The sequence below is a fragment of the Aeromicrobium sp. NPDC092404 genome (genome assembly GCF_040684095.1).
GTDB lineage: Bacteria > Actinomycetota > Actinomycetes > Propionibacteriales > Nocardioidaceae > Aeromicrobium.
This window is the reverse complement of record NZ_JBFBFI010000002.1, coordinates 224,000-280,267: the sequence shown is the minus strand read 5'-3', so window position 1 is coordinate 280,267 and position 56,268 is coordinate 224,000. Positions and strand designations below refer to the sequence as shown.

At 70.6% G+C, this 56,268-nt stretch carries 54 protein-coding genes, 1 tRNA gene and 1 riboswitch (2 of these 56 only partly in view); of the genes, 32 read left to right on the top strand and 23 right to left on the bottom strand.

The window, feature by feature from the left end; all coding sequences use genetic code 11:
* The 4 genes from AB0N22_RS11735 to AB0N22_RS11720 form a co-directional block, all read left to right on the top strand.
* On the top strand, positions 1-1,062 hold the 3' portion of the coding sequence (locus AB0N22_RS11735; protein ID WP_364640034.1) for a dihydrolipoamide acetyltransferase family protein. The gene continues 288 nt to the left of window position 1, outside the view; 1,062 of the gene's 1,350 nt are visible here — the last part of the coding sequence; its start codon lies beyond the left edge, outside the window; it ends in the stop codon at positions 1,060-1,062.
* A gap of 192 nt (positions 1,063-1,254) precedes the next feature.
* The gene (locus AB0N22_RS11730; RefSeq protein WP_364640032.1) at positions 1,255-1,623 is read left to right on the top strand and encodes an Hsp20/alpha crystallin family protein; all 369 of its coding nucleotides are present in this window, start codon (positions 1,255-1,257) and stop codon (positions 1,621-1,623) included.
* 139 nt (positions 1,624-1,762) lie between these two features.
* Positions 1,763-2,038 carry a hypothetical protein gene (locus AB0N22_RS11725; RefSeq protein WP_364640030.1) on the top strand — a complete coding sequence of 92 codons (276 nt, stop codon included), beginning with the start codon at positions 1,763-1,765 and terminating at the stop codon, positions 2,036-2,038.
* 48 nt (positions 2,039-2,086) lie between these two features.
* Positions 2,087-3,388: an MFS transporter gene (locus AB0N22_RS11720; RefSeq protein WP_364640027.1), complete on the top strand. Its 1,302-nt coding sequence runs from the start codon at positions 2,087-2,089 to the stop codon at positions 3,386-3,388.
* A gap of 35 nt (positions 3,389-3,423) precedes the next feature.
* Here the strand turns inward: AB0N22_RS11720 and AB0N22_RS11715 are convergent, their stop codons facing one another.
* From AB0N22_RS11715 to AB0N22_RS11700, 4 genes are all read right to left on the bottom strand, one after another.
* The gene (locus tag AB0N22_RS11715; RefSeq protein WP_364640024.1) at positions 3,424-3,876 is read right to left on the bottom strand and encodes a GNAT family N-acetyltransferase; all 453 of its coding nucleotides are present in this window, start codon (positions 3,874-3,876) and stop codon (positions 3,424-3,426) included.
* A gap of 139 nt (positions 3,877-4,015) precedes the next feature.
* Entirely contained in the window at positions 4,016-4,951 is a 936-nt protein-coding gene (locus AB0N22_RS11710) for an oxidoreductase (protein ID WP_364640022.1), read from the bottom strand.
* Between the two features lie 28 nt (positions 4,952-4,979).
* On the bottom strand, positions 4,980-5,777 hold the full coding sequence (locus AB0N22_RS11705) for a maleylpyruvate isomerase family mycothiol-dependent enzyme (RefSeq protein ID WP_364640019.1): 798 nt from the start codon (positions 5,775-5,777) through the stop codon (positions 4,980-4,982).
* Positions 5,764-6,288 (bottom strand): hypothetical protein, encoded by a 525-nt coding sequence (locus AB0N22_RS11700; protein ID WP_364640016.1) that lies wholly within the window; start codon positions 6,286-6,288, stop codon positions 5,764-5,766. The genes AB0N22_RS11705 and AB0N22_RS11700 overlap by 14 nt, the downstream gene beginning before the upstream one ends.
* Positions 6,289-6,395: 107 nt before the next feature.
* Here AB0N22_RS11700 and AB0N22_RS11695 point away from each other — a divergent pair, with 107 nt between their 5' ends.
* Positions 6,396-6,866, top strand: a complete 471-nt coding sequence (locus AB0N22_RS11695; RefSeq protein ID WP_364640013.1) for a DUF4385 domain-containing protein — start codon at positions 6,396-6,398, stop codon at positions 6,864-6,866.
* A 7-nt stretch (positions 6,867-6,873) separates the two neighbouring features.
* Here AB0N22_RS11695 and AB0N22_RS11690 read toward each other — a convergent pair whose 3' ends face one another.
* From AB0N22_RS11690 to AB0N22_RS11670, 5 genes are all read right to left on the bottom strand, one after another.
* The gene (locus tag AB0N22_RS11690; RefSeq protein ID WP_364640010.1) at positions 6,874-7,173 is read right to left on the bottom strand and encodes a hypothetical protein; all 300 of its coding nucleotides are present in this window, start codon (positions 7,171-7,173) and stop codon (positions 6,874-6,876) included.
* The gene (locus tag AB0N22_RS11685; RefSeq protein ID WP_364640007.1) at positions 7,170-7,607 is read right to left on the bottom strand and encodes a MarR family transcriptional regulator; all 438 of its coding nucleotides are present in this window, start codon (positions 7,605-7,607) and stop codon (positions 7,170-7,172) included. The genes AB0N22_RS11690 and AB0N22_RS11685 overlap by 4 nt, the downstream gene beginning before the upstream one ends.
* Positions 7,608-7,708: 101 nt before the next feature.
* Positions 7,709-9,571 carry an acyl-CoA dehydrogenase gene (locus AB0N22_RS11680; RefSeq protein WP_364640004.1) on the bottom strand — a complete coding sequence of 621 codons (1,863 nt, stop codon included), beginning with the start codon at positions 9,569-9,571 and terminating at the stop codon, positions 7,709-7,711.
* Between the two features lie 141 nt (positions 9,572-9,712).
* Entirely contained in the window at positions 9,713-10,303 is a 591-nt protein-coding gene (locus tag AB0N22_RS11675) for an HAD hydrolase-like protein (protein WP_364640001.1), read from the bottom strand.
* Between the two features lie 70 nt (positions 10,304-10,373).
* Complete coding sequence (locus AB0N22_RS11670) at positions 10,374-10,505, bottom strand: hypothetical protein (RefSeq protein ID WP_364639998.1); 132 nt, start codon at positions 10,503-10,505, stop codon at positions 10,374-10,376.
* A 104-nt stretch (positions 10,506-10,609) separates the two neighbouring features.
* Here AB0N22_RS11670 and AB0N22_RS11665 point away from each other — a divergent pair, with 104 nt between their 5' ends.
* Positions 10,610-11,527: a LysR family transcriptional regulator gene (locus tag AB0N22_RS11665; RefSeq protein ID WP_364639995.1), complete on the top strand. Its 918-nt coding sequence runs from the start codon at positions 10,610-10,612 to the stop codon at positions 11,525-11,527.
* 209 nt (positions 11,528-11,736) lie between these two features.
* On the top strand, positions 11,737-14,628 hold the full coding sequence (locus AB0N22_RS11660) for an Ig-like domain-containing protein (protein ID WP_364639992.1): 2,892 nt from the start codon (positions 11,737-11,739) through the stop codon (positions 14,626-14,628).
* 119 nt (positions 14,629-14,747) lie between these two features.
* Here AB0N22_RS11660 and AB0N22_RS11655 read toward each other — a convergent pair whose 3' ends face one another.
* A complete protein-coding gene (locus AB0N22_RS11655) occupies positions 14,748-17,333 on the bottom strand; it encodes a LuxR C-terminal-related transcriptional regulator (protein WP_364639989.1) in 2,586 nt (861 codons plus the stop codon).
* A 398-nt stretch (positions 17,334-17,731) separates the two neighbouring features.
* Here AB0N22_RS11655 and AB0N22_RS11650 point away from each other — a divergent pair, with 398 nt between their 5' ends.
* Positions 17,732-18,412 (top strand): hypothetical protein, encoded by a 681-nt coding sequence (locus AB0N22_RS11650; protein WP_364639986.1) that lies wholly within the window; start codon positions 17,732-17,734, stop codon positions 18,410-18,412.
* Positions 18,413-18,546: 134 nt separating this feature from the next.
* Complete coding sequence (locus tag AB0N22_RS11645; RefSeq protein WP_364639984.1) at positions 18,547-19,227, top strand: hypothetical protein; 681 nt, start codon at positions 18,547-18,549, stop codon at positions 19,225-19,227.
* A 419-nt stretch (positions 19,228-19,646) separates the two neighbouring features.
* Here AB0N22_RS11645 and AB0N22_RS11640 read toward each other — a convergent pair.
* Positions 19,647-19,717: transfer RNA gene (locus tag AB0N22_RS11640), tRNA-Gly, on the bottom strand.
* A 59-nt stretch (positions 19,718-19,776) separates the two neighbouring features.
* Here AB0N22_RS11640 and dcd point away from each other — a divergent pair.
* Entirely contained in the window at positions 19,777-20,352 is a 576-nt protein-coding gene (gene dcd / locus AB0N22_RS11635; protein WP_364639981.1) for a dCTP deaminase, read from the top strand.
* 52 nt (positions 20,353-20,404) lie between these two features.
* Here the strand turns inward: dcd and AB0N22_RS11630 are convergent, their stop codons facing one another.
* Positions 20,405-20,986 carry a hypothetical protein gene (locus AB0N22_RS11630; protein WP_364639978.1) on the bottom strand — a complete coding sequence of 194 codons (582 nt, stop codon included), beginning with the start codon at positions 20,984-20,986 and terminating at the stop codon, positions 20,405-20,407.
* A 238-nt stretch (positions 20,987-21,224) separates the two neighbouring features.
* Here AB0N22_RS11630 and AB0N22_RS11625 point away from each other — a divergent pair, with 238 nt between their 5' ends.
* A complete protein-coding gene (locus AB0N22_RS11625; protein ID WP_364639976.1) occupies positions 21,225-22,133 on the top strand; it encodes a pseudouridine-5'-phosphate glycosidase in 909 nt (302 codons plus the stop codon).
* Positions 22,130-22,954 carry a PfkB family carbohydrate kinase gene (locus AB0N22_RS11620; RefSeq protein ID WP_364639973.1) on the top strand — a complete coding sequence of 275 codons (825 nt, stop codon included), beginning with the start codon at positions 22,130-22,132 and terminating at the stop codon, positions 22,952-22,954. Before AB0N22_RS11625 ends, AB0N22_RS11620 begins: the two co-directional genes overlap by 4 nt.
* Here AB0N22_RS11620 and AB0N22_RS11615 read toward each other — a convergent pair.
* The 4 genes from AB0N22_RS11615 to AB0N22_RS11600 are packed head-to-tail and all read right to left on the bottom strand — an operon-like array spanning position 22,947 to position 27,037.
* Positions 22,947-23,558: a hypothetical protein gene (locus tag AB0N22_RS11615; RefSeq protein ID WP_364639970.1), complete on the bottom strand. Its 612-nt coding sequence runs from the start codon at positions 23,556-23,558 to the stop codon at positions 22,947-22,949. The genes AB0N22_RS11620 and AB0N22_RS11615 overlap by 8 nt on opposite strands.
* The gene (locus AB0N22_RS11610; RefSeq protein WP_364639967.1) at positions 23,555-24,898 is read right to left on the bottom strand and encodes an MFS transporter; all 1,344 of its coding nucleotides are present in this window, start codon (positions 24,896-24,898) and stop codon (positions 23,555-23,557) included. The genes AB0N22_RS11615 and AB0N22_RS11610 overlap by 4 nt, the downstream gene beginning before the upstream one ends.
* A gap of 28 nt (positions 24,899-24,926) precedes the next feature.
* The gene (locus AB0N22_RS11605; RefSeq protein WP_364639964.1) at positions 24,927-25,817 is read right to left on the bottom strand and encodes a carbohydrate kinase; all 891 of its coding nucleotides are present in this window, start codon (positions 25,815-25,817) and stop codon (positions 24,927-24,929) included.
* Positions 25,814-27,037 carry an AGE family epimerase/isomerase gene (locus AB0N22_RS11600; protein ID WP_364639962.1) on the bottom strand — a complete coding sequence of 408 codons (1,224 nt, stop codon included), beginning with the start codon at positions 27,035-27,037 and terminating at the stop codon, positions 25,814-25,816. Before AB0N22_RS11600 ends, AB0N22_RS11605 begins: the two co-directional genes overlap by 4 nt.
* A gap of 139 nt (positions 27,038-27,176) precedes the next feature.
* Here AB0N22_RS11600 and AB0N22_RS11595 point away from each other — a divergent pair, with 139 nt between their 5' ends.
* Both AB0N22_RS11595 and AB0N22_RS11590 read left to right on the top strand, forming a co-directional pair.
* Positions 27,177-28,106, top strand: a complete 930-nt coding sequence (locus tag AB0N22_RS11595) for an ATP-binding cassette domain-containing protein (protein WP_364639959.1) — start codon at positions 27,177-27,179, stop codon at positions 28,104-28,106.
* The gene (locus tag AB0N22_RS11590; RefSeq protein ID WP_364639956.1) at positions 28,106-28,921 is read left to right on the top strand and encodes an ABC transporter permease; all 816 of its coding nucleotides are present in this window, start codon (positions 28,106-28,108) and stop codon (positions 28,919-28,921) included. The genes AB0N22_RS11595 and AB0N22_RS11590 overlap by 1 nt, the downstream gene beginning before the upstream one ends.
* 61 nt (positions 28,922-28,982) lie before the next feature.
* Here AB0N22_RS11590 and AB0N22_RS11585 read toward each other — a convergent pair whose 3' ends face one another.
* From AB0N22_RS11585 to AB0N22_RS11575, 3 genes are all read right to left on the bottom strand, one after another.
* The gene (locus AB0N22_RS11585; protein ID WP_364639953.1) at positions 28,983-30,791 is read right to left on the bottom strand and encodes a CocE/NonD family hydrolase; all 1,809 of its coding nucleotides are present in this window, start codon (positions 30,789-30,791) and stop codon (positions 28,983-28,985) included.
* 86 nt (positions 30,792-30,877) lie between these two features.
* Entirely contained in the window at positions 30,878-32,125 is a 1,248-nt protein-coding gene (locus AB0N22_RS11580) for a solute carrier family 23 protein (protein WP_364639950.1), read from the bottom strand.
* Positions 32,126-32,176: 51 nt separating this feature from the next.
* Positions 32,177-32,920: an IclR family transcriptional regulator gene (locus AB0N22_RS11575; RefSeq protein WP_364639947.1), complete on the bottom strand. Its 744-nt coding sequence runs from the start codon at positions 32,918-32,920 to the stop codon at positions 32,177-32,179.
* A 79-nt stretch (positions 32,921-32,999) separates the two neighbouring features.
* Here AB0N22_RS11575 and hutH point away from each other — a divergent pair, with 79 nt between their 5' ends.
* Genes hutH through hutI form a run of 5 tightly spaced genes read left to right on the top strand, consistent with a single transcriptional unit; the run spans position 33,000 to position 39,586 of the window.
* Entirely contained in the window at positions 33,000-34,532 is a 1,533-nt protein-coding gene (hutH, locus tag AB0N22_RS11570; protein WP_364639944.1) for a histidine ammonia-lyase, read from the top strand.
* Positions 34,529-36,181 (top strand): urocanate hydratase, encoded by a 1,653-nt coding sequence (hutU, locus tag AB0N22_RS11565; RefSeq protein WP_364639941.1) that lies wholly within the window; start codon positions 34,529-34,531, stop codon positions 36,179-36,181. Before hutH ends, hutU begins: the two co-directional genes overlap by 4 nt.
* A complete protein-coding gene (locus AB0N22_RS11560; RefSeq protein WP_364639938.1) occupies positions 36,181-37,350 on the top strand; it encodes an allantoate amidohydrolase in 1,170 nt (389 codons plus the stop codon). The genes hutU and AB0N22_RS11560 overlap by 1 nt, the downstream gene beginning before the upstream one ends.
* Positions 37,347-38,462, top strand: coding sequence for a formimidoylglutamate deiminase (locus AB0N22_RS11555; RefSeq protein ID WP_364639936.1), 1,116 nt, complete (start codon positions 37,347-37,349; stop codon positions 38,460-38,462). Before AB0N22_RS11560 ends, AB0N22_RS11555 begins: the two co-directional genes overlap by 4 nt.
* On the top strand, positions 38,459-39,586 hold the full coding sequence (gene hutI, locus AB0N22_RS11550; protein ID WP_364639934.1) for an imidazolonepropionase: 1,128 nt from the start codon (positions 38,459-38,461) through the stop codon (positions 39,584-39,586). The genes AB0N22_RS11555 and hutI overlap by 4 nt, the downstream gene beginning before the upstream one ends.
* A gap of 30 nt (positions 39,587-39,616) precedes the next feature.
* Here the strand turns inward: hutI and AB0N22_RS11545 are convergent, their stop codons facing one another.
* The 4 genes from AB0N22_RS11545 to AB0N22_RS11530 all read right to left on the bottom strand — a co-directional run bounded on the left by AB0N22_RS11545 (position 39,617) and on the right by AB0N22_RS11530 (position 45,404).
* Positions 39,617-39,991, bottom strand: a complete 375-nt coding sequence (locus tag AB0N22_RS11545; protein ID WP_364639931.1) for a YchJ family protein — start codon at positions 39,989-39,991, stop codon at positions 39,617-39,619.
* A gap of 4 nt (positions 39,992-39,995) precedes the next feature.
* Positions 39,996-43,421: a heterodisulfide reductase-related iron-sulfur binding cluster gene (locus AB0N22_RS11540; protein WP_364639928.1), complete on the bottom strand. Its 3,426-nt coding sequence runs from the start codon at positions 43,419-43,421 to the stop codon at positions 39,996-39,998.
* 112 nt (positions 43,422-43,533) lie between these two features.
* On the bottom strand, positions 43,534-44,721 hold the full coding sequence (locus AB0N22_RS11535) for an MFS transporter (protein WP_364639925.1): 1,188 nt from the start codon (positions 44,719-44,721) through the stop codon (positions 43,534-43,536).
* A gap of 137 nt (positions 44,722-44,858) precedes the next feature.
* The gene (locus tag AB0N22_RS11530; RefSeq protein WP_364639922.1) at positions 44,859-45,404 is read right to left on the bottom strand and encodes an NUDIX hydrolase family protein; all 546 of its coding nucleotides are present in this window, start codon (positions 45,402-45,404) and stop codon (positions 44,859-44,861) included.
* A 92-nt stretch (positions 45,405-45,496) separates the two neighbouring features.
* Here AB0N22_RS11530 and AB0N22_RS11525 point away from each other — a divergent pair, with 92 nt between their 5' ends.
* The 13 genes from AB0N22_RS11525 to AB0N22_RS11465 form a co-directional block, all read left to right on the top strand.
* Positions 45,497-46,870 (top strand): FAD-binding oxidoreductase, encoded by a 1,374-nt coding sequence (locus AB0N22_RS11525; protein WP_364639919.1) that lies wholly within the window; start codon positions 45,497-45,499, stop codon positions 46,868-46,870.
* Between the two features lie 20 nt (positions 46,871-46,890).
* Positions 46,891-47,000: riboswitch (TPP riboswitch) on the top strand.
* A complete protein-coding gene (locus tag AB0N22_RS11520; RefSeq protein WP_364639916.1) occupies positions 46,990-47,607 on the top strand; it encodes an ECF transporter S component in 618 nt (205 codons plus the stop codon). Its footprint overlaps the riboswitch before it by 11 nt.
* Positions 47,608-47,610: 3 nt before the next feature.
* Positions 47,611-49,002 (top strand): ATP-binding cassette domain-containing protein, encoded by a 1,392-nt coding sequence (locus AB0N22_RS11515; RefSeq protein ID WP_364639913.1) that lies wholly within the window; start codon positions 47,611-47,613, stop codon positions 49,000-49,002.
* Positions 48,999-49,694 (top strand): energy-coupling factor transporter transmembrane component T, encoded by a 696-nt coding sequence (locus AB0N22_RS11510; protein WP_364639910.1) that lies wholly within the window; start codon positions 48,999-49,001, stop codon positions 49,692-49,694. Before AB0N22_RS11515 ends, AB0N22_RS11510 begins: the two co-directional genes overlap by 4 nt.
* A 46-nt stretch (positions 49,695-49,740) precedes the next feature.
* Positions 49,741-50,106 (top strand): hypothetical protein, encoded by a 366-nt coding sequence (locus tag AB0N22_RS11505; protein ID WP_364639907.1) that lies wholly within the window; start codon positions 49,741-49,743, stop codon positions 50,104-50,106.
* A gap of 80 nt (positions 50,107-50,186) precedes the next feature.
* Positions 50,187-50,645: a MaoC family dehydratase gene (locus AB0N22_RS11500; protein ID WP_364639904.1), complete on the top strand. Its 459-nt coding sequence runs from the start codon at positions 50,187-50,189 to the stop codon at positions 50,643-50,645.
* 1 nt (position 50,646) lies between these two features.
* Positions 50,647-51,861: an acyl-CoA dehydrogenase family protein gene (locus tag AB0N22_RS11495; protein ID WP_364642737.1), complete on the top strand. Its 1,215-nt coding sequence runs from the start codon at positions 50,647-50,649 to the stop codon at positions 51,859-51,861.
* A 2-nt stretch (positions 51,862-51,863) separates the two neighbouring features.
* Positions 51,864-52,661 (top strand): SDR family oxidoreductase, encoded by a 798-nt coding sequence (locus AB0N22_RS11490; RefSeq protein ID WP_364639901.1) that lies wholly within the window; start codon positions 51,864-51,866, stop codon positions 52,659-52,661.
* Between the two features lie 35 nt (positions 52,662-52,696).
* Positions 52,697-53,260, top strand: coding sequence for a cytochrome b/b6 domain-containing protein (locus tag AB0N22_RS11485; RefSeq protein WP_364639898.1), 564 nt, complete (start codon positions 52,697-52,699; stop codon positions 53,258-53,260).
* A gap of 122 nt (positions 53,261-53,382) precedes the next feature.
* On the top strand, positions 53,383-54,339 hold the full coding sequence (gene pip / locus AB0N22_RS11480) for a prolyl aminopeptidase (protein ID WP_364639895.1): 957 nt from the start codon (positions 53,383-53,385) through the stop codon (positions 54,337-54,339).
* Between the two features lie 50 nt (positions 54,340-54,389).
* Positions 54,390-54,770: a hypothetical protein gene (locus AB0N22_RS11475; RefSeq protein ID WP_364639893.1), complete on the top strand. Its 381-nt coding sequence runs from the start codon at positions 54,390-54,392 to the stop codon at positions 54,768-54,770.
* Positions 54,767-55,534: a type I methionyl aminopeptidase gene (map, locus tag AB0N22_RS11470; protein ID WP_364639890.1), complete on the top strand. Its 768-nt coding sequence runs from the start codon at positions 54,767-54,769 to the stop codon at positions 55,532-55,534. The genes AB0N22_RS11475 and map overlap by 4 nt, the downstream gene beginning before the upstream one ends.
* 81 nt (positions 55,535-55,615) lie before the next feature.
* Positions 55,616-56,268, top strand: the beginning of a protein-coding gene (locus AB0N22_RS11465; RefSeq protein WP_364639886.1) for a M12 family metallo-peptidase. Its footprint extends 1,339 nt past the window's final position; the window shows 653 of its 1,992 coding nt (coding positions 1-653); it begins with the start codon at positions 55,616-55,618; its stop codon lies off the right edge, out of view.

Below are 56,268 nucleotides of genomic sequence, written 5' to 3'. Positions count from 1 at the left end.
GCGGAGTTCGCCGCCGCGGAGGACCTGGTGCCCAACACCGTCACCGATGCGCCGTCGCCCGTGACGGCGACGCCCGAGAAGGCCGAGCGGCAGTCGGTTCTGGTCGGCTACGGTCCGCGCGCCACCTCGACCAAGCGACGCGCGCGCAAGGGCGCCGTGGCCTCCGTGGACACCGAAAAGGTGCCGCAGCGCTCGATCCGCGCGCTCGCCAAGCCTCCGGTCCGCAAGCTCGCCAAGGACCTCGGGATCGACCTCGACTCCGTGCCGGCCGACGGCGACATCATCACCCGCGCCGACGTCGAGGCGTTCGCCGGCCTGCGCGAGGTCCAGGCCGCCCCGCCCACCGTCGCACCGGCGACGACCGGCGACCAGCGCATCCCGATCAAGGGGGTCCGCAAGATGACCGCCGAGGCGATGGTGTCCTCGGCGTTCACCGCGCCGCACGTCACCGAGTGGGTCACGGTCGACGTCTCCAAGACGATGGAGCTCGTCGCCCAGCTCAAGCGGGACGAGCGATTCGCCGACGTCCGTGTCTCGCCGCTGCTGATCGTGGCGCGGGCGGTGTGCCTGGCGATGCGTCGGACGCCGGAGCTCAACGCGACGTGGGACGACGCCGCGCAGGAGATCGTGCTCAAGCGCTCGGTCAACCTCGGCATCGCCGCCGCCACACCGCGCGGCCTGGTCGTGCCCAACATCGTGGGCGCCGACGCCATGACGTTGCCCGAGCTGGCACAAGCCTTCGGCGAGCTCATCGCCACGGCCCGTTCGGGCAAGACGCAGCCGGCACAGATGGCGGGCGGGTCGTTCACGATCACCAACATCGGGGTCTTCGGGATCGACGCCGGCACGCCCATCCTCAACCCGGGCGAGTCAGGCATCCTGGCTGTCGGCGCGATCAACAAGCGGCCGTGGGTCGGCGACGACGACGAGATCGTCGCGCGCTGGGTCACGACGTTGGCGTTGAGCTTCGACCACCGGGTCGTCGACGGGGAGCAGGGCTCGCGGTTCCTCGCTGACGTGGCCGCGATCCTGGCGAACCCGGCAATGGCTTTGATCTACTGACGAAGTCGCTGCAACCGTAGCGGTTTTTCAGGATCTTTTCAGATAAGCGTCTTGAACTGACCGCGACACAGAGCTATTTTTCCTCTCGTAAGAGTTGAGTCCGATTGACTCAAGTTTTCGAAAGGAGATCTCGTGATGATGAACCTGTCCTTTGATCCTTTCGGCGACTTCGATCGCCTGACCTCTCAGCTCATGTCACGGCCGACACCGCGGCTCATGCCGGTCGACCTGTTCCGTGAGGGTGACCGCTACGTCCTCGCCGCTGATCTCCCGGGCATCGACCCGGGCTCGGTCGACGTCGACCTCGATGGTCACGTGTTGACGATCAGGGCCGAGCGCACGGCTGCCACGCACGAGTCCGCCACGTGGATCGCCAAGGAGCGCCCGTACGGCAGCTATGTCCGTCAGTTCAGCCTGGGCGACGGCATCGACACCGACGGCATCTCGGCGACGTACGACAACGGCGTCCTCAGCGTCGTGATCCCGGTGAGCGAGCGGGCCAAGCCGCGCAAGATCGACATCCTCGGAGGCAAGACCGAGCAGACGTCGATCTCGGCGTGATCCAGGGCTGACGGGTGCCGGACCAGCTCAGGGTCCGGCACCCGTCTCCGTCTTCCATCTGGACGTTTGGGACCGGGCGGCCTACGCTGGGGCCACCGGTTATGCAGCAGGCGGCGCACCACCCTCTTTAAGGGTCGCCATGTCCTTGCTCCCGGTAACTCCCGATTGGTCGCTCCTCATCTATCGCGTCCGCGACGACCTGCACCAGCAGAAGATCCTCAGTGCGTTCCACCGCATCGCGTGGCCCGGCATGACCGTGCTCGGGACGCAGAACGGCGCCGAGCACTTCGTCATCGTCGACTGCGACTCGAGCGCGCTCGAGGTCCGCGCGCGTCGCATCATCACGCACATCGACAGGGACGCCGTGCGGATCCTGCGGTCGATGGTGCCGGGGGGCGACGCCCTCACGAGCTAGCTGCCCAGGCCGTCGAGCGAGCGGCGTTCGCGACCCTAGACTGGATCGGTGAGTCAGCCTGACGGGACGCGTCATCCCGGCGCGTACGCGGTCTGGGTCGTCGCCCTGCTGGTCTACCTCCTGGCGGTCTTCCACCGTTCGTCCCTCGCCGTGGCGGGGCTCGCCGCCACCGAGCGCTTCGACATCTCCGCAGCGCAGCTGGCGACCTTCACGATGCTGCAGCTGCTGGTCTATGCCGGCATGCAGATCCCCGTCGGTCTCCTGCTGGACCGCTTCGGTCCCCGGCGGATGCTCCTGACCGGCGCCGTCACCCTGACGCTCGCGCAGGCCGGGTTCGCCTTCGCCGACACGTACGCCACCGCGCTCGTCGCTCGGTTCTTCGTGGGAGTCGGCGACGCCATGACGTTCATCTGCGTGCTGCGGCTGGTCAACACCTGGTTCGCACCACGGCGCGTCCCCCTGGTGACCCAGCTGACCGGCGTCACGGGCCAGCTCGGCGCGATCATCGCTGCCGTCCCGATGACCGTCGCGCTCCGCGAGCTCGGCTGGACGAGGTCCTACCTGCTCGCCGGCTCGTTCGGAGTGGCGCTGACCGTCGCGTTGCTGCTCTTCGTGCGCGACGCCCCGGCCGCGCGCTCGATCAGCGGGGCCGCGCTGTCGTGGAGCGGCATCCGACGCAGCCTCGGTGCGTCGTGGGCCCAGCCGGGCACCCGGCTGGGGTTCTGGATGCACTTCACCACGCAGTTCAGCGCGACGACGTTCGGCCTGCTCTGGGGTTATCCGTTCTTCGTGCGAGGCGAGGGTCGGTCCGACCAGGTTGCCGGCCTGCTCCTGACGATCATGGTCGTGGCCGTCATGTCCGCGGGCCCTGTGCTCGGCTGGGCGATCACCCGGCACCCGTGGCACCGCTCCACGATCGTGCTGGGCATCATCGGCGTGATCGTGGTGGTGTGGACCGTCGTGCTGGTGTGGCGCGGACCGGCCCCGCTGCCGGTGCTGGTGCTGCTCGTCGTGGTGATGGGCGTCGGCGGGCCCGCGTCCATGATCGGCTTCGACCTCGCGCGCACCTCCAACCCGGCCGACCGGCTCGGCAGTGCGACGGCGATCGTCAACCAGGCGGGCTTCGTGGCGAGCCTGGTGCTGGTCGTCGCGATCGGCCTGATCCTGGACTGGCGGACGCCGGGCGCGTCGACCGCCTACACACCGGAGGCGTTCCGCTGGGCCATGTCCTTCCAGTACGTCCTGTGGCTGCTGGGGGTCGCCCAGATCTGGCGCTTCCGCGTCCGGACGCGGGCCAAGATCATGGCCAAGGAGCCGGAGGCATACGGCCGTACCAAGGAGCTCGGCTAGGCGATGCCGACCGGTGTCGGGCCCGGCGGGATCGGTCAGGCCTCGTTTGGCTCGCGGACGAGCATGAGGTTGGTCTTGCCCTCGTGCGTGAGGGCGCCGACCTCCTCGAACCCGCGGCTCTCGTGGAACGCGAGGGAGACGTCGTTGGTGTCGTAGACCTCGAGCGCGACCGGTGCCTCGCCCTCGATCTCCTCGTAGAGCCGGGAGGCCACGCCCTTGCGGCGGTGCTGGTCGGACACCACGATGCGGTCGAGGTAGACGTAGTCGTCGACGAGGGTGTCCTCGAACCACCGGTAGCGGCTCGAGTCGTACTCGGCGCCCGGAGGCAGGGTGATCACGAAACCGGCGATGTCCCCGCCGTCCTCCGCGACGAGCGCCTGGTCCGACATCTTCACGAGGAGCGAGAGGCTCTCGTTGTCGAGTGGACCGACGCCCTCGAGAGCGTTCTGGTTGAGGTGGACGATGCTGTCGAAGTCGCTGTGCGTCATGTCTCGGATCATCAGGCGGTCGACGTTACGTCAACCTGGCCTAGATGGCACGCGAGAAGCGTGCTCATGTGGGCGATCGCACATCACCGAAATCGCGGCAGATCCGCGATTCGCCCGGACATCGCAGGGCGGACGGCGGTCAGACGTCGAAGGACCTGCCCAGCGCCGCCTCGGAGGCCGTCCACAGGTCCTGGGCAAGCTCTTCGTCGCGGGCGACCCGGGTCATCCCGACGACCTTGGGCCGTCCACGCATGCCCTTGAACCCGGACGGACCGACGTACTCACCGCCGCTCAGGGACGGGTCGGTCGCCGCCATCAGCAACGGCATGGCACCGCGGGACGCGGGCTGTCCGAGGATGCGGGAGACCTGGTGCATCCCGATCCCGGGCAACGACAGACCACCGCCGGTCGGACCGGTCTTGGTGATGTTGGTGGCGGCGTAGCCGGGGTGGGCGCCGACGCTCACCACGTCGAGCCCGGCCGCCTTGACGCGCCGATCCAGCTCGAGCGCGAACAGCAGGTTCGCGAGCTTGGACTGCCCGTACGACTGCCAGCGGTGGTAGGTGGCGGCCGAGCCCTCTGGCGACAGCGAGGTCAGGTCGACGCTGCCCACGATCGTGTGCGCGTTCGACGAGACCTGGACGATGCGTGACGGACCCGTCCTGAGCAACGGCCACAGGCCAGCGGTCCATGCGAAGTGCCCGAGGTGGTTGGTCCCGATCTGCAGCTCGAAGCCGTCGACGGTCTCCTCGCGTCGGGGGACGGCCATGATGCCGGCGTTGTTGACGAGGATGTCTATGCGGTCGTACGTCGTGGACACCTCGTCGACCGCCCGGCGCACGTCCGCGAGGGAGGCCAGGTCCAGCGACACGACGTCGACGCTGGAGCCGGGGGCGTCCTGCCGGATCCGGGCGACGGCGGTGTCGGCCTTGCGCGCGTCGCGCGCGGTCACGACGAGGTCCGCGCCGCGGCGAGCGAGCCCGATCGCGGTGTGCAGGCCGAGCCCACCGGTCACCCCGGTGATGACGGCGCGCTTGCCGGACAGGTCGGGGATGTCGTCAGTGCTCCAGCTCATCGCGCCAGCCTAGGGCGTCCGGCCGGGGTCAGGACATGATTCCCATCGCTGCGAGGGTGCCGAGGCCCAGCTCCTTGTCGCCGTCGATCGAGACCTCGACCTGGTCGGCGGACCGGCGGCCGGCGGTCAGGATCGTGAACGCCTCGGTCGACATCGTCAGGGTCACGGACGGCTCGTCGAGCGTCTCGATCGCGCTGGCCCGGCCGTCCTCGCCGACGCGCACCACGAGCTCGAGGGGCATCTCGCCGGTGACCTCCCACCGCACGGTCGACATCGCCGGCGGTCGCACCCGCTTGCCCAGGACGTAGGGCATCGCGAAGGAGAACGTCATGACGGCGATCTGCGCACCGGTGCTGTCGAGGCCACCGGGCCGGCCGGTGGCCCTGCGGATGTCCTGCTCGTGGACCCACATGTCGATCGCGCGGTTGCGCAGCAAGGTGTCCCAGCTCCATGCCACACCGCCCGGTGTGACGGGTGCCGGTGCCGACGGATCCTCCGGCAGGTCGGCCAGCCGTGCCCCGCGCAGCTCGACGGCGCAGGCGAGCTCGTCGACGAGCTCGGCGGGCGTCCGGTCGCGCCGGGCATCGACACCCGCCTGCGTGTAGGCCGACGCCACGTCGAGGGCGTCGGACTGCGCCGGGGCGCTCTGCTCGGTGTGGCAGAGCTCGCTCTCGAGGTGGGCGAGGTGGGCGACGACATCCTTCACCGTCCACGCGTCGCAGTCGGTCTGTCGAGCCCAGTCGGCGTCGTCGAGCGTTCCTGCGAGCTCGACGATCGAGTCGGCTGACTCCCGCCATCCACGGACGTACGTATCAAGCAGGTCCACGTGCGGTCTCCTTGCGCTGCTGACGACGACACCAGAACACGTACCCCGCGAGGGCCACGCCCAACACGGCACCGGACTTGCCGATGTCGCCACCGGCGCGGGCCCTGGACTCGAAGCCCGCCACGGTGGCCCAGCCGTACGAGGCGTTGTCGGCTCGCCGGTCCCGCGGGGCGCACCGCACCGCCACGTCGTCGGGACCCTTGCGGAGCAGGCCGATGAGGTGCCACTGGTTGCCCTCGTTGTCGACCGTGATGTCGAGCGCCGCCGGCGGGATGTCCTGCGACTTCTTGTCGCGGCCGGTCGCCCGACAGCTGACGTCGCGGTCCGGTTGCAGGATGTCGGTGTAGACGACGAGGGTCTTGCCCTGGGCATCGGCGCGGGTCGTGGTCGGCGTGACGGTGACCTCACGGACGGGGTCCCAGGCGCCGGCGGCCACGACCGTTCCGACCATGACCGTGCCGAGCACGAAGAGGAAGGCAGCCAGGTACCAGAGTGGGTTGACCAGCTTCACGAAGTCACCTTCCCACACGCTGTGCTGATCTGCGCTCCCTGAGCCGCGACGCGCTGAGCTCGCTCGCCGGCACGCGTGGCGCCTCGGTGGCGGGGTATGTCCGGCACGTGACCGACGAGCCCCTCGACCATCGCGCGCACCCGTCGTCGTACCGGGTCGCCCGCGGCGAGCAGGGGGTGTTCTCGGTGGAGCCCTACAAGTCCGAGCTGCTGCCGCTGTGGCGCTTCGCCACACCGGAGCAGGCGACCGCCAGCAGCGCCGCGATCCTGGAGGGGTTCCGCGCCTACCTCGAGGCGGACGACTTCGTCGGGGCGGACATGGCGCGCAAGTACCTGCAGATGGGCTACACCCGATCACGCCGCTACGCCCGACATCGCGGCGGCAAGAAGTACGACGGGCCGGTCCCGGACGACAAGAAGGGGGTCAGCGGCGCGCACGGCCGGCGCGAGCTGCCGCTGGGGCCGGAGGACCCGGTCAAGGCGGAGTCGGCACGCATCTTCAAACGCGCGTGGGACGAGGCCGCGGCTGACGAGACGTACCAGCGGCTCAGGGCCGCGCACGTCGAGGCGTACGGCTGAGGGTCGCTCAGAACATCCAGGCGTACGCCACGACCGTGGGCACGAGCGCGGCGGCGAACCACGGGGCGGAGAACGGCCGACGGCCGAGGATCGCCCGGGTGGCGGCGCAGACCACGAGGGCGACCACGCCGGACATCACGGTCAGCAGCAGCGCGTCGGCACGCCGGTCCTGGCCCAGCAGCACGTGCGAGACCCCGATCAGGCCGAAGACGCCGTGGGACGCGACGGCGAAGAACCCGATCGCGGTCACCCGACGGCGTACGCGGTCCAGCGCCGCCGCCTCGCGCTCGGCCGCGCGGGCGTTCACGCCGGCACCGCCTGCGCCGCGGCGATGATGCGGTGGAGGACGGCGTTGGTGGCGTGCAGGTCGTCGACGCTCATCCCGAACCGGGCCAGCATCTCCGGTGGGACCTTGAGTGCCTTGCGCCGCAGCGCCTTTCCCCCAGGGGTGAGAGCCACCTCGATGGACCGCTCGTCCGAGCTCGACCGCGTTCGGGTCACCAGATCGGCCTGCTCGAGACGCTTCACGAGCGGCGAGACCGTTGCCGGTTCGAGGTGCAGGCGCTCACCGAGTGCCTTGACGCTCAGAGGGCCGTGCTGCCAAAGGGCCAGCATCGCGAGGTACTGCGGGTGCGTCAGTCCGAGTGGCTCGAGCACGGCGCGATAGCTGGCGACGACACTGCGCGAGGCGACGGCGAGGGCGAAGCAGACCTGTTCCTCGAGCGCGAGGGGATCGTCCATATGATCAGTGTACGAATCATTCGTGCACGAACCAAACGGCCGACGAGGGACGTGCGAAGGCCCCCACCGTGCCGGTGGGGGCCTTCGTCGTCATGTGGGTGTCAGAACGCGGACTCGTCGAGCTCCATGACCGAGCCGTCGATGTTCTCCGCGATCGCGCGCTCGCCGGCGAGCTTCGGCAGCACGTTGCGTGCGAAGAACTGCGCCGCGGCGACCTTGCCCTCGTAGAAGCTCTTGTCGGCGGCGGAGACCTCACCGCCGAGCTTCTCGAGCGCGACCTCCGCGCCGCGCAGCAGGAGCCACGCGACGGTCAGGTCGCCCAGGACGTAGACGAGGCGCGTCGTGTTGAGGCCGACCTTGTAGATGTTCTTGAGGTCGCCCTTCTCGTCGGCCGGGTTCGAGGCCATGAGGTCGCTGAACGTCGCGCCGATGATCGCGCTGGCATCGTCGAGTCCCTGCTTGAGCAGCTCGCGCTCGACCTTGAGGCGACCGTTGCCCGCCTCGCTCTCGGCGAACTCCTTGACCTGCTCGGACAGGTAGCCGAGCGCGGCGCCCTTGTTCTTGACGATCTTGCGGAAGAACAGGTCCTGGCCCTGGATCGCCGTGGTGCCCTCGTAGAGGGTGTCGATCTTGGCGTCGCGGACGTACTGCTCGATCGGGTAGTCCTGCAGGAAGCCCGAACCGCCGAAGGTCTGCAGGGACTCGGTGCCGAGCAGGACCCAGGAGCGCTCCGAGCCGTAGCCCTTGACGAGCGGCAGCAGCAGGTCGTTGACGGCCTCGGACAGCGATGTGTCCTCGCCCGCGGCCTCCTTGATGATGACGTCGTCCTGCCACGTCGCGGCGTACATCGCGAGCGAGCGGAGGCCCTCGGCGTACGACTTCTGCGTCAGCAGCGAGCGACGGACGTCGGGGTGGTGGGTGATCGTGACGCGGGGCGCGGTCTTGTCGGACGCCTGCGTGAGGTCGGCACCCTGGACGCGCTCCTTGGCGAACTCGAGCGCGTTGAGGTAGCCGCTCGACAGCGTCGCGATGGCCTTGGCGCCGACCATCATGCGAGCGTTCTCGATGACCCGGAACATCTGGTTGATGCCGTCGTGCACCTCGCCGAGGAGCCAGCCCTGCGCGGGCGCGCCGTCACCGAAGGTGACCTCGCACGTCGTCGAGACCTTGATGCCCATCTTCTTCTCGACGTTGGTCACGTAGACGCCGTTGCGCTCGCCGGTGAGCTCGCCGGTCTCGTGGTCGAAGTGGAACTTCGGCACGAGGAACAGGCTCAGACCCTTGGTGCCGGGACCGCCGACGCCCTCGACGCCCACCGGACGGGCGAGGACCAGGTGCATGATGTTCTCGGACAGGTCGTGCTCACCCGAGGTGATGAAGCGCTTGACGCCCTCGATGTTCCACGAGCCGTCCTCGTTCGGGAACGCCTTGGTGCGGCCGGCGCCGACGTCGGAGCCCGCGTCGGGCTCGGTGAGCACCATCGTCGCGCCCCACAGCTTGTCGACCATGTGCTGCGCGATCTTCTTGTCGCGCTCGATGCCGTTCTCGAAGACGATGCGGGCGAACGCGGGACCGCAGGCGTACATCCAGATCGGGGGGTTGGCGCCCAGGACGAACTCGGCGGTGCCCCAGATCAGCGAGGCGGGGGCGACCTGGCCACCCAGCTCCTCGGGGATCTGCAGGCGCCACCACTCGGCGTCCATCCAGGTCTTGTACGACTTGGCGAAGGCCGGGTTCATCGTCACGGTCTTGGCGGCCGGGTCGTAGACCGGCGGGTTGCGATCGGCGTCCTCGAACGAGGCCGCGAGGTCCTCGCGGGCGATGCGATCGATCTCGGCCAGGATGCTCTTCGCGGTGTCGGTGTCGACCTCTTCGAAGGGCCCCGTGCCGAGGATGTCCTGCCGGTTGAAGAGCTCGAACATGTTGAACTCGACGTCACGGAGGTTGCTCTTGTAATGGCTCATGCCGGCAATCCTTTGAGGGGTTTGCGCTGCGCTGGGGCAGCATTGCTACTGGGTAGTAACTTAAGTATCCGTCCGAGCGCGGCCGATTACAAGTCAAACGGCCAACCCCGGCCTGTTCGTCCTGTCACACGTCGCCGCAGGTCAGCGGCGGTCGAGCCAGGCCGGGAAGTCCTCGAGGCTGGACAGCACGGTCTCGGCGCCGGCTGCTCGCAGCTCCTCGGTGCTGCTCGGGCCGGTGGTGACCCCGACGCCGACGACGCCTGCCAGCTTCGCGGCGTCCATGTCGTGCACGTGGTCGCCGACGTACGTCGTGGCGCCCTGCTCGCGCAGGACGACGCCCTTGGCCTCTCGCCAGGTGCCGCCGAAGACCTCGCCGACCGGGAGGTCGAGCCGGTCGACGTGCAGCCGGGCGTTGGGTCCGTGCTTGGCCGTGATGAGGATCGTCCGGCCCCGCTGGTTGGCGGCCTCGACGGCTTCGCGCGCCCCGGGCATCGCGGCGACGAGGTCGAGGGCGATGGCCGGATAGAGCTCGCGATAGCGGTCGGCCCACCGCTTCACCTCGTCCTCGGGCAGCCAGTGCGCCAGCTCCCACTCGACCGGCGGGCCGAGCCGGGAGACCACGAGATCGGTGTCGATCGTGGCGCCGCTCTCGACGACGACCTGCTCGTACACCGCCTTGATGCCGGGACGCGAGTCGATCAAGGTCATGTCGAGGTCGAAGCCGGTGATCACGCCGTCGACCCTATCGACGCATGCACGACAAAGCCCCCGCGAGAGGCTCGCGGGGGCTTCGGGACCTGGATCAGCGCAGGTTGAGCGCGTGGGGGTAGGTGCGGGTGGGCACGCGACCCCGGCCGTCGGTGACGACGGCGTGGACAGTGCGGCCGACCCCGATCACGGTGATGGCAGCAAGGGAGATTCCGAGGACGATCATGGTGGCCTCCTTCAAGGCTGTGGTTGAGGTGCTGACTCAAGTATGCGAGTCGCAACTGTCAAGGACAAGCCAATAGATCTACACTGAACATGTAGGATTCCTACATGGATGTTTATCGCCTCACTCTCCTGCGGGAACTCGCCGAACGGGGCACCGTGGGGGCGGTCGCCGAAGCAATGCACGTCACACCGTCGGCGGTGTCCCAGCAGCTCAAGGTGCTGGAGAAGGAGGCCGGCTACACCCTCGTCGAGCCGGCCGGCCGCGGTGTCGCGCTGACGGTCGCCGGCCGCGCGCTGGCCCAGACGGCGACGGAGATCGCGGTCGCGATCGAACGCGCGGAGGGCCGGTGGCGGGAGTTCATGCAGCAACCGGCCGGTCAGGTCACGATGGTCACCTTCCCGACGGGCGGGGAGATGCTCCTGTCAGGAGTGCTGACGCGTCTCGCCGACGTCCCCGAGGTCGAGCTCATCTGCTCCGACGAGGACGGCGTCACGACGGACTTCGCCGACCTGACCCCGGACCACGACATCGTGATCGCGGACTCGCCGACGACCTCGGCGACGTGGCACGAAAGGGCGATCCAGGTCGTGCCGCTGATGAGCGAGCCGCTCGACGTGGCCCTGCCCGAGGGCCACCCCCTCGCCCGCAAGGCGAGCCTCTCGCCCAAGGACGTCGTGGGCGAGGACTGGATCGGCGTGCCCAACGACTATCCGTTCGACCGCGTGCTGAGCCAGGTCGTGGCAGCGACCGGTGAGCCCGTACGGATCTCCCAGCGCATCGCCGACAACGGCATCGTCGAGTCCCTCGTCGCCGGAGGGCACGGCATCGCGATCCTGCCGCGGTTCACGACGCGCGAGCACGGCAACGGGCTGGTGACCCGTCCGCTGGTCGGCATCCGGGCCAAGCGCGAGATCTCCGCCCTGCTGCGTCCCGACCGGTTCGAGCGGCCGTCCGTACGCCTCGTCGTCCAGGCACTGCGCGACGAGGCCCGCGCCGTCGCAGACGCCCACGAGGGAGTCTGACCCGATCGGGCTGGTCCGGACGGATCGACTGCCCACGGGAATTACGTAGTACTTACTGATTCGGTCTAGACGACAAGACGGAAGCCTTGAGGGGTCTATCGGTGCTGTTGAAGCACCTCACTCCCAAGGAGAACTCCGTGCGTCAACATCGTCGGGCCCTGACCCGAACCACTGCCACCCTTGCCTCGTCGGCAATGCTGGCTGCCGGCATGATTGCCATCGCCCCACAAGCGGCACAAGCCGCTCCGGGGTCCAAGACCTTCAGCATCGCTGACGGCAACATCCAGAACTGGAACGTTCCTGCGGACGTCCACTCCCTGAACGTCAAGGTCAACGGCGCCGCAGGCGGTGCCGGAGGGCTCGAGGGCGGCTCGGGCGGACGCGGTGCCAGCGGCACCGTCACCGTCCCGGTGACGCCCGGACAGCAGATCACGGTCTACCTCGGCGGGCGCGGCGGCGACGCCCACTCCGACAACCCCGGCATCGAGGGTGTCGGCGGCGGCTCGGGCGGCCCGGCCAAGGGCGGTGCCGGCGGCGAAGCAGCACCGCTCGGCGGCGCCGGCGGTGGCGGCGGCGGCGCGACCGAGGTGTTCGTCGGTGCGCCCAGCGACGCCAACCGTGCGATCGTCGCCGGTGGCGGCGGCGGTGGTGGCGGCAACAACGGCCCCAACTTCGCCGGCGGCAACGGTGGCGGCGCGGACCAGGACGGCCAGGACGGCACGCTCCCGGAGTCCGAAGGTGGACACCCCGGTGACGCTCCGACCCAGGCCGGCGGAGTCGGCGACAGCGCCAACGGCTTCCTCAGCGGCGGCGGCGCGGGCGGCGGCGGCGGTGGCTACCAGGGCGGCAGCCAGGGTGCGACCTTCCTGTCGTCGAGCGGTGCGGGCGGCGGCGGTGGCCGCAGCTACGTCAACCCGCAGCTCGGCGAGCTGCAGGGCACGTGGTCGAACACGGTCGAGGGCAACGGCTCCGTCGTGGTCACCTTCAACTCGCAGTACGCGACCGGCGTCACGATCGCCGATCCCGGCGTGGTCGTCACGGGCCAGATGAAGGGCTACAAGGTCTCGGTCGGCGCCACGGCGCCCGGCCAGCTGCCCACGGGCACGATCGAGCTGACGGCGGAGAACCTCGCCAACGGCATCGTCACGGCTCTCGGCACGAAGAACCTCGTGAACGGCACCACCACGATCTACTCGGACAAGCTGAAGGTCGGGAACTACACCCTTCACGCGAACTACACGCCCAACGGTGCGAGCGACTCGTTGCCGTCGAGCGCCAGCCTCGACTTCTCGGTCATCAAGGGCGACACGACGACGCTGATCGCCGGCCCGCTCGACCCGCCGAACTTCGGCGACGTCGTCGAGCTCGGTGTCTCGGTCTCGCCGGTCGACCCGGCTCAGGGCGTCCCGACGGGAACCGTCAAGTTCACCTCCAACGGCGTCGTGCTCGGTGCACCGGTGGTCCTGAACGGCAACGGCCAGGCGGTCCTGTCGACCAACAAGATCCCGGTCGGCACGCACGACATCATCGCGACGTACTCGGGTGACAAGGAGTTCAACGGCTCGGTCGACGAGACCAGCCTGGCCAACTTCACGGTCAACCAGGGCGACGTCTCGGTGGGTCTGTCCTCCGTCCACAACCCCGTGATCGCCGGCGAGAAGTCGAAGTTCGACGTCCAGGTGACCTCGAACAAGCCGAACGCCACGAAGCCGACCGGCACCGTGAAGTTCTTCATCGACCAGGAAGCCATCAGCGGCGACCTGCCGATCGACCACAACGGCAAGGCGCACTTCGAGATCGAGCTGCCCGTCACCAACCCGGACGCCCATCACCACGTGACGGCCGTCTACAGCGGTGACGGCAACTACCACACCGCGACCAGCAACTACGTCGACCAGATCGTCAACTTCGGGTCGGCCAAGGTCGCGCTGAGCAGCGATCTCAACCCGTCGCACGCCGGCAACGAGGTCACGTTCAGCATCGACGTGTCCGGAAACCTGCCGACGCAGCCGTACGAGCCCACGGGCCAGGTGCAGCTGTACGTCAACGGTTCGGCCTTCAACGGTCCGGTCGACATCGACGCTGACGGCAAGGCCCAGGTCACGACCGACGACCTGCCGGTCGGCGACAACCACGTGACGGCCCGCTACCTGGGCGACTCCAGGTACAAGGAGGCCGAGAGCGGCGAGCTGATCCAGGTCGTCCAGAAGCAGCTCGTGGCGGTGACCCTGCTGGCCAACGGCGAGAACCCGACGTCGGTCCAGTACGGGCAGAACCTGACCCTGTCGGCGCACGCGGCGACGGAGAAGGGTGACCTGGCCACCGGCTTCATCACCTTCTACGACAACGGTGTGCAGGTCGGAGCCCCGGTCCCGGTCGACGGCAACGGCAACGCGAGCCTGAGCTCGGACAAGGCGAGCAAGGGCGTGCACCAGTACAGCGCGGTGTACTCCGGTGACGGCAAGACCGAGGACGGCGTGTCCAACACCGTCCAGGTCACGGTCAAGAAGAACGTGATCTCGATCAAGCTCGTCACCAGCCACATTCCGGCGTACGAGGGTCAGACCATCCTGGTCCACGCCCGAGTGCACAACGCGCCCGGCAGCCTGGGCAAGATCGCCGGCACCGTCCAGTACTACTCGGACGACAAGAAGATCGGCGGACCGGTGCTCGTGGCCGGAACCTACTGGGGATCGCGCACGATCAAGAACGTGAAGGCCGGGACGCATCGCATCGTGGCTCGCTTCACGCCGAAGGCCGGGCAGTCGCCGTACGAGCCGACCGTCAGCACGGGCCTCATCCAGCGGGTGCTGAAGGGCAAGCCGAACGCCACGGTCAAGATGACCGTCAAGCGTACGGGTGTCGACACCGGAACGGTGAAGCTCTCGGTTCGCTCGAAGGCGACCGGCGCCGGCCTCAACGGCTGGGTCCGGGTGTACGTCGACGGCACGCCGGTCAAGCTGCTGAAGGTGACCAACGGCACGACCGCGACGTACCAGCTGACGGGTCTGCCCGACCGGTCGGTGTTCGTCGGGGCGAACTACCTCGGTAGCGGCAAGTACAGGCAGGCGACCTACACGGCGTCGTTGCCCAAGTACTAGCCACACGGCTCGGGCGCGCGGCCCGGTCACCGGTTCTCCGGTGGTCGGGCCGCGTGCTGTGTGATGGGCGCGGCGCCGCTCGACAGGCATCGCCCGGGGTGGGCGAGCAGCGGGTCGGCTCAGGCGGAGTGCTGCCGCAGGGCGGCGGACACCTGGCTCCGGCGGTTGACGCCGAGCTTGGCGTAGACACGGGCGAGGTGGGTCTCCACCGTGCGCCGGGACAGGTGCAGGCGGTCGGCGATCTCAGGGCTGCTGAGGCCGGCGGCCACGAGCCCGGCGATCTCCGCCTCGCGCCGAGACAGGCCCGTCTGGGCGCTGGCGCGCCGGGGCAGCCAGCGGCCGAAGCGAGCCAGCTGGGCCACCGAGGCGTCCAGCAGCTCGCGGTCCGCCTCGACGATCCCGACGACGTGATGGACCAGGGCTGGGGCGACAGGCGCGTCCACGAGGGCGAGGAGCTCTCGGGCTCGGTCGGCGGCGCCGCAGTCCCGCGCCGTCTGGGCATCGCTGGTCGCGATGAGGTCGATCGCCGCCAGCTCGGTCAGGAAGTGGCCGCGCAGCTGCGCCCACAGCGCGGTCGCCGAAGCGCGGGAGACCGCGTCCGAGTCGCCGATGCCGGCCAGGGTGGCGATGACCTGGACGCGGAGATCGCCCTCGAAGGCGCGGCTCGCGCGCAAGGGCGTCCGGTCGACCAGGCGGCACAGCTGGAGGGCCCGGTCCGTGTCGCCGACCATCATCGCGCAGTGGGCCTCGCTGGCGAAGGCCCAGGCGGAGAACCCACTCGGATCACGCTGCTCGAACATCTTGTGGGCCGTGCGGAAGCGGGCGTCGGCCTCGTGCCAACGCCCCTCGGCGGCGAGGAGCCGAGCCTCGCCGGCGTGCACCAGAGCCGAGTCCAGACGACTCACGCCGCCGGCGCGGCGCGGGTCGACACCGCGTCGCCTGGCTTCCTCGATGCGACCGGCGACCATCAGCGCAAGGAAGGTCGTCAGGCGGATCTCCGTCCCGATCCGCGGAAGGGTCGCGTCGAAGGAGGTGGCGGCCGCCGCGCAGCCGTCGGAGAGCGCCAGGGCCTCGGCCGTACGACCGCGCCACGTCAGCGCCAGCACCGCCGGAGCGACCCCTTGGAGCGGCCAGCCGGAGACGTGCGAGCTCTTGGCGCTGAGCTCGCGACCGAGGGCGGCGGCCGGCCGGAAGTCCCCGGACCAGGCGTGCCGAGAGATCCGCGACATGCGATAGCGCAGGACGTGATCCATGGCCCCGCCGCGCTCGGTCACCTGGGTGTAGGCGTCGTCCATCAGCTCGATCGCCACCACGGGCTTGTCGAGGCTGTACTGGTAGATGTCGGCGCGCAGCTCGTGCAGGTCCAGGAAGAGGTCGACGTCGACATCGGCCCCGTCCACCCGGGTCTCCTCGTGCAGCGCGATCGCCTGCTCGACGTCCTGCAGTGCCGGCGTGGGCTGGTCGCGGAAACGCAGCTCACGGGCACGGATCGCCAAGGCCTCGATGCGGTCCGCGGGGTCGGTCGCGCGGTCGAGGGCGGCCGTGGCGAGCGCGATCGCGAGCTCGTAGCGTCCGAGGGTGGCAGCAGCCCGTGCCGCCCGTACGAGGTCGGGGACCTGGGCCTCCACACCGCACTCGAGGGTCCACTCGGCCCACCGCACGAGCCCGCTCGACGTCTGGGGTGGTGCCGAGACGCCGTAGACCCTGTGGAGCAGGAGATGACTCCTGCTCGGGGTCGTGGCCAGTCTCAGGCACTCGGCGTACAGCGGATAGACGAGCCGGAGCGAGGGCACGGTGTGCCGACCCGCCGTTCGGCTCTCGGTGACGCGGACGATGCCGCGGCCGACCAGGTCGTCCAGGACGGCGTCGTCGAGGTGGGATCGGGCGATCCCCAACGGGATTGGTTCGGCGAGCGCCACCAGCTCGAGCGCCGCCCGGTGGTCTGCGGGCAGCCGCATGACCTCGGCCGTCAGCAGGTCCATGACCCTGGTGTCCGGTGCGAGACCGCCCTCGAGGACCCAGGTGCCGCGCCGATCGACGACCTTGCCCTGGGCCAGGCTGGCCCGCACGATCTCCCGCACGAGCATCGCGTTGCCGCCAGTGACGCGCATGACCTCGCGGAGCACGGCGCCGTCGACGGGCGCGCCGAGGGCCGCCCACAGGAGGGACTCGACCTCGGAGTCGGTGAGCTCCGGGACGTCGACCCGCGCGAGCAGCTCGTCGCGCCAAAGGGCGGCCAACGTGGGGGACATCGGCGGGCTCTGTCGGGCGGTGCAGAGCAGCGAGACCCCGCCGCGTCGGCACAGGCCGGCCAGGAGATCCTGCGTCTCGGGGTCGACGAGGTGGAGGTCCTCGACCTGGATGTGGACGCGACGGCCTTCGGCCTGCCCGAGCAGGAGGTCGTGAGCTCGCCTGAGCAGGTCCCCCGGCGCCAGCTGAGCCGCGTCGGGTATCCAGGTGAGCAACGGCTCGGCTGCCGACAGCCTCAGATCCCGCTCGACATGGCTGCCGGCGACCGTGAACCAGAGGATCTCGCCGCGACCGTCCTCGTCGAGGGCGGCACGCACGTCGCGCGCGAGATGGGTCTTCCCGACGCCGAGCCCGCCGACCAGGAGGGCGCCGCGGCCATCACGAAATCCCCTGAGCGCGAAGGATGTGTGCTCGCGCGGCAGGGACGGCCACGATGTCGAGTGCTGCGTCGACAACTCTGCTCCAGCTTCAGGTGGATCCGCCGGCCTCCCACACCCGGTCGGTCTCCCGCCCCGGTGGCTCCCAGGTCATGCCGGTGGCTCCACGGTCCACCCTCGTAGCGATGGCAGGAGTCGAACCCACGTGCGTCCGACTGGTCGGACACCGCCCCCGATCGGGCGCATCGTCGCCGTCTCGGTGCTGCACGGCAGCACCAGACAATCATGCCGGAAAGGGCGGGTGGGGCGTTTTGGGCAAATTCCAGACGATCTCTCGCATACGGACCGGTGACGGCGCAGAGACCGTGGTGCAGCGCAGGTGGTGAGTCCCGAGATTCCGGGGACACGACCGCGATCTGGCCGCTAGCGTCATCGTGTCTCCCATCTTGGGGAGTCCTCACGATGGAAGGAACACCATGCGTCACACCACCCGCATCCTCGCCGCCGGAGCCGTAGCGGCCACCGTGCTGCTGGCCTCGGCCGGGACCGCGACGGCCGGCAGCGACTCGATCGACGACAAGCGTTACGACACCCTCGTGACGACGGACCTCGGCAACACCGGCGGCACCCTCGCCTCGAAGGGCACGTACGCCCAGCGAGTTGCTGGTGGCAAGCTCGACATCGACAAGATGACCGTGAACCACGGCAAGGAGTTCGTGTCCGTGCGCGTCACCTTCCACCACCTGCACGAGAACGCGTACGTCGGAGGGTCCGTCAAGGTCAACGGCGGAACCGCCGAGGACTTCTACTTCTACGGGGCGCCGTACCTCGGTGGCATCCAGGCCGAGTCGGGACCGTCCGGGCTGGAGAGCGGCACCGGCTGCTCCTCCACGACGGACACCAAGAAGATCCAGGGGTCGAGCAAGATCGGCAAGGGTGGGTTCATCCAGCTCTACATCCCTCGCTCGTGCTTCGACAACCCGAAGTACGTGAAGGTGGGCGCCTCGTCGATCCACTACCCGAACGTCTTGCTCGCCACGAACAAGAAGAAGCTCTCGAGCATCGCAAAGATGGCCGACGAGGAGCACTACTACGACCCGGTCAATTCGGCGTACTTCGGGGCGCTCGAGTACACGAGCTGGCTCGCTCGCGGCTGACGCCGGCGGCCGCGCGCAGCGAACCCTGCGCGCGGCCTGCGTGCGTCCCGGCGTTTCGGGGACACGGGCACGATTCGGTCGCTAGCGTCATCGTGTCTCCCATCTTCGGGGAGCCCCACGATGGAAGGAACACCATGCGTCACACCACCCGCATCCTTGCTGCCGGAGCGGCCGCGGCCACCGTGCTGCTGGCCTCGGCCGGCACGGCGATGGCCGGCAGCGACTCGATCGACGACAAGCGCTACGACACTCTCGTCACCACGAAGTCGAGCTACTCCGGCGGAACCCTGGCATCGAAGGGCACCTATGCCCAGCGGGTCGACGGCGGCAAGCTCGACGTGGACAAGATGACGGTCAATCACGGGAGCGCGTTCATCTCCATCCGTCTGAGCTTCCACAACCTCGACCCGCACGCGGCTGTGGTGGGGAGCGTCAAGGTCAACGGGGGCACCGCTGAGGACTTCGCGTTCTACGTGGAGCCGAACGGTTCTGGTGGCATCGGCGGCGAGTCGTACGACTCCGAGGACAATGCGGGAACCGTCTGCTGGAGCGGCGCTCCGACGAACAAGCTTCAGGGCACGAGCAAGCTCGGCAAGGGCGGCTTCATCCAGCTCTACGTCCCGCGCGCCTGCTTCGACAACCCCAAGTACGTGAAGGTGGGCGCGTCGTCGACCTACCGCGAGTTCGTCCCGGACCTCCCGGACACGCAGAAGTCGGCCGAGTCGAACCTCGTTGCCCAGGAGCGCTTCTACGACCCGGTCAACTCGGCCTACTTCGGTGCGCCTGAGTACACCAGCTGGCTGGCCCGCGGCTGACGACGCGGACTCTTGGAGTCCGATCGGACGTCGACGAGGGCGAGCGCGGGAGTCGACCAATCCGCGCAGCCGCCGGCTCCGAACGACTCACGCATTCGTATGTTCACGGGTGCACGCTGACCGTCCTCGCGCCAGAACGCAAGGGCGGTCAGCCCCAGCCCAGGCCATGGCTCTCCCTCGAGGCCTTCCGCGTCCCAGCCGATGACGGGATCCCTCTGCGCGGAGCCGATGACGGGATCCCTTTGAGGGAGCGGCCCGGGGGCGGCTTCGCCGCGGGGGTGCCGCTCGACGGAGGGGCCCACTCGATTCCGATGACGGGATCCCTTTGAGGGAGCGGCTCGGGGGCGGCTTCGCCGCGGGGGAGCCGCTCGACGGAGGGGCCCACTCGATTCCCGCCCGCGTCTCCTCGCTGCGCTCGGAGCCGATGACGGGAATCGAACCCGCATATCTTGCTTGGGAAGCAAGCGCTCTACCACTGAGCTACATCGGCGCGGTCGCCGAAGCGATCCGAGGACAGCCTACCGAAGCCCCATGCGTTAGTTTCGACTCGTGCTCCTCTCCGACCGCGACATCCTCGCCGAGATCGACGCCGGACGCGTGGCGCTCGACCCGTTCGACCGCGAGATGATCCAGCCCTCCAGCATCGACGTGCGGCTCGACAAGTTCTTCCGGGTCTTCGACAACCACAAGTACCCGCACATCGACCCCGCCGCAGACCAGTCCGACCTCACCCGTGAGGTCGAGGTCGGTGACGACGAGGCGTTCATCCTGCACCCCGGCGAGTTCGTGCTCGGCTCGACGTACGAGCTGGTCACCCTGCCCGACGACATTGCGGCGCGACTCGAGGGCAAGTCGTCGCTCGGTCGCCTCGGCCTCATGACGCACTCGACGGCCGGGTTCATCGATCCCGGGTTCTCCGGGCACGTGACCCTCGAGCTCGCCAACGTCGCGACGCTGCCGATCAAGCTCTACCCCGGCATGAAGATCGGGCAGGTCTGCTACTTCAGGCTGACGTCGCCGGCCGAGAACCCGTACGGCTCGGCGAAGTACGGCTCGCGCTATCAAGGGCAGCGCGGACCCACGGCGTCGCGCTCGCACGCCAACTTCCATCGCACCCAGATCTGACGCACGCCAAGGCCCCGCACCGAATCGGTGCGGGGCCTTTCGTTCGTACGGATCAGGCGTCGTCGCGCTTGCGGGTGCGGAGCGCAAGAGCGGCTCCGGTCGCGGTGACGAGGGCTCCGCCGGCCAGCAGCCAGGCGAGCTCGAGGCCGCCGTCAGACTGCTCGGAGGCAAGACCCGCGTCAACCCGGGTGGGGACCGGCGTGGTGTCGCCGGGCTGGACCGTGCTGACCTTCTCCTTCGGGGTGGTGTCGTCGGTGCTGTCGTCGCCACCGCCGCCGTTGCCACCCTCGTTGGGTCCGTCCTTGTCATCGGTGCCGCAGTCGCCGTGCGTCGGGCAGGGCTCCGGGTTGGTGATGACGTCCGGGCCGTCGGGCTGCGTCGGCTTCGGCTTCGGGGCGACCTTGTCCTTGGGCTCGACCGGGGGCTTCGGCTTGGGCGCGACCTTGTCCTTGGGCTCGATCGGGGGCTTCGGCTTCGGGATGGCGATCTTGTCGACCGGCGGCTCGGGATCGGTGTTCGGCTGGACGATGATGTTGACCGGGCCGTCGGTGGCCATGGCGCTGGTGGGCACCATCGTCAGGGCGGCGGTGGCCAGCGGGGCGGCGATGATCAGGTTGCGGATCGTGCTGTTCATGTCGTTCTCCTGTAGGTGTGATGCTGCTGTTGGAAGTCGGTGTCTCGCGCTTGCTCAGAAGTAGGAGCATCGGGGCCAACAGGTCTTGCAACTTTTTCCGAGAATCTTTTTCGGCCCCTTTCTGAGCGGTGACTGGGTCGCCCTACACGTGCTCGGATGGGCGACCAGCTCACCGCCCCCGGCCGGGATGGCCGAGCAAGTCACCGCTCGCGCACCCGGGGCTGGCTAGGCTGACGCGGTGAGCCTTCCCCTGAGCGTCTCGCCCGCCGTCGCTGCTGCACTCGAGTCGGGTACGCCCGTCGTCGCGCTCGAGTCGACGATCATCTCCCACGGCCTCCCCCGCCCGGACAATCTCGGGGCCGCCCGCGAGTTCGAGTCGATCGTGACCGGCATGGACGTCGTCCCGGCGACGATCGCGGTGCTCGACGGTCAGCTGAAGGCCGGGCTCACCGACGACGAGCTCGTGCGCATCGCCGGTGAGGACGTCCCCAAGCTCAGCGTCCGTGACCTGCCGATCGCGCTGGCCCGCGGCGGCAGCGGCGCGACGACGGTGGCCGCCACCTCCTACATCGCGAACCTCGCCGGCATCCGCGTCTTCGCGACGGGCGGTCTCGGCGGGGTGCACCGCGGCGCCGCGGAGACGTTCGACGAGTCCGCCGACCTGAAGGTCCTGTCGGAGGTGCCGATCACGGTCGTCTCGGCCGGCGTGAAGTCGATCCTCGACATCCCGGCGACGCTCGAACGGCTGGAGTCGCTGGGGGTGATCGTGCTGGGGTTCGGCACGGACCGGTTCCCCAGCTTCTGGCTCACCGACTCCGGGTTCGCCCTCGACTGGTCGGTGCCCGACGCCGCGGCGGTCGCCGACGTCATGGCCTCTCGCGACCAGCTCGGTCAGCCGGCCGCGATCCTGGTCGCCAACCCGCTCCCCGTCGGCGAGCAGCTCGACCCGGAGGTGCACGACAGGGCTCTGGCCGACGCGCTCCGCATGGCCGACGAGCAGGGCCTGAGCGGCAAGGAGGTCACGCCGTTCCTGCTGCAGACCATCGTCGGGCTGACCGGAGGCGAGAGCCTGGCGGTGAACCTCAAGATCGCCGAGAACAACATCCGCGTCGCGGGGCAGATCGCCCGGTCCTGGACCTCCCGATGATCCTCGTCGTCGGTGACGTCGTCGACGACATCGGCGTGCGTCCGCTGGGCACCGTCAACCCCGCCAGCGACACGGTCTCGGAGATCCGCATGACGGCGGGCGGATCTGCTGCCAACGTCGCGGCGTGGCTCGGGCACCTCGGGTCCCCCGTACGCTTCATCGGTCGTTGCGGCGCCGACGGCGTCGAGCGCCACGTCGCGGCCCTCGAGGCGTACGGCGTGGATGCGCGCATCACCGGCGACCCCGACCTGCCGACCGCGACGATCGTGCTGACCCTCGACGATGCCGCCGACCGCACGATGTACGTCGACCGGGCGGCCAACACGACGCTCACGGCGGTCGACATCCCGCACGACGCGTGGGACGACGTGACGTGGCTGCACCTGACCGGCTACTCGTTCTTCGACGACGGCGTGCGCCCGGTCGTGCAGTCGCTCGTCGACGAGGCGAGACGTCGTGACGTCGGCGTCAGCATCGACCCGAGCTCGCTCGGATTCCTCGAGGCGGCCGGCCGGGACACCGTGCTGGGCTGGCTCGCCGCTGCCGACCTGGTGTTCCCCAACGACAATGAGCAGGGCTTCCTCGGCCTCGACGGTGACCAGGTCGTGCTGACCAGGGGTGCCGACGGGGCGTCGTTCCGCGGCCAGACCGTGGCAGCAGCACCTGCCGACGTCGTCGACACCACGGGCGCCGGCGACGCCTTCTGCGCCGGTTTCCTCAGCGCATGGGCGACGCACCACGCGATCGAGCCTGCTCTCGTCGCAGGCGCGCGTGCCGCCGCGTCGTGCGTCGCGACACGAGGCGCGCGCCCGGTCAGATGAGGTCGCGGATGCGGGCCTCGAGCGAGTCCTTGACGGCCTCGGTCACGGCGACCTCGACCTGACGCTCCAGCGCCTGCTGGTCGTCGACGTCGGCCAGCAGCGCGCGGAGGTCGAGGTCGTCGATCGCGCGGATCATGACGTCATCGGTCTTGAGAGCCGCATCGATGGCCGACGCCGGCAGCGCGCGGATCAAGGACTCGAGGAGCCCGTTGAGGTCCGCCGACTCGAGTGCCTCGTCGACCAGCTCGGAGGCCGGGGGCAGGGAACCGTCGGCCTTCATGCGGGCGACCGCAGAGGTCAAGCCGTCGCGCAGGGCGTCGACCTGGGCATCCGTGGGCCCGTCGGACTGGGCCAGCTCCAGCGTGAGCTCCTCGCGGCTGACCTCGAGGCGGCAGGCCGCCCCGTCCAGACCGAGCAGGACCAAGCGCTCGGTGAGGCCGTCGATGCCCTCGGCGCGGGAGGTGACCTGCCGCTCCTGGCACGGGTCAGCCGGCCGGAGCGGCTCGTAGGTCCCGCCGCCGTTGGCGAGCTGCACACCGACCACGCCGCAGACGAGGACGACGGCGGCGACCGGCATCGCCGCCCAACGGCGTACGGCGGTCACGTGGTCCTCCGTCGGCGCACCGGGATCGTCGTGAGCAGGGCGAGCGCCGCCAGACCGGCGCCGATGAGGAACGAGTCGCGGAAGGCGCGGGTGGCGGCCCGCTCGACCTGTCCGTTGAGGTCGCGCTCGAGCCGGTCGGCAGCCGCCCGGTCCTCGGCGGGCAGGTCCAGCGTGCCGAAGGCCCGGTGCAGGTCGGGGACCTGGTCCTGCTGCCCCGACAGCACGTCGCCGAGTGCCCCGGCGACGGCGATCTTGTCGTCGGGGCGCAACGGCGCGTCGAGCACGAGGGAGGTGATCGCCTGCTGGGCCGGGACCTGCGCGTCTCGCAGGTCCGCCGTGAACACCGGTGTGAGGATCGCGAGACCCACGACCACGCCGACGTGCCGGGCACCGATCGTCCAGCCGGCGTGATGGGCGCGCGGCAGCCGCAGGTCCATGGCGCGCGTCGTGAGCCGGTCGACCGTCAACCCGAGCCCGAGGCCGACCAGGGCCTGCGGTGCGACGGTCCAGGCGAGCGAGGCCGACGGCGGGACGGCGAGGGCCAGCAGCCCGCCGGCGACGAGGAAGCAGCCGACGCCGATCTCGACGGCATCCGGAGGCCTGAACAGGCGGGCGAGCGGCCGGGCGGCGAGGGCCGCCAGAGGCACGACCGACACGGCCGCGGCCGCGGTCGCCGGCGACCGGCCCCAGCCTTGGACCAGCAGCAGCACCAGCAGGAACAGTGCCGCGGTGAGGGCGGCGGACATCAGGGCGAGGGTGATGTTCGCGCGCACGGCCGGCCGGTGCCGGTCCGTCTCCGGTGTCGGTGCGGCCCGTACGGCGAGGGCTGCGGGCACGGCCAGCAACGCGAACGGCACCTGCACGACGAAGATGGCCTGCCAGGAGATCGCTTGCGTCAGCAGACCGCCGACGACCGGGCCGACGGCCGTGCCCACCACGCCGGCGGTGACCCAGGACGTGACCCCGCGGCGCTCGCCCTGCTCGGCGACCAGCTGCTCGAGGCAGCCGACCAGCGCCAACGCGCCGCCGACGGCCTGCACGCAGCGAGCCACGATCAGCACCTCGATCGAGTCCGCGACGGCGCACATCGCCGAGGCGCCCGCGAACACTGCGATGCCTGCGGCGCTGAAGATCCGAGGCTGGGCACGGGAGAAGCCCATCGCCGCCGGCACGGCCGCGAGGCCCAGCACGAGGTTGTACGCGATCAGCACCCAAGCGACCTGGCCGACGGACGCGTCGAGGTGCAGGAGGATGTCGGGCAGGGCGAGCGTGACGATCGCGGAGTCCGCGAGCACCATCGCCACGGTGACGATGAGCAAGGGGGCTGCGAAGCGGCGCACGACCCCATCGTGGCAGGTGCGACGCGCGCTAGGGCGTGAGATCGGCCGTCCGCGGCGGGTCGGCACCCGGTCGCGAACAGGTGATCGCCGCGGCGCTGCAGGCGTACATCCCGAGGTCGGTCAGCTCGGTGCGGTCGAGCTCGCCGGCCGCGGGCCACGAGTACGCCGCGCACCATGACAGCACGGCCGCCATGAACGAGTCGCCGGCACCGATCGTGTCGACGACCGTCACCCGCGGCGCGTCGATGCGGGCGACGGCCCGGGATGCGGCGATGATCGCGCCCTCGCCGCCGAGGGTGATCGCGACCAGCGTGCCGCCGGCCGCCAGCCTCACGGCCAGGTCCTCCAGGTCCTCGTCGGGGAACAGCACCGCGGCGTCCTCGTCGCTCATCTTGACGATGGCGGCGTGCGGCGCGATGGCCTCGAAGGTGCGCCGCCACACGGCGTGGTCGGGTTGGACCGCCAGACGGACGTTGGGATCGAACGACACCGGTACGCCGACGGCGTCCGCCATGACCACGAGGTCCGCCACCAGCGCAGCGCCGGGCGGGAGCGACGTGCCGAGCGATCCGACGTGCACGACCTCGAACTCGCCGGGATCGGGCAGCGTCGCCGGGTCCCAGGTCAGGTCGAAGTCGTACGTCGCGCTCCCGTCGTCCGCCAAGGTGGCGCGGGCGCTGGACGTACGTTCAGGGGTGGGCTCGAGCGCGTCGAGGAGCACCCCGGACTCCCGCAGTCGGCTGCGGAGGAGGTCACCGTGCGCGTCGTCGGCGAGCTGGGCGGCGAGCCGCACGGGCACGTCGAGCCGGGACAGGCCGACGGCGACGTTGAACGGGGACCCGCCGGCGTGGGGCTCGGCCGCGGCGCCGGCCCGCTGGACGACGTCGACGAGTGCCTCGCCGACGATCAGCGCGGTCACGTGGAGGAGCCGATCGTCAACGCGGCCGACGGCGCGAGGGGCAGGTCGGGCAGCGTTAGCGCGTTGAAGGCGTGATAGGCGTCGGGCTTGCCGCGCCACGTCCGGCTGGTCAGGTGCATCGCGGACGAGAGCTCGTGGTGCCACGCGCCGGTGTCGGGGTCGATGTAGTGCTCGTCGATCTCGGCCCACCACCGTTCGGCGAGCCCGGCGTAGACCGGCTTGCCGGTCCAGGTGTGCAGGGCCTCGGCGGCCAGGACTGCCTCGGCGATGACCCAGTGGAACCGCTCCTCGACCAGGGCCTCGCCGTGCCAGTTCGTCGTGTAGGGCAGCCCGGGCTCGTCGTCGCTGACGGCGTCGCCGACCGCCTGGGTGAACAGCGCCTCGGCCGCCTCCTCCATCCAGGGCCGGGGCTCCTCGAGGCTCGCGGCGAGCTGCACCAGCAGGCGGGCCCATTCGAAGGCATGGCCCGGCGTGGCACCGAAGGGGCGGAACGGGTCGGCCGGCTGGTCCTCGTTGTAGGCCGGCAGGGGGGTCCAGTCGTGGTCGTAGTGCTCCGGGATGCGCCACTCGTGGGCGCGGGCGTGGATCCCGATGATCCGTTCGCAGATCGCGAGGGCACGCCGCCGCCAGACGTCGTCCCCCGTGGCGTCGGCGGCGAACAGGTAGGCCTCGACCGCGTGCATGTTGCTGTTGGCGCCCCGATAGCCGTCGACCTGCGACCAGTCCTCGCTGACCTCCTCGACGCAGCGGCCGTCATCGGGGTCCCAGAAGCGCTGGCCGTGCACCTTCGCGGCCTCGGCCAACAGCTCGTCCGCTCCCTCGATGCCGGCCGCCTTGGCGGTGGACGCGGCGAGCAGCACGAACGAGTGGCCGTAGCAGCCCTTGGTCCGGTCGGGGACGTCCCCGTCGAGCTCGACCCGGTCGTACCACCCGCCGTTGACGTCGTCGTGGAACAGCGTGGTCAGCGCCCGTACGCCGTGGGTCGCCATCCGCAGCGCGTCGTCCTCGCCCAGGAGATGCGCCAGCGAGAAGACGTAGGTCATGCGGGCGTTGATCCACAGCTCGATGGCCTTGTCACGATCCGGGCCGCCGGTGTCGTCGAGCCAGACGAAGCCACCTTCCTCACGCCACGACTGACGTGCGAACGCCAGCAGCCTGCTCCGCGCGTCCCGCCGCCACTGGCTGCCGCCGGGATTCCCATCGCTGATGCCACTGCTCATGGCACCAACCTAGTGGCCATCAGGGTGCGGTCAGGGATCAGCGGGGGTCGTCCCCCGATGTGCCCCGGCGGCCCGGCGACGAGGGTGGAGCCATGACCTCGACAAACACTGCTTCGACACCGACCGGGCGGCGGTTCGCATGATCCGCGCCCAGGGACTCACCAAGACCTTCGGCGACAAGATCGCCGTCAACGGCATCGACTTCACGGTCGAGCCCGGCCGCGTCACCGGCTTCCTCGGCCCGAACGGCGCCGGCAAGTCCACCACGATGCGGATGATCCTGGGCCTCGACGCACCCACCAAGGGCACGGTGTCCGTCAACGGCCACCGGTACGCCGCGTCGCCGGCGCCGCTGCGTGAGATCGGTGCGCTGCTCGAGGCCCACGCGATCCACCCCGGCCGCTCGGCTCGGGACCACCTCCGCTGGATGGCGGCGAGCAACGGCATCCCGACGACCCGCGTCGGTGAGGTGCTGGAGCAGGTCGGGCTCGACACGGTCGCCGGACAGCGAGCCGGCCGGTTCTCCCTCGGCATGGGTCAGCGACTCGGCATCGCGGCAGCGCTGATCGGCGATCCGCCGGTCGTGGTGCTCGACGAGCCGGTCAACGGCCTCGACCCCGAGGGCATCCGCTGGGTGCGCTCGCTCGCCCGTCAGCTGGCCGACGAGGGTCGTACGGTCTTCGTCTCGAGCCACCTGATGTCGGAGATGGCCCTGATGGCGGACCACCTCATCGTGATCGGCCGTGGCACGATCCTCGCGGACTGCTCGATGCAACAGTTCATGGCCGACCACGCGGCGTCGTACGTGCGCGTGAAGGCTCCGCGGTCCACGGATGTCGAGGCGCTCCTCGTCGGCCGGGGACTCGAGGTCAACCGCGTCGGCGACGAGCTGCGGGTCCAGGGTCTCGACGCCCCGGCGGTCGGTGAGCTGGTGGGCGGCAAGGGCCTGCTCCTGCACGAGCTGACGCTGGTTCGCTCCTCGCTCGAGGACGCGTTCATGACCCTGACGGCCGACAGCGTGGAGTACCACGCCAAGGCCGCGGACGAGATCAAGGCAGGTGGCCGCTGATGAGCGCGAAGATGCTGGAGCAGACGACGGCGCACGATGCCCGCGTCGAGCAGGCGGGCTTCGGCCACACGGTGCGGTCGGAGTGGAGCAAGCTCTGGAGCGTCCGGTCGACGTGGTGGACCCTCGTGGCACTCGTGGTCGTCGGGGCCGGGCTGACGACCCTGATGTGCTGGGGCAACGCCGAGTGGCTCGCGGCCGATGACGCGGACGAGTCGCCCGGCTCGTTCATCACGTGGGGCCTGATGATCGCCCAGGTGTGCGCCGTCATCGTCGGCGTCCTCGCGGTGACCTCGGAGTATGGCACCGGGATGATCCGGACGACGCTGGCTGCGACTCCGGCCCGGGGCCGCGTGCTGGCGGCCAAGGCAGTCGTCGTCACAGGTGTCATGTTCGTGGCCGGGACCCTGACCGCGCTGCTCGGCTACTTCGGCGGCAACTACTTCCTCGACCGCGAGGGCATCGGCCTGGCGCTCGAGGGTGACGTGGCCCGCGCGATGTACGGCAGCGGGCTCTTCATGGCGGGGCTCGCCCTGTTCTCACTGGCCGTCGGCTTCATCGTCCGGCACACCGCCGCAGCGATCTCGATCGTGCTCGGCCTCGTGTTCGTCGTGGGCAACATGGTGCTGCTGATCCCGGGCGAGCTCGGCGACTTCATCACCAAGATCATGCCCGGCAACGCCGGCGGCGAGATCGCGACGCCGGTCTCGTTCAACCCCGACCTCATGGGCGCGTGGCCCGGCTTCGGGGTGTTCGCCCTGGAGTCGGCGGTCCTGGTGGCGATCGCCTGGTACCTGCTGCGCAAGCGCGACGCCTGAGCCGAACCAACGCCTCGAGCCTGTCGGAAGGACGCCCTTCCGGCAGGCTCAAGGCTGGGGATCACTTGACGACGGGGAGCGTCAGCACCTGTGCGGAGCTGCCTGTCGTGATGCTCACGGTGTTGGGCGTCAGCCCTCCGCGATAGTTCGTCGATCCGCCGGTCACCATGAGCCGGAGCCGGTGTCCTTGGCCGAAGCGGTGCGCGATCGCGGGCAGCGTCACCGTGAACGGCTTGTTCACGTCCGGGACCCGCACGGGTGCGACGAGGTTGTTGATCAACCTCGCCTTGCCGGCCGGGTCGACGTCGAGGACCTTGACGAACACCACGAGCTGGCCGGTCGGCCCGAGGCCCTGGGTCAGGGCCGCGGTCGGCGAGGAGACCTGCAGCCGAAGGCTCGGCGAGCCGACGACGTCGACCTTCGAGGTCAGGGGTGCCGTGGTCCAGGCAGCCGTCGTGCCGGGCACGTCGACCTCGGGGAGCGAGACCATGTCGCCGACGACGTCCAGCGGGTCGGTCGACGTCGGCAGACCCGCAGGCGGGGTGAGGAACGTCTGCGTGCCAGCGGTGAGGCCGGTTGCATTCGTCGTGAGCGCTGTGCCGGAAAGGTGGTAACGGGTGGCCGTCCCGACGGGGTAGGTCGACGCCGAGCCGTACGCCGGCGTGGCGATCCCGGTGTAGGGCACCCAGTCGCGGAAGTAGGCGAACTCCGGGCCGGTGCCGACGGACGAGCCCTTGAGGTAGTGGTCGAGCCAGTCGGCCGCCCGCCGGGTCACGTGCTCGCTCGCGGGATCGGGCGCGGAGAAGCTGAACTCGCCCGGAGCATTCGCCCCGGAGTGGCCGCCGCTGATCCAGATCATCTTGGTCGGCGTGCCCTGGTCCTGCAGGGCGCGGTAGTTGGCGATGCCCTCGTTGAGGTTGAACAGCGTGTCGTTCTGGCCCTGGATGACGAGCGTCGGCACCGTCACCTTGCTGACATAGCTGCTGACCGAGGCGCGCCGCAGCGCGGCGGTCGTCGCCGGGTCGACCGTGCCGGTCGCGGCGGCCGTGACGAGGGCGGGGCACACGAAGAACGCGAAGTTGGGGCAGCCCACGAGCCGCTCGGGATCGCCGCCGGCGTTCGCGACGCCGTCGGCGATCCCGATCCCCGAGAAGCCAAGAGCCCAGACCAGCTTGGCGGCACCGGGCGTCGAGGTCTGGACGCCCGTGGTCTGGGAGGTGTTGTTGGGGGAGAGCGAGTACGACAGGTCGCTCCACGTGATGACCGGGATGATCGTGTCGATCCGCTTGTCGATCGAGGCGGCGGCGAACTGGACCTGACCGCCGTACGATCCGCCGACCATGCCGACCCGCGGGTCGTTGGCGACCGCGCGGCCGGTGTGGTCCTTGGCGTCGCGCTGCACGACGTCGAGAACCGGAGCGGGCTGGGTATGCTTGGCGTCGGTGAACGCGATGCCGGCCTTGCCGCCCAGATAGCTGACGAGCTGGCTCGCGGCCTTGCCGTCCCAGTCGGGGTCGTCGAGCGTGATCTTGCACCCCGAGCCCCCGAACCCGAGGCCCGAGTAGCTCAGCACGGCGTACCCGCGCTCCGCGAACGTGCGACCGATGCCGGCCTGGTCGTCCTTGGACCCGCCGAACCCGTTCGTCGTGAGGATCGCCGGGACGCGCGTGGTGGGTGTCGCCGTGGAGGGCGTGTAGAGGTCGCCCACGACGTCGCACACCTCGGAGCCGGTCGGCCCGACCTGGACCTTGAAGTGCAGCGGCGTCACCGTGACGGCGGGAGCGGCCTGCGCGCCGCCGGGGGCGGTGACCAGCGCGGCGGACACCATGGCCGCGGCGGCGACGGCGAGAAGGGGACGGCTGGGTCGCATGGGAGCTCCTGATTCATACCGGTGAGCAACCCAACGAGTCACGTGCGGTCCGGGTCACGTTCCGGCCCGCCCCGGCGGGCCTCGGATCAGCCGCGGAGCCGCTGGATGATGCGCATCGCGTGGTAGACGACGATGGCGGCAATCGTGCCGAGGGCGATGCCCGTGAACGTCATGTCGCCGGCGCTCAGCGTGAGGTTGCCGATGCCGATGACGAGCGCCACGGCCGCCGGGTACTGGTTGATCGGCTGCGAGAAGTCGACGTGGTTGTCCATCCAGATCTTGACGCCGATGAGCCCGATCAGGCCGTAGAGCGCGACGGTCACCCCGCCCAGCACCCCGGACGGGATCGTGTTGAGCAGCGCGCCGAACTTCGGGGAGAGGCCGAGCACGATGGCGACGATCGCTGCGACCCAGTAGGCCGCGGTCGAGAAGACGCGGGTCGCGGTCATGACACCGATGTTCTCGCCGTACGTCGTGGTGGCCGAGCCGCCGCCCATGCCGGCGATCGTGGTGGCCAGGCCGTCGGCGAGCAGGGCCGGTCCGGTCTTGCGGTTGAGCGACGGGTCCTCCGTCAGGTGCGCGACGCTGCGGACGTGCCCGACGTTCTCGGCGACCAGCACGAGCACGACCGGGAGGAACATCGGGACGACCGACCACGTCACGTTCGGCGAGGTGAAGTCGGGGAGGCCGATCCAGTCCGCGTCACCGACGGCGTCGAAGTCGAGCAACCCGCCGATGCCGGCTGCCGCGTAGCCGACGGCGACCCCGATCAGGATCGACAGCCGGGCGACCAGCCCGCGGAACGCCACGGCGATGACGATGATGGCGGCGAGGGTGATGGTCGCGATCCACGGCGAGGTGGCGTAGTTGGTCGTCGCGACCCCGGACAGGTTGAGCCCGATCAGCGCCACGATCGCGCCGGTGACGACCGGAGGCATGAGGGCCTCGATCCAGCCCGTGCCGGTCAACGTCACGACGGCGCCGACTGCCGCGAGCAGCAGGCCGGTCACGACGAGCCCGAACAGGGCCGCGCCCATGTCGTCGGACTGCATCGAGGCCTGGATCGGGGCGATGAATGCGAAGGACGAGCCGAGGTAGCTCGGCAGCCGGTTGCCGGTCAGCACCAGGAACAGGATCGTGCCGACGCCCGAGAAGAACAGGGTCGTGGTGGGCGGGAACCCCGTGAGCAGGGGGACCAGGAACGTCGCACCGAACATCGCGACGACGTGCTGGCCGCCGAACCCGATCGTGCGGGGCCACGAGAGCCGCTCGCCGGGCCGGACGAAGTCACCCTCGGCGATCGACGTGCCGTCTCCGTGCAGTGTCCAGCTCACGTGGTGTCCTCTCGTCGGGTGCCCGGATGGGCGTCGGTCACATCGTAGGGCTCACGTGCGGCGGAGACGCCGAGCGATCTCCGCCGCCGTCGCACGGACGTCGTCGACGAGGTCGCCGCCGGCCTGGCTGCTCTCCCACGTCACCGCGACCGCGGCATGGATCGTGCCGGCGTTGATGGGTGCTGCGATCGAGGCGAACCCCGCGGTGACCTCGCCGTCCTCGGTCGCGTAGCCACGTTGCCGCGTGGTCGCCAGCAGCCGGCGCAGCTCGGTGGGCGATCGTGGTCCGGCGTCCGTGCGGGTCGTGAACGCGTCCTTGCCGGGATAGAGCGCCGTGACCTGGCGGCCGGGGAGCGACGCGAGGATCGCGCGGCCCGAGGCGGTGAGGTGCGCCGGCAGGCGTACGCCGACATCGGTGACGAGCGGCGGGCGGCCGGGTGCGCGCTCCTCGATGACGTACAGGACGTCGGCCCCGTGCAGCACGACGAGGTGGGCCGACTGGCCGACCCGGTCGACGAGCCGAGCCAGCGGCATCCGGGCCAGGCGGGCCAGGGGCTCCTGCTGGGCGAAGCCGTGGCCGACCTCCCAGGCGGCGATGCCGATGCCCCACGTCCGGTCCTCGGGGTAGTGGACGACGAAGTCCTCGTCGGCCATCGCGGTGAGCAGGTGGTACGCCGAGGAGCGCGGCAGGTCCAGCGCGCCGGCGATGCGGCTCGCCGGGACCGGCACCGGCTGGCCCGACAGGAAGCGCAGCACGCGCAGCGCGGCAGTGGCTGCGGGAACGGACCGGCTCATCTCCACATTGTCTCGTATCCGAGATGGTTCGACCGCGTGGGCACTGGTGCGGCGCGGCGCCCGGGCGTGCAATGGAGGCATGGCACAGGTGACCGTGGGAGTGGGCGCGATCGCGCCCGAGGACGTCGTGCGCGTGGCGCGGCACGGGGCGACGGTCGAGCTGAGCCCGGATGCCCGGGACGCGATCAAGCGGTCTCGTGCGTACGTCGACGAGCTGGCCGCGGCGGACGTGCCGGTATACGGGATCTCGACCGGGTTCGGCGCGCTCGCCACCCGGCACATCGAGCCCGGGCTGCGCACGCAGCTGCAGAAGAGCCTGATCCGCTCGCACGCCGCCGGCACCGGGCCGCGCGTCGAGGACGAGGTCGTGCGCGCGCTGATGCTCCTGCGGCTGTCGACCTTGGCGAGCGGGCACACCGGCGTGCGGCTCGAGACCGCCGAGGCGTACGCGTCGATGCTCAACGCCGGCCTGACCCCAGTGGTGCGCGAGTACGGCAGCCTCGGCTGCTCGGGAGACCTCGCGCCGCTCTCGCACTGCGCGCTCGCGGTCATGGGCGAGGGCGAGGTCGATGACCACGGTGTGGTGGGACCGGCGGCCGAGGCGCTCGATGCGCACGGGCTGCAGCCGGTCGAGCTCGCCGAGAAGGAAGGCCTCGCGCTCATCAACGGGACCGACGGGATGCTCGGCATGCTGGTGCTGGCGCTGCACGACCTCCGGCGCCTCCTCGACACCGCCGACCTCGCCGCAGCCATGAGCATCGAGGGCCTGATGGCGACGGACCGGGTGCTCGCCGCCGACCTGCAGGCGTTGCGCCCGCATCCCGGCCAGGCCGCCTCGGCGGCGCACATGGCTGCGCTGCTCGCCGGCTCACCGATCGTCGCGAGCCACCGGCACGGCGATGGGCGGGTCCAGGACGCGTACTCGTTGCGCTGCGCCCCGCAGGTGCACGGCGCGGCGCGCGACACCCTCGAGCACGCGGCGACGGTCGCCGGCCGCGAGCTGGCGGCGGCGATCGACAACCCGTCAGTGCTCGACGACGGTCGGATCGAGTCGCACGGCAACTTCCACGGCGCGCCGTTGGCGTACGTGCTGGACTTCCTCGCGATCCCCGTCGCCGACGTCGCGAGCATGAGCGAACGACGTACGGACCGGTTCCTCGACGTGACCCGCAGCCAAGGACTTCCGCCGTTCCTCGCCGACGACCCGGGCGTCGACTCGGGGCACATGATCGCGCAGTACACCCAGGCCGCCATGGTCTCCGAGCTCAAGCGGCTCGCCGCACCCGCCAGCGTCGACTCGATCCCGTCGAGCGCGATGCAGGAGGATCACGTGTCGATGGGCTGGTCCGCGGCGCGCAAGCTGCGGACCTCGGTCGACCTGCTGACCCGGGTGCTGGCGGTCGAGATCCTCACTGCCGCTCGCGGCATCGACCTGCGGGCGCCGCTCGAACCATCGGCCGCGACAGGTGCGGCGATCGCCGTGCTGCGCTCGCGGGTCGCCGGGCCGGGACCCGACCGCCACCTGTCACCGGACCTGGAGGCCGCCACGGAGCTTGTCCGTGACGGTTCGCTCCTGGCCGCCGCCCACGCACGAGCTGGAGATCCGTCATGAACCGACCCACCGTCCGCGCTGCACACGGCTCGACCCTGACCGCGAGGTCGTGGCAGACCGAGGCGCCGATGCGCATGCTGATGAACAACCTCGACCCCGAGGTCGCCGAGCGCCCCGACGACCTCGTCGTCTACGGCGGCACGGGTCGCGCGGCGCGGAGCTGGGCAGCGTACGACGCGATCGTCCGCACGCTCGAGACACTGGCGGACGACGAGACGTTGCTGGTGCAGTCCGGCAAGCCCGTCGGGGTCTTCCGCACGCACGAGTGGGCACCGCGGGTGCTCATCGCCAACTCCAACCTCGTCGGCGACTGGGCGACGTGGCCGGAGTTCCGCAAGCTCGAGGCCGAGGGCCTCACGATGTACGGCCAGATGACGGCCGGTTCGTGGATCTACATCGGGACCCAGGGCATCCTCCAGGGCACGTACGAGACCTTCGGCGCGGTCGCCCGCAAGAGGTTCGGCGGCACCCTCGCCGGCACGCTGACGCTGACCGGCGGGGCCGGCGGCATGGGCGGTGCGCAGCCTCTGGCGGTGACGATGAACGACGGTGCCGCGCTGGTCGTCGACGTCGACGAGTCCCGACTGGAGCGGCGGGTCAAGCACGGCTACCTCGACGAGTACTGGACCGATCTCGACGAGGCGGTCGACCGCGCGGTCGCCGCCAAGCAGGAGCGCCGGGCGCTGTCGGTCGGCATCGTCGGGAACGCCGCCACGGTGTTCACCGAGCTGCTCGAGCGCGGTGTCCCGATCGACGTCGTGACCGACCAGACCAGTGCCCACGACCCGCTGAGCTACCTGCCCGAGGGCATCTCGGTCGCCGACTGGCACGCCGAGGCCGAGCGTGACCCGGCCGGGTTCACCGACCGGGCCCGCCTCTCGATGGCCAAGCACGTACGCGCGATGGTCGGCTTCATGGACGCCGGCGCCGAGGTGTTCGACTACGGCAACTCGATCCGCGAGGAGGCCCGCCTCGGCGGGTTCGAGCGCGCCTTCGACTTCCCCGGCTTCGTCCCGGCCTACATCCGCCCGCTGTTCTGCGAGGGCAAGGGGCCCTTCCGCTGGGCCGCGCTCTCCGGCGACCCGGCCGACATCGCCGCGACCGACCGGGCGATCCTCGAGCTGTTCCCCGAGGACGAGCACTTGGCGCGCTGGATCACCAAGGCGCAGGAGAAGGTGCACTTCGAGGGGCTGCCGGCCCGCATCTGCTGGCTGGGCTACCAGGAACGCCATCGTGCCGGGCTGCGCTTCAACGAGATGGTGGCTTCCGGCGAGCTCAGCGCCCCGGTCGTGATCGGCCGCGACCACCTCGACTCCGGCTCGGTCGCCTCGCCCTACCGCGAGACCGAGTCGATGGCCGACGGGTCCGACGCGATCGCCGACTGGCCGCTGCTCAACGCCTTGCTCAACACCGCGTCCGGTGCGACCTGGGTGTCGATCCATCACGGCGGTGGCGTCGGCATCGGCCGGTCGATCCACGCCGGCCAGGTCATCGTGGCCGATGGCACGGACCTGGCCGCGCAGAAGATCGAGCGGGTCCTGGTCAACGATCCCGGCACGGGGGTCATGCGCCACGTCGACGCCGGCTACGACCGCGCCGCGGAGGTCGCCCGGGAGCGCGGTCTCCGCGTGCCGATGCTGGAGGGCTGATGCTCGACGACATCGCGCACATCGGGCGCGACCCACGCACGGGCGGCTACCGCCGGTACGCGTGGAACGACGCCGACATGCAGCTGCGCGAGTGGTTTGCGGGCGAGGCCGCGGCTCGCGGGATGGAGCTCGTCGAGGACGGCAACGGCAACCAGCTGGCTTGGTGGGGCGCCGGCGACGACGCCCTGATGATCGGCTCGCACCTCGACTCGGTGCCCGACGGTGGAGCGTACGACGGGCCGCTCGGCGTCGTGTCCTCGTTCGCGGCCGTCGACCGGCTCCGCGCCGACGGTTTCGCGCCCTCCCGGCCGGTGGTCGTGGCCAATTTCGCGGACGAGGAGGGTGCCCGCTTCGGCATCGCCTGCGCGGGCTCACAGCTCGTCACCGGCGGCCTGCCGGCCGAGAAGGCCTTGGGCCTCAAGGACCGCGAGGGCCTGACCCTGGCCGAGGTGCTGACCGCCCGCGGTCGCGACCCGCGCGCCGTCGGACGTACCGACCTGCTCGACCGCATCGGCACGTTCGTCGAGCTGCACGTCGAGCAGGGTCGGTCGCTGGTGCACTCCGAGGCGGCGGTCGGCGTCGCCACCGCGATCTGGCCGCACGGCCGCTGGCGGCTCGACTTCTGCGGCGAGGCCAACCACGCCGGGGCGACCGAGATGGCCGACCGTCGCGATCCCATGCAGGCGTACGCCGCGACGGTCCTGGCGTCGCGCCGGCTGGCCCTCGACGCCGGCGCGCGGGCGACGTTCGGGCGTCTCGAGGTCGAGCCCGGCGGCACCAACGCGATCCCGTCCCGGGTGCGGGCGTGGCTCGACGCCCGGGCGGCGGACGAGGCCGAGCTGGACCGGCTCGTCGAGAACCTCGTGCACCAGGCCCGGGCAGCAGCGGACCTGGACCACACCACCGTGACACTGACGACGGAGTCGGTCAGTCCAGCCGTGGAGTTCGACGTGCCCCTGCGGGACCGGCTGGCGGGCCTGCTCGACGCGCCGGTCCTGCCGACCGGCGCCGGGCACGACGCGGGCGTGCTGAGCCCGCACGTGCCGACCGCGATGCTGTTCGTCCGCAACCCGACGGGGGTGTCGCACTCACCCGACGAGCACGCGGAGGACACCGACTGCGATGCCGGTGTCGAGGCGCTGACCGCCGTGGTGCGTGCCCTCGCATGACGACCGTCCCGGCGTTCGCCAACTGCCACAGCCACGTGTTCCACCGCGCCCTGCGGGGCCGGATCACCGGCGCCGACTCCTTCTGGAGCTGGCGGGACCGGATGTACGCGATCGCCCGGGTCCTGGATCCCGACCTGCTGTTCGACCTGGCCCGCGCCACGTACGCCGAGATGCACCTCGCCGGCATCCGCAGCGTCGGCGAGTTCCACTACGTGCACCACCGTCCCGACGGCGGGACGTACGACGACGCCAACGCGATGGGCGAGGCGCTGATCGCGGCTGCGCGCGAGGCCGGCGTGCGGATCGCGCTGCTCGACACCTGCTACCTCGCGGCGGGCTTCGGTCGCGCGCCGGAGGGCGTGCAGGTGAGGTTCAGCGACGGGGACGCCGAGGCGTGGGCCTCGCGGGTGGCGGACCTCTCGAGGCGGCACGCCGATGAGGACGACGTCGTGATCGGCGCGGCGATCCACTCCGTGCGCGCGGTGCCGCGAGAGCAGCTCTCGACGGTCGCGGCGGCGCTGCCCGACGCGCCGCTCCACGTCCACGTCTCGGAGCAGCCGGCGGAGAACACCGAGTGCCTCGCCGCCACGGGCCTGACGCCGGTGGCGCTGCTCGCCGAGGCCGCGGTGTGGTCCGCGCGCACGACCGCGGTCCACGCCACGCACCTCACGCCGGACGACATCACAATGCTTGGTGCCGCCCGGGCGTACGCGTGCTTCTGCCCGACCACCGAGGCCGAGCTCGCCGACGGCATCGGACCGAGCGTCGCCCTCCGGGAGGCCGGGGCGAGGCTGACACTGGGGTCGGACAGCAATACCGTGATCGACATGTTCGCCGAGGCGCGTGCCGTCGAGATGCACCACCGGTTGGCCACGGGCGCACGCGGTGCGTGGACCGCCGAGCAGCTCTGGGTGGCTGCGAGCACGACGGGTCACGAGTCGCTGGGGTTCGGCGTCGGCGAGTCGATCGAGATCGGCGAGTCCGTACGCACGGCGGGCGTCGGCGAGGTGCTCTGGGCGGCGAGCGCGGAGGACGTCGTCCCGACGGGCTCGAGGTCCGAGGTCGCGCGAGACCTGCAGGCCGCGGTCGACGCGTGCTGGAGCCGCACGTGACCGCGCACCTCGTCACCAACGTGGGCGAGCTCGTCACGTGGGACGCGGACCGGCCGGTCATGCACGACGCCGCGTTCGTCGTCGAGGGCGGGCGCATCTCGTGGTTCGGTCACCGCCGCGACGCCCCGGCCGCCGACACGTCGAGCGACGTCGCCGGCGCCGCCGTGATCCCCGGCTTCGTCGACTCGCACACGCACCTGGTGTTCGCCGGCGACCGCTCCGCCGAGTTCGAGGCGCGGATGACCGGTGAGCCGTACGCCGCCGGAGGCATCCGCACGACGGTCGCCGCCACGCGGGCCGCGCCCGACGAGCTGCTCGCCGCCACCGTCGCACGCCACCTCGCGGAGATGCGCGCGCAGGGCACGACGACCGCCGAGATCAAGAGCGGCTACGGGCTCACGGTGCTCGATGAGGCGAGGTCGCTCGCGATCGCCCGCGGCTTCACCGACGAGACGACGTTCCTCGGCGCCCACGTCGTGCCCGAGGGGACAGACGCCGCGGCGTACGTCGAGCTGGTGACCGGGCCGATGCTCGAGGCGTGTGCGCCGCACGCCCGCTGGATCGACGTGTTCTGCGAGGACGGGGCGTTCGGCGAGGACGAGGCCCGCGCGGTGCTCGAGGCCGGGATCGCCGCCGGCCTCCTGCCGCGTGTCCACGCCAACCAGCTGCGCCACGGCCCAGGCGTGCAGCTCGCGGTCGAGCTCGGTGCCGCCGCGGCCGACCACTGCACCTACCTCACCGACGACGACGTCGAGGCGCTCGCCGGGTCGGGCACGGTCGCGGGCCTGCTGCCGGGAGTCGAGTTCTCCACGCGGCAGCCCTATCCCGACGCGCGTCGGCTGATCGACGCCGGAGTCACCGTCTCGCTGGCGACGGACTGCAACCCCGGCAGCTCCTACACCTCGTCGATGCCGTTCTGCATCGCCGTTGCCGTGCGCGACATGGGCATGAGCCCGCGTGAGGCGCTGTGGTCCGCCACCCGAGGCGGCGCCGCGTCGCTGCGGCGTGACGACGTGGGCCACCTGTCCGTCGGCGCCAAGGCCGACTACGCGGTGCTCAACGCGCCGTCGTACGTCCACCTCGCCTATCGCCCTGGCGTACCCCTCGTTGCTGCCGTGGTCTGAGCCGCAGCTTTCCCCCATGGGGCTCGGCGCTCAGCCGACGCCGTCGACGTACAGCCACCGGCCGTCCTCGCGGACGAACCGGCTGACCTCGTGCTGGCTGCCCTTGCCGTCGGCGGACCGGTGGTAGGCCCGGAACTCCACGGCGCCCTCGGTGTCGAACGGGCCGCCGCGCTCGGTTCGGAGCACGTCGAGCCGGTACCAGCGCCGGTCGGCGTCGAGCTCGAGCGTGCCCGGCCGAGTGCTCGGGTGCCACGTGGCCACGAGGTAGCCGGCGTCACCCACCGCGAACGCGCTGTAGCGCGACCGCATGAGCTGCTCGGCCGTCTGCGCGACGGACGCACCTGCGTGCAGCGGACCGCAGCAGGCGTCGTACGTCAGACCGCTCAGGCACGGGCAACGAGTCATGGAGCTACGACTTGGGCGTCTCGTCCTCGTCGTCCTGGTTCGAGCCGTCCTGCGACGCGGTCTCGCCACCGGCCGCCTTGCTGAGGTCGGCGCCGCTGGGGTTGGCCTCGGAGAGCGGAGCGCTGTCCTCGGAGACCGGATCGGCCGTCGACTCGGCGTCCTCGACGGGGATGATCCCCGCCTCCTCGTCGCGGGCGTCCTCCTCGACCGGCGCGGGCTCGCTGTCGGCGGGCACGTCGGTGACCTCCTCGCCGGGCATCTGGTCCGGCTCCTTGGTCGCCGGGACCTCCGGCTCGTCGTCGGACTCCTGCGGCACGGACTCGGTCTCGGGATCGGTCGTGTCGCCCGGATCCTTGTCGTCCGACGCCTCGTCGACCGGCTCAGCCGGCGTGGAGTCGTCCTCGGAGTCCTCGGAGTCGTCGGAGTCGTCGGAGTTGTCGGACGAGGGGCTGGCCGCCGGCACGCTGTCGTCCGGAGTCAGGTCGGTGTTGACCGGTCCGACGTTGGCCCAGGCAGCCTTCTCCTTCTCGCTGGCGTCGCGGTCGTCGGCGGGCTCGTCCGACGTGTCGTCGGCTCTGGCCTCGGTGGGCTCGTCCGACGTGTCGTCGGCCTTGGCTTCGGTGGGCTCGTCGGACGTGTCGTCGGCCTTGGCCTCGACCGGCTTCTCCTCGGCCGGCGATTCCTCGGCGGGCTCTGCCGGCTTCTCCTCAGCGGGCGGGGCGTCGTCGGTGTTGACCGGTCCGACGTTGGCCCAGGCCGCCTTCTCCTTCTCGCTGGCCTCGCGGTCGTCGGCGGGCTCGTCCGACCCGTCGTCGTCCTTGGCCTCCGCGGTCTCAGGCGGCGTGTCGTCTGCCTTGTCCTCGACCGGCTTCTCCTCGGCCGGCGTCTCGTCGTCGTCGACCGTCTCGGTCGCCTTCGCCGCCGGACCTGCGTCCTCGGTCTTGGTGATCGAGTCGTCGGACTTGTCCTCCGCGTCGGGCTCGGCCTCCTCCGCCGGGTCGGCCTTGGCCTCTGGCTCGGGCGCCTCGGCAGGCTCCGGCTCGGGGGTCGCCGGGGCGTTGTCGTCCGAACGCGCCTCGGGAGCGTCGCCCGTACGGGATCCGTCTTCGTCGACGTCGATGTTGTGCGCCGCGGCAGCAGCCTTGTCGACATCGGTGACCTTGTCGGGGCCGCCGGAGCCGGACGACGGGCCGCCCGGCGACTCCGTCGCGGCCTCGGCCTCTGCCGCCGTTGCAGCCTCCGCCTCGGCAACGACCGCGTCGACGTCGTCGGCCGAAGGGGCGCGTTTGACGCCGGCGAGCAGCATCTGCGCGACGTCGAGCACCTCGACCTCCTCGCGGGCCGCGCCCTCGGACTGCTTGAGGGTCAGGCCGTCGGAGAGCATGACCCGGCAGAACGGGCAGCCGACCGCGATCTGGTCGGCACCGGTCGCGATGGCCTCCTCGGTGCGGTTGACGTTGATGCGCGAGCCGAGGGTCTCCTCCATCCACATACGGGCACCGCCGGCGCCACAGCAGAAGGACTTCTCGGAGTTGCGCGGCATCTCGGTGAGCTCGGCACCGGGGATGACGCTGAGCAGCTCACGCGGCGGCTCGTAGACCTGGTTGTGCCGGCCCAGGAAGCACGGGTCGTGGTAGGTGATCTTCTTGGTCTCGGTCTCCGCGGTCGGCGCGACCGGGGTGAGCTTGCCCTCGCGCACGAGGCGGTTGAGCAGCTGCGTGTGGTGCACGACCTCGAGCTCGACGCCGAACTCGGCGTACTCGTTCTTGAGCGTGTTGAAGCAGTGCGCGCACGTCGAGACGACCTTCTTGACCTTGGTCTCCTTGAAGACCTCCGCGTTCTGCATCGCGAGCTGCTGGAAGACGATCTCGTTGCCGGCCCGGCGGGCGGGGTCGCCCGTGCACGTCTCACCGTCGCCGAGCACGGCGAACGTCACGCCGGCCATGTCGAGCAGCTCGGCGACGGCCTGCGTCGTCTTCTTGGCCCGGTCCTCGAACGCGCCGGCGCAGCCGACCCAGAACAGCCACTCGACCTCGTCGAGGTCCTCGACGTCGACGCCGACCTGCTTGACCTCGAAGTCGAGCTTCTTGGCCCAGTCCATCCGGCCCTTGGGGTCCATGCCCCACGGGTTCCCCTTGCGCTCGAGGCCCTTGAAGATGTTGTTGAGCTCGGCCGGGAAGTTGGACTCGACGAGCACCTGGAAGCGGCGCATGTCGTCGATGTGGTCGACGTGCTCGATGTCGACGGGGCACTGCTGCACGCAGGCGCCGCAGTTCGTGCACGACCACAGCACGTCGGGGTCGATGACGCCGTACGCCTCGGCGTTGCCGATCAGCGGGCGCTCGAGCTCGGTCTTCTGCTCATCGGTGAGCGTCGACTCGTCCTGGTCGAGCAGCGGCAGCTTGGCGTACGCGTGGTCGCGCAGGCCCATCATGAGCAGCTTGGGCGACAGCGGCTTCTCGGTGTTCCAGGCGGGGCACTGGCTTTGGCAGCGACCGCACTCGGTGCAGGTCGTGAAGTCGAGGATGCCCTTCCACTCGAAGTCCTCGACCTTGCCGACGCCGAGCTTCTCGAAGTCCTCCTCCTCGAGCTCCTCGAGCGCCTCCATGTCGAGGGCCTTGCCGTTGATGTAGACCGGCTTGAGGCCGCCCAGAGCGGTGGACCCGTCCGACTCGCGCTTGAACCAGATGTTGAACCACGCGGTGAAGCGGTGCCACGCGACACCCATCGTGATGTTGCGGGCGATCGTGATGAGCCACGTCATGGAGATGACGATCTTGATCATCGCGACGGTGTAGACGAGCGTCTCCAGCGTGCCTTCGCTGACGCCGTCCCACAGGTCGCCGAGGAAGAACGTCATCGGGTAGTGGAACTTCAGGTCGTCGGCGCCGTGGAGCTTCTCGAGGGCGTACTCCATGGTGCGCAGCGCGAAGCCGCACAGGACGACCAGGAAGATGATGGTCTCGACGAAGTACGCCTGCCAGAACGTCGAGCCGAAGAAGCGGGACTTGCGGCCTTGGCTGCGGGGGTGGTTCTTCTGCCGGACCGCGATGAGCCACACGATGCCGATGAGCGTCAGCCAGGACAGGAGCTCGGCCGGCCACTCGTAGATGACCCAGTGGCCGATGATCGGCAAGGCCTGGTGCGCGTCGAAGACCTGGAAGTAGGCGCCGAGGACCATCGAGCTCAGGAAGATGAAGCCGGCGAACACGAACCAGTGCATGATGCCGATCCACGTCCACTGGAGCATGCGGGTGTGGCCCAGCGTCTCCTTGAACATGTTGGCCCAGCGCGCACCCTTGTTGTCGGTGCGACCGACGGCGGGCCGGCCCTTGCGAATGACCGCGACCATGTCCTGCACGGCCTTCACCGCCAGAGCCACCGCGACGGCGGTGATGGCAAGCGACACGACTATGGCGACGACACGCATGGGAGCCCTTTCCCCGGAACAGCGTTTGACCGTGACAGTACGGCTGACATTAACCCGTCAGTAACCATGATGCGCAGTAAGGCCAGCCAAAGCACGGACCATGCGGCCTACGTCACACGGGGCGCTGAGACCGCTCACCGCGCACGGGGACCAGGGGAATCGCGAGCAGGGGGAACACCGCGACGACGGCGAACGCGAAGCCGTAGCCGCGTCCGGCCACCATGGCTCCGACGAACGGCGGCACCAGGGCCGAGGCGATGTACTGGCCGGTGTTCTGCACCCCCATCGCGCGACCGGACCAGTACGGCCCGCCGATCTCGGCCACGGCGGTGAACGCCAGTCCGTTGTCGGCGACGGTAACTGCGGTGGCGATGATGATGAGGGCGATGGCCAACGGGGTGCCGGACAGCAGCCCGAGCGAGAGCATCGTGGCGGCCGCGGCGACCGCGACCGTACGCATGGGACCGAGCCGGCTGCCGACCCGGTCGGACCACCAGCCGGCGCCGATGCGGCCTGCGGCGCCCAGCAGCTGGGTCGACGCGACCAGAGCGCTGGCGCCGAACGTCGACCAGCCCTTGTCGTCGATGAGCCACACCAGCATGTAGGTCCAGACCGTGAACTGGGGGATCACGAGCAGCGCCGACGCGAGGTGGATGCGCCAGAGGCGTGAGTCGCGGGCGTACGGATTCGCGAGGTGGCCGAGGTCCGCCGCCTCGCTGCGGGTCGGTCTCGGGGGATCGACGATGAGCAGCGCGCAGAGCACCGTCGCTGCCGCGGTGATGCCGGCGATCAGGAGCAGGGTCGTGGCCAGGCCGTCGGCCTCGACGACGTTGGGGACGAGCAGGGCGGCGAGGCCGACCCCGAGCGGGAGACCCGTCTGCCGGATGCCCATCGCCGTGCCGCGGCGGTGGGCGGGGAACCAGCCGACGACGACCCGCCCGCTGGCGGAGTTGGTGCTGCCGGCGCCGACCCCGCCTACCAGGAACCACAGGCCGAGGCCGACGAGGGAGTCGCTCTGGCTCGCGCCGAGGGCGCCGATCGTCACGACGACGAGCCCGGCGGTCATGGACGCCCGCTCGCCGATGCGGTCGACGATGGCCCCCCAGGCCACGAGCGTGAACATCGTGCCGGTCAGCGGAGCGGCAGCGATGGCGCCGGCCTCGACGAGGCTCAGGCCGCGCTCGAGGTGGAGGTACGGGATCAGGAACGGTGCACCGTTGACGTAGATCGTCCCGGCGATCTGGCCGAGCATCGAGACCCCGAGCATGAGCCAGCGGTTGGGCACCCGCAGATCGGCCATTGTCCACATCCTGATACGAATCGTCTCAGGATTCAGACTACTCCTTCCGCCGGGGGCGGTGACGTGGCGTCCAGAACGGCTCAGGTAGTGGACGCAGGGTCACCGCTCGGCTGGCTGGGTGGACGCAGGGTCACCGCTCACTGGGGGAGGGCGCCGACCGACGCGAGGGCTTCCTTGAGCAGCGCGCCGCGGCCGCCCTCCATGTCGTTGAGCACCTCGGGGTCGGCCGCCTCCTCCGGAGTGAGCCACGTGAGCTCGAGCGCGTCCTGCCGCGGGTTGCACTCACCGCTGACCGGCACGACGTACGCGAGCGACACCGCGTGCTGTCTCGGGTCGTAGAGCGTCGACACCCCGGGCAGCGGGAAGTACTCGGCGACCGAGAACGGCACGGTCGAGGCGGGCAGCTGGGGGAACGCGGTGGGCCCGAGGTCCTTGGCGAGGTTGCGCAGCAGCGCCTCCCGCACGGACTCGCCGTGCATGACCCGGCCCGACACGAGCGTCCGGGTCATGACGCCGGTGGTCGAGGAGCCGCGAAGCAGGATGCCGATCGACTCGACCTGGCCCAGGGCGTTGATGCGGACCGGCACGGCCTCGACGTACAGGATCGGGACCCGGGCCCGGGTCTCGTCGAGGGCGAAGTCCGGGAGCCAGCCCGGATTGGGATCAGGTGTGCGCACGGACATGCGCACATTGTGTCGTACGCCCGGTGGCGACGGGTCGGCTCGACCCGCCGGATACCTGCCACGCCAGCCACGTCGGGTGCGAGCATGGAGGCGTGATCAACGGCGGCGTCTCGTTCTGGTGGAAGCAGATCGGCCTCCCGGAGCCGCGGCCCGGGCTCGACGGCGACCTGGCGTGTGACGTCTGCATCGTCGGTGGCGGGCTCACGGGGCTCTGGACGGCGTACTACCTGTCGGCTCTCGATCCGGGCCTCGACATCGTGGTGCTCGAGGCCGAGTTCGCCGGCTACGGCGCGTCGGGCCGCAACGGCGGCTGGCTGTCCGCGGAGCTCTCGGGCAGCAAGGAGCGGTACGCCGCGACGCACGGCCGCGACGGCGTGCAGGCCCTCGTGAGGTCGATGGAGCTGGCCGTCGACGAGGTCATCGAGGTGTGCCGGACCGAGGGCGTCGACGCCCAGATCGTCAAGGACGGGGTGCTGTACGTCGCGCGCTCCCGGGCCCAGCTCAAGCGAATGCACGAGGGCCTGCTGGCCGACCGGTCGTGGGGCATCGGCGAGAGCCACCAGCGCGAGCTCACGGCAGCGGAGCTGGGCGAGCGGCTGCAGGTCGAGGGTGCCTTGGGGGCCACCTTCAGCCCGCACTGCGCCCGGGTGCAGCCGGCCCGGCTGGTGACCGGGATCGCGGCGGCGGTGGAGCGTCGGGGCGTGCGGATCCTCGAGCAGACCCGCGCCACGAGCATCGAGCCCGGCGCCGTCACGACCGAGCGCGGGGTCGTCCGGGCCGGCTACATCCTGCGGTGCCTCGAGGGCTACACCGCCGGCATCGCCGGGCAACGGCGCACCTGGTTGCCGATGAACTCGGCGATGATCGCGACGGAGCCGTTGCCGGCCGAGGTCTGGGACGCCATCGGCTGGCAGGGCGCCGAGCTGCTCGGCGACAACGCGAACGCGTACTGCTACGCCCAGCGCACCGCCGACGGACGCATCGCGCTGGGCGGCCGCGGCATCCCCTATCGCTTCGGCTCACGCACCGACGTCGACGGACGCACCCAGGACTGGACCGTCGAGTCGCTCACCGGGATCCTGCACGGGATGTTCCCCGCGACGCGTGACGCTCGCATCGACCACGCCTGGTGCGGCGTGCTCGGCGTGCCTCGCGACTGGTGCGCGAGCGTCACGTTCGATGCCTCGACGGGTCTCGGCTGGGCCGGCGGCTACGTCGGCAGCGGGCTCACGACGACCAACCTCGCCGGCCAGACCCTCGCGGATCTCGTGCTGGGCCGCGACTCCGACCTCGTGCGCCTGCCCTGGGTCAACCGTGGCGTACGCAGGTGGGAGCCCGAGCCGTTCCGGTGGCTGGGCGTACGCGCGATGTACGGGCTCTACCGCGAGGCCGACCGTCGGGAGGGCAAGGGCCTCGCCCGGCCGAGTCGGCTCGCGCGGCTGGGCGACCGGCTCACGGGCCGCTAGCAGGCGCGGTAGAGTCGAGTTCACCAAGACAGGGGAGCGCCACGCAGAGGGCGCTGAGAGTGCGGATCAGCCGCAGACCCTTGAACCTGCACCGGTTAGTACCGGCGAAGGGAGTCACGATGAGTTCTGCAACCACGTCCAAGAACGGGTTCGACGTGCACTACCGCACGATCGACCTGGTCACCATCGCCACCCTCGGTGTCGCCTTCGGCGTCATCTTCTGGGGGTGGAACAAGGCGTACGAGCCGCTGAGCGACCTGGCGGTCTTCGGCTACCCGCCCAGCTCGGCGCTGCTCGCCGGCGTCTGGCTGACCGCCGGCGTCGCCGGAGGCCTGATCGTCCGCAAGCCCGGCGCGGCACTCGCGACCGAGGTGATCGCCGCTGCGGTCTCGCTCGTCGTGATCGGCGGCAACCAGTGGGGCTTCAGCACGCTGGCCTCCGGTTTCTGGCAGGGACTGGGCGCCGAGCTCGTCTTCCTGCTGTTGTTCTACCGCCGCTTCGGCGTCGTCGTCGCGGCACTCGCCGGCCTCGTCGCCGCGTCCTTCGAGGCGGTCTACGAGTGGTCGTCGTACTACCCGGACTGGGGCTTCGGCTACAAGCTGGCCCACCTGGGATTCTTCGGCCTCTCGGGCATCGTCATCGCCGGCGTCGGCACCTACTTCCTGATCCGGGCCCTGGCCCGTACCGGTGTGCTGGACGCCTTCGGACCGGGTCGCGAGCAGGCCGTCGAGGTCTAGCTCGTGGCACGGGGTGAGGCCCGTCTTGATGGCTTCACCTGGAAGCCACTCGGCCGCCGCGACCCGGTGGTGGCCGGTCTCGACCTGACCGTCGGAGCCGGCGAGCGTGTGCTGCTCGTCGGCCCGAGCGGGTCCGGCAAGTCGACGATCCTGCTGGGACTGGCCGGCGCCCTCGGTGCGAGCATCGCGGGTGAGCTGTCCGGCACGGCGTCGGTCGACGGACGGATCGGGCTGCTCCTGCAGAACCCGGCCGACGCCGTGGTCGCCGAGCACCTCGGCCGTGACGTCGCGTTCGGGCTCGAGAACCTGCGGCTCGACCGCGACGAGATCTGGCGGCGGGTCGACTGTGCGTTGTCGTCGGTCGGCCTGCCGTACGGCCGGGACCACCCGACCGGCGCGCTGTCCGGCGGGGAGCAGCAGCGCCTTGCCCTGGCGGGGGTCCTCGCGCTCGAGCCCGACGTGCTGCTGCTCGACGAGCCGACGGCGATGCTGGACGCGTCGACCGCAGCCACGGTCCGGGACGCGATCGTCGCCGGGGCTCGCGGACGCACGATGATCGTCGTCGAGCACCACATCGAGCCATGGCTCGAGCACGTCGACCGCGTCGTCGTGCTGTCGCCGGGCGGGGAGGTGGTGTCCGACGGCGACGTCGCCGGCTTCCTCGCCGGGCCCCCGCCGCCCGGGGTCTGGTCGCCCGGCATGCGTACGCCCGAGCCGCTCGACGTCCCGACCGATCTCGTGCGACCCGCGGGGCCGGCCCCGACCGTCACCCTGGACGGGGTGTCGGTCGACCTCGTCCTGCGCACCCTCCGCGGAGCGCAGCGGACGCGGGCGCTGCACGACGTCACGGCGTCACTGGACCCGGGCTCCGTGACCGCGTTGACCGGGCCCAGCGGCGCGGGCAAGTCCACGGCCCTCGGCGTCGCGGGCGGTCTGATCGCGGTCGTCGACGGCGTCGTCACCCCCGATCTGCGCAGGAAGAGGTCCCGGGAGCTCGCCGCCGCGATGGGATGGGTGCCGCAGAATCCCGAGCACGGGTTCCTCACCCGTACGGTCGCCGACGAGGTCGGGCACACGGCTCGTCGACTCGGCACCTCGGTCGACGTCGAGCGCGTCCTCGAGGTCTTCGGGCTGGCGCGGTTCGCCCCCAGCAACCCGTATCGCCTCTCCGGAGGCGAGCAGCGCCGGCTCGCCATCGCGGCGGCACTCGCGCACCGACCGGGACTCGTCCTGCTCGACGAGCCGACCGTCGGCCAGGATCCGGTTACGTGGGCCGCGGTCGCGGGTTGGATCGCTGCCTCGGCGGCGGCGGGCGCAACGGTCGGCGTGTCGACGCACGATGCCGAGCTGCCTCGCGACGTCGAGGTCCGCATGGCCGCCGGGGCGATCGCATGAGGTCGCTCGTGCTCCGGCTCAACCCCTTGGTGCTGTTCGCCTTCGGCCTGTTCTCGCTGGTCGGCTCCTGGTTCGTCCGTGACCTGACGATCGCGAGCTGGGCCGTCGGCGCGTACGCCGTGGCGGCCCTGCTCTTCCTCCCGGGGTGGCGCTACCCGCTCCTGTGCCTCGCGCTGTCAGCCGTCGCGGCCGTCACGATCGTCTACTCGACCTGGCGCCTGGGCGGCCACGACGAGCGCGAGGCAATCACTGCGGGGCTGCGCATCCTCGTGCTGGCGTGGCCGGGCTCGGTCATGCTCGGCTATCTCGACCCGGCCCGGCTCGGCGACTACCTGGCCCAGTCCCTCCGTCTGCCGGCGCGGATGGCCGCCGCGTTCTCCGCGGCTCTGCAGCGGTTCATGGGCTTCCACCTCGCCTGGCAGCAGCTCGATCGCGTGCGTCGCGCGCGCGGGTTCGGCGCGACCCGCAATCCCTTCAGCAACGGGCCGTACGTCGCCAACATGTCGTTCGCGCTGCTGGTGCAGGCGTTGCGCGGAGCCTCCACGGCGTCCATCGCGATGGATGCTCGCGGGTTCGCGACGGCGCACGACCGTACGTGGGCGGAGCCGGCCGAGTGGTCGAGGCTCGACAAGGCGGCACTCGTCCTGGCGGCGGCCCTGGGCGCCGTCCCGGTCGTCGTCGGCCTGACCTGACCTCAGAGGTCATCGACAGGTCCGGCCGGCCGCGGGAGGGTGAGGCATGACCGTTCTCGTCGTCGTCGCGATGGTGCTCTCCGGGCTGATCCACCTGCTTCCGGTCGTCGGAGTCCTCGGACCGTCCCGGGTCGCCGCGACGTACGACGTGCGCGTCGACGGCCCCGACCTGGCGGTGCTGCTGGTGCACCGCGCCGTGCTGTTCGGCCTGCTCGGCGCCCTCCTGGTCGCGAGCGCCTGGGTCGACGACCTGCGGCCCTACGCGATCGGCGCCGGGCTCGTGAGCGACCTGGCGTTCCTCGCCGCGGTGCGGCTGAACCCGGGCATCAACGCCGCGATGCAGCGCGTCGTCCGCGCCGACATCGTCTCGATCGTCCTGCTCGTCGTCGCGGCGATCGTCCTCGTCGCCTGAGCCGCGGCCCTCTGGCGCGTTGCCGCTCGTACGTACTAGGGTGCGAACTAAGCAAGCGCTTAGCGACCCGGAGGTACTTCATGCCACGCGTGTTCGACAGTCTCGACGACTTCAAGGCAGCCGCCGGGGAGGTGCTCGGCACGAGTGAGTGGGTCACGATCACCCAGGAGCAGATCAACACGTTCGCCGACGCCACCGGTGACCACCAGTGGATCCACGTCGATCCCGAGCGGGCCGCGAAGGGTCCCTTCGGCGGGACGATCGCGCACGGCTACCTGACGCTGTCGTTGCTGCCGGCGTTCGGCGAGCAGATCTACGACATCAAGGGCCTCGCGTTCGGGATGAACTACGGCGCCAACAAGGTGCGCTTCCCGAGCCCCGTGCCCGTCGGCTCCAGGGTGCGCGGGACGGCGACGCTCAAGGAGACGTCCGACATCGCGATCGGCACGCAGGCCGTCGTGAGCTTCGCGGTCGAGATCGACGGCGCCGAGAAGCCGGCCCTCGTCGCCGAGGTCGTCTTCGTGATGGCCGGTGCGTGAGATGGACTTCGCCTACGACGCCAGGACACAGGACCTCATCGGGCAGATGGAAGCCTTCATGGACGAGGTCGTCTACCCGGCCGAGCCCACCGCGCACCAGCAGATGCAGGACGCCGTCAAGGCCGACAGCTGGGCGCCGCCTGCGGTCCTCGAGGAGCTCAAGGCCGAGGCCAAGAAGCGCGGTCTGTGGAACTTCTTCCTCCCCGGCGACGACGGCGCCGGACTGACCAACCTGCAGTACGCGCCGCTGGCCGAGATCACCGGCCGCAGCATCCAGCTGGCTCCGGCCGCGGTCAACTGCGCTGCACCGGACACCGGCAACATGGAGGTGCTGCACATGTTCGGCACCCCGGAGCAGAAGAAGCAGTGGCTCGAGCCCTTGCTCGCCGGTGAGATCCGGTCGTCGTTCGCGATGACCGAGCCGGCCGTCGCGTCGTCTGACGCCACCAACATCGAGACGTCGATCGTCAAGGACGGCGACGACTACGTCATCAACGGCCGCAAGTGGTGGATCACCGGCGCGATGAACCCCAACGCCAAGATCTTCATCGTCATGGGCAAGACCGACCCGGCCGCCGAGCGGCACCGCCAGCAGTCGATGATCCTGGTCGAGCGCGATGCCCCCGGCTTCGAGATCGAGCGCGGCATGCACGTGTTCGGCTACAACGACCGTGACCACGGTGGCCACGCCGAGCTGTCGTTCACCGACGTGCGCGTGCCGGCGAGCAACCTGATCGGCGGCGAGGGTGAGGGGTTCGCGATCGCGCAGGCCCGTCTGGGTCCCGGCCGCATCCACCACTGCATGCGATCGCTGGGCATCGCGGAGCGCGCCGTGGAGATGATGAGCAAGCGCGCGCTCGACCGCGTGGCGTTCGGCAAGCCGATCGCCGACCAGGGCGTCGTGCGCGACTGGATCGCCGAGTCGCGCGTCCGCATCGAGCAGCTGCGCCTGCTGGTGCTCAAGACCGCCTGGTTGATGGACACCGCCGGCAACCGGGGGGCCCACACCGAGATCCAGGCCATCAAGATCGCGACGCCGCAGACCGTCGAGTGGATCCTCGACAAGGCGATCCAGGTGCACGGTGCCGGGGGCCTCAGTCAGGACTACCCGCTGGCCGAGTGGTTCGCGGGCATCCGCACCCTGCGGTTCGCGGACGGGCCCGACGAGGTGCACAAGAACTCGCTGGCCCGCGCCGAGCTCAGGAAGCACCGCTGACGATGGAGCTCGCGGGGGTCAACGCCGTCGTCACGGGAGCCGCCAGCGGCATCGGTGAGGCGATCGCGCAGCGGCTGCTGGAACGGGGCGCGACCGTCGTCGTCGGCGACCTCGACGCGGGCCGGCTGTCGGAGACGGCAGCGCGGCTCGACGCCGACCACCCCGGACGCGTCTCGCACGTCGCCGGTGACGCGTCGGACCCCGCGCACGTCGCCGCGCTCGTCGAGGCGGCCGGCGAGGTCGATGCGTACTTCGCCAACGCCGGGGTGTTCAAGGGCTTCGGGCTCGAGGCGACCGACGACGAGTGGGCGCTGTCGTGGGACGTCAACGTCAAGGCGCACGTCGTCGCGGCGCGCGCCCTCGTGCCGGGCTGGGTCGAGCGGGGTGGCGGATGCTTCGTCAGCACCGCCTCGGCGGCCGGGCTTCTGACGCAGCTGGGCTCGCCGACGTACTCCACCACCAAGCACGCCGCCGTGGGCTTCGCCGAGTGGCTCGCCGCGACGTACGGGGACCAGGGAGTGCAGGTCTGCTGCCTGTGTCCCATGGGCGTACGCACCGACATGCTCGTCGAGGGCGAGACCAGCGCGATCGGTGACGCCCGTCTCGGCATGCGGTCGGTCGTGTCCGCCGGCGAGACGCTCTCGCCGCTCGCGGTCGCCGACGTCGTGCTCGACGCGGTGGAGGCCGGCACGTTCTTCGCCCTGCCGCACCCCGAGGTCGGCACGATGTATGCGCGCAAGGCCGCCGACACCGACCACTGGATCGCCGGCATGCAGCGGTTGCGCACGAGCCTGGAGTGAGTGCGGAGCCGGCGCGCCGATGATGTGATGGAGGCATGCCACTCGTCAGCACCGATCAGGGATACGGCACCGTCACGAAGCTCCTGCACTGGTCGACCTTCGTCCTGCTGGTCGCCCAGTTCGTCCTGGGCTACGGCATGGAGGGCTTCGCCGAGTCGTTGTTCGAGGAGGACTCGTCAGGCCGTGGGAGCGGCGGCGATCGAGTCCGTGCCGGCGACGACCAGCTCGTGTTCGTCCACGCGTGGCTGGGCGGGGCGATCCTCGCCCTTGCCCTGATACGGCTGCTCTGGCGCTGGTCGACGCCGTTGCCGCCGTGGTCCGAGCGGCTGACCGAGACCGATCGCCTGGTCGAGGCCTGGACCGAGAAGATCCTCTACCTGACGCTCTTCGTCATCCCGCTGAGCGGCATCGGGCTGCTGTTCTTCTCCGGGGAGGAGCGCGAGGTCGAGAACCGGCGCGAGTGGCTCCCGCCGTTCGACGTGGTGCCTGACGGGCTGATGCTCGGGCTGCACGTCGGCGGGCACCTCGTGTTCTACGCCGCGCTGCTCGTGCACGTCGGCCTCGCCCTGCGCCGCCGCACCCTCGGCCGCATGCTCTGACCCTCCGGCCGCCCGGGAGGTGACCTGCTCGCCCATCCCTGCGGTCGACGGTGGGCGGGTCGCCCTTCAGCGGACCGGATGGGCGACCAGGTCACCGCCCCCGGGCTGTTAAGGTCCGGCAAATGCGTGAGATGTATCCCGAGATCGAGCCCCACGACTCCGGACTGCTCGACGTCGGCGACGGCCAGCAGGTCTACTACGAGGTGTCGGGCAACCCCGACGGCAAGCCGGCGGTCTACCTCCATGGCGGACCGGGAGGCGCCTCGAGCCCGGACCAACGGCGGGTGTTCGACCCCGAGGCGTACCGGATCGTGCTGTTCGACCAGCGGGCGTGCGGCCGTAGCCTCCCGCACGCGAGCGCGCCCGAGGCCGACCTGACCGCCAACACGACGTGGCACGTCGTCGACGACATGGAGGCCCTGCGGAGCCATCTGGGCATCGACCGCTGGCTCGTCTGCGGCGGGTCCTGGGGTTCGGCGCTGGCCCTGGCCTACGCCGAGAAGCATCCTGAGCGCGTCACCGAGCTCGTGCTCCGCGGCATCTTCACGCTGCGGCAGGCCGAGCTGGACTGGTTCTACGAAGGCGGCGCCGCCAACGTCTATCCCGACCTCTGGGAAGGGTTCGTCGCCCCGGTCCCCGAGGATCAGCGCGGCCGCCTCGTCGAGGCCTACAGCCGGCTGCTCAACGACCCGGATCCGTCCGTGCACGTTCCCGCCGCCAAGGCCTGGGCCCGGTGGGAGTCCTCCGCGATCACGTTGCTGCCCGACGAGGACCTCGTCCAGCACTTCACCGAGGACGCGTTCGCGGTGGCCTTCGCCCGCATCGAGAACCACTACTTCATGCACGACGGCTGGTTCACCGACGGACAGCTCATCGCCGAGGCCGACCGGCTCAAGGACATACCCGGCGTCATCATCCAGGGCCGCTACGACATGTGCACGCCGGCGACGACGGCCTGGGACCTGCACCGTGCGTGGCCCGAGGCCGAGCTCCGGATGATCCCGGACGCGGGTCACGCCTTCACCGAGCCCGGCATCCTGGACGCGATCATCGAGGCCACCGACCGCTTCGCCTCGTGACCCGGCGGCGTACGCTTGGCGCCGATGAGACGACACATGGGACCGGACGTATGAGGGGCAGTCGCGCCCTGCAGGTCGCGACGGCTGCGGCGGCAGTCGTGCTGCTCGCGTACGTCGTTGACCTGGCTGCCGGCTCCAACCTCGACCAGGATGCCGCCACCGTGGGCCGCGTCCTCGCGATCATCGGTGCCGCAGTCTGCGCGGCGGTCATCTACCAGCTGTGGAGCGTCCGCGAGCACCACACGGCCCGCGACCATGCCGCCGCCGCTGCCGCGCTGCTCGGTGGCGCGCTGGCCGCCTCCTCGGCCTTCAGCGCCCACACCGGCGACATCTTCGGCAGCTCCGTCACGGCCACCGCAGGGATCGCGGGCCTCGCGCTGGCCATCGTCGGATCCCGCCCCCACCCCCTCAGCACGGAAGGCCGACGATGATCGAGCTCCTGACCCCCACCCAGATCGACGAGATGCGCCCCGCGGGGTCGTTCGTCGCCTCCGTCCTGACCGCGCTTTCCGAGGCCGCCGACGTCGGCGTCGACCTGCTCGACCTGGACGCGCTGGCGCACCAGATGATCAAGGACCGCGGGGCCGAGTCGTGCTACATCGACTATCACCCGTCGTTCGGCGCGATGCCGTTCGGCAAGGTGCTCTGCACCTCGGTCAACGACGCCGTGCTGCACGGCCTTCCGCACCGCTACAAGCTTCGCGACGGCGACCTCGTGAGCTTCGACTTCGCCGCGTCGGTGGACAACTGGGTCTGCGACTCGGCCGTCAGCGTCGTCGTCGGCACGCCGCGCGACGAGGACGTCCGACTGATCGAGCACGCGCAGGAGGCGCTCGATGCCGCCATCGCGGTGGCCCGCGCGGGCAACAAGGTCGGTGACATCTCGGCGGCGATCGGCGAGGTCGGGCGCTCCCACGGGCTCAAGATCAACACCCAGTTCGGTGGTCACGGCGTCGGCCGGACGATGCACGGCGATCCGCACATCGCCAACGACGGCCGGGCCGGACGCGGCTTCCCGCTCAAGCCGGGACTCGTGATCGCGATCGAGCCGTGGTTCCTGCACACGACCGACGAGATCGTCATGGACGAGGACGGCTGGACGATCCGCAGCGCCGACGGCTCACGAGGGGCGCACGTGGAGCACACGATCGCGATCACCGAAGGTGACCCCATCGTGATGACCGCACGCGGCTGAAGCCGTCGCCTCCTTGCCCCTAAACCGGCGCGCACCCTGGGATCCCCGTACGATTCGAGGTGATCTTGAGGAAGGCCACGCGTGAGCAGAGCTGCACTCCCACGGCTCGCCGCGGCCGCTGCGCTGTGCATCGCGGTCCCGGCGCTGGTCGTCGACGCCCCGGCGCACGCCGAGCCGCCTGACCCCCGACCGGCGATCCACCGCTCGGCATCGGGCGTCCTGACCTACGACGACCCCCGTCAGGACGGGCGCCGGACGAGAGCCGTCAAGGGCACGGTCGAGACGATGGTCAAGGAGTCCTTCCGCGATCACGACTCCGAGGTGCTCCAGTCGGTCGCCACCGCCGACGGCGACCTGGTCCCGGTGTCGACCCGTGGCGGGGCGAGCCTGCCGGACGGCGGACGGTTCGTCGGCAAGGTCGTCGTCACCGGGACGGAGGTGCAGCCGGTCGCCGAGGCGACCGTCACGCCAGCGGCAGCGGCGGCCGCCCCGGCCCCGGGTGCCCACACCGCGTACGTCGCGGTGCCGACCGCACCGGGGGCGCCGACCATGGCCCCATCGTCGGTCTCTGCGCTCGTCGGCGAGATCACGACGTACTGGATCGACAACTCCAAGACCTCGTCCGGCACCAGCATCATCAGCTCGTTCCCGACGGGGGCCACCGCCGCCTACAGCTCAGCCAACGCCGGTGCCTGCCTCTCCGGCACCAACCACAACGCTCTCTGGGCCGAGGC

What these genes read in the sequence shown, in the direction of transcription:
- AB0N22_RS11555 (WP_364639936.1), top strand. Translation starts at nt 37,347, where the DNA reads ATGACGACCGTCCCGGCGTTCGCCAACTGCCACAGCCACGTGTTCCAC.
- AB0N22_RS11530 (WP_364639922.1), bottom strand. Translation starts at nt 45,404, where the DNA reads ATGTCCGTGCGCACACCTGATCCCAATCCGGGCTGGCTCCCGGACTTC.
- AB0N22_RS11540 (WP_364639928.1), bottom strand. Translation starts at nt 43,421, where the DNA reads ATGCGTGTCGTCGCCATAGTCGTGTCGCTTGCCATCACCGCCGTCGCG.
- AB0N22_RS11560 (WP_364639938.1), top strand. Translation starts at nt 36,181, where the DNA reads ATGCTCGACGACATCGCGCACATCGGGCGCGACCCACGCACGGGCGGC.
- AB0N22_RS11730 (WP_364640032.1), top strand. Translation starts at nt 1,255, where the DNA reads ATGTCACGGCCGACACCGCGGCTCATGCCGGTCGACCTGTTCCGTGAG.
- hutU (WP_364639941.1), top strand. Translation starts at nt 34,529, where the DNA reads ATGAACCGACCCACCGTCCGCGCTGCACACGGCTCGACCCTGACCGCG.
- AB0N22_RS11500 (WP_364639904.1), top strand. Translation starts at nt 50,187, where the DNA reads ATGCCACGCGTGTTCGACAGTCTCGACGACTTCAAGGCAGCCGCCGGG.
- AB0N22_RS11495 (WP_364642737.1), top strand. Translation starts at nt 50,647, where the DNA reads ATGGACTTCGCCTACGACGCCAGGACACAGGACCTCATCGGGCAGATG.
- AB0N22_RS11680 (WP_364640004.1), bottom strand. Translation starts at nt 9,571, where the DNA reads ATGAGCCATTACAAGAGCAACCTCCGTGACGTCGAGTTCAACATGTTC.
- AB0N22_RS11620 (WP_364639973.1), top strand. Translation starts at nt 22,130, where the DNA reads ATGATCCTCGTCGTCGGTGACGTCGTCGACGACATCGGCGTGCGTCCG.
- AB0N22_RS11725 (WP_364640030.1), top strand. Translation starts at nt 1,763, where the DNA reads ATGTCCTTGCTCCCGGTAACTCCCGATTGGTCGCTCCTCATCTATCGC.
- AB0N22_RS11630 (WP_364639978.1), bottom strand. Translation starts at nt 20,986, where the DNA reads ATGAACAGCACGATCCGCAACCTGATCATCGCCGCCCCGCTGGCCACC.
- AB0N22_RS11535 (WP_364639925.1), bottom strand. Translation starts at nt 44,721, where the DNA reads ATGGCCGATCTGCGGGTGCCCAACCGCTGGCTCATGCTCGGGGTCTCG.
- pip (WP_364639895.1), top strand. Translation starts at nt 53,383, where the DNA reads ATGCGTGAGATGTATCCCGAGATCGAGCCCCACGACTCCGGACTGCTC.
- map (WP_364639890.1), top strand. Translation starts at nt 54,767, where the DNA reads ATGATCGAGCTCCTGACCCCCACCCAGATCGACGAGATGCGCCCCGCG.
- AB0N22_RS11645 (WP_364639984.1), top strand. Translation starts at nt 18,547, where the DNA reads ATGCGTCACACCACCCGCATCCTTGCTGCCGGAGCGGCCGCGGCCACC.
- AB0N22_RS11670 (WP_364639998.1), bottom strand. Translation starts at nt 10,505, where the DNA reads ATGATCGTCCTCGGAATCTCCCTTGCTGCCATCACCGTGATCGGGGTC.
- AB0N22_RS11715 (WP_364640024.1), bottom strand. Translation starts at nt 3,876, where the DNA reads ATGACGCACAGCGACTTCGACAGCATCGTCCACCTCAACCAGAACGCT.
- AB0N22_RS11685 (WP_364640007.1), bottom strand. Translation starts at nt 7,607, where the DNA reads ATGGACGATCCCCTCGCGCTCGAGGAACAGGTCTGCTTCGCCCTCGCC.
- AB0N22_RS11600 (WP_364639962.1), bottom strand. Translation starts at nt 27,037, where the DNA reads ATGAGCAGTGGCATCAGCGATGGGAATCCCGGCGGCAGCCAGTGGCGG.
- AB0N22_RS11520 (WP_364639916.1), top strand. Translation starts at nt 46,990, where the DNA reads ATGAGTTCTGCAACCACGTCCAAGAACGGGTTCGACGTGCACTACCGC.
- AB0N22_RS11475 (WP_364639893.1), top strand. Translation starts at nt 54,390, where the DNA reads ATGAGGGGCAGTCGCGCCCTGCAGGTCGCGACGGCTGCGGCGGCAGTC.
- AB0N22_RS11710 (WP_364640022.1), bottom strand. Translation starts at nt 4,951, where the DNA reads ATGAGCTGGAGCACTGACGACATCCCCGACCTGTCCGGCAAGCGCGCC.
- AB0N22_RS11595 (WP_364639959.1), top strand. Translation starts at nt 27,177, where the DNA reads ATGATCCGCGCCCAGGGACTCACCAAGACCTTCGGCGACAAGATCGCC.
- AB0N22_RS11505 (WP_364639907.1), top strand. Translation starts at nt 49,741, where the DNA reads ATGACCGTTCTCGTCGTCGTCGCGATGGTGCTCTCCGGGCTGATCCAC.
- AB0N22_RS11590 (WP_364639956.1), top strand. Translation starts at nt 28,106, where the DNA reads ATGAGCGCGAAGATGCTGGAGCAGACGACGGCGCACGATGCCCGCGTC.
- AB0N22_RS11485 (WP_364639898.1), top strand. Translation starts at nt 52,697, where the DNA reads ATGCCACTCGTCAGCACCGATCAGGGATACGGCACCGTCACGAAGCTC.
- AB0N22_RS11575 (WP_364639947.1), bottom strand. Translation starts at nt 32,920, where the DNA reads ATGAGCCGGTCCGTTCCCGCAGCCACTGCCGCGCTGCGCGTGCTGCGC.
- AB0N22_RS11585 (WP_364639953.1), bottom strand. Translation starts at nt 30,791, where the DNA reads ATGCGACCCAGCCGTCCCCTTCTCGCCGTCGCCGCCGCGGCCATGGTG.
- AB0N22_RS11660 (WP_364639992.1), top strand. Translation starts at nt 11,737, where the DNA reads ATGATTGCCATCGCCCCACAAGCGGCACAAGCCGCTCCGGGGTCCAAG.
- AB0N22_RS11545 (WP_364639931.1), bottom strand. Translation starts at nt 39,991, where the DNA reads ATGACTCGTTGCCCGTGCCTGAGCGGTCTGACGTACGACGCCTGCTGC.
- hutH (WP_364639944.1), top strand. Translation starts at nt 33,000, where the DNA reads ATGGCACAGGTGACCGTGGGAGTGGGCGCGATCGCGCCCGAGGACGTC.
- AB0N22_RS11665 (WP_364639995.1), top strand. Translation starts at nt 10,610, where the DNA reads ATGGATGTTTATCGCCTCACTCTCCTGCGGGAACTCGCCGAACGGGGC.
- AB0N22_RS11650 (WP_364639986.1), top strand. Translation starts at nt 17,732, where the DNA reads ATGCGTCACACCACCCGCATCCTCGCCGCCGGAGCCGTAGCGGCCACC.
- AB0N22_RS11490 (WP_364639901.1), top strand. Translation starts at nt 51,864, where the DNA reads ATGGAGCTCGCGGGGGTCAACGCCGTCGTCACGGGAGCCGCCAGCGGC.
- AB0N22_RS11510 (WP_364639910.1), top strand. Translation starts at nt 48,999, where the DNA reads ATGAGGTCGCTCGTGCTCCGGCTCAACCCCTTGGTGCTGTTCGCCTTC.